Below are 55,797 nucleotides of genomic sequence, written 5' to 3'. Positions count from 1 at the left end.
CAAGGTCTACATGCTGCAGAGCTACCATCAGGCGGCGGAGAGCTTCGAACTGCTCTTCAACAAGACCAAGTTCGATGCCCTGGCGCCGGAGCTCAAGGCGATGGTGAAGTTCGCGGCCGAATCCGCGTCCTCCGACATGAACTGGAAGGCGCTCGACCGCTACTCCAAGGACATCGAGGCCTTGCGCGCCAAGGGCGTCAACGTGGTCTCGACGCCGGAGGCGATCCTGAAGGCGCAGCTCGCGGCCTGGGACAAGGTGCTGGAGAAGCTTGGCGGCGAGAACGCCTTCTTCAAGAAGGTGGTGGATTCCCAGAAGGACTGGGTCAAGCGCACCGTTTCCTTCCAGCGGCTCAACGAGCCGTCGCGCGACCTCGCCTTCAACCACTTCTTCAAGAGCTGATCTCGCTCGCACGATGAGAAGACACCCGCCGCCCTTCGCGGTGGCGGGTGTCCTGTGCCCGGTTTTGCAAGCAGCAGGCAGCGGATACGCATGGGACTGATCCTGGCGATCGACAAAGTGAACACCGCCATCGGCAAGCTCGCCGGCTGGACCATTCTTATCCTGACATTGGCGATCAGCTACGAGGTCTTCGCGCGCTACGTCCTGCGCGCGCCGACCGAGTGGGCCTTCGACGTCAGCTACATCCTCTACGGGACCCTGTTCATGCTGGCCGGGCCCTATGCGCTCGCCCGCAACGCCCATGTTCGCGGCGACTTCCTCTACCGGCAATGGGCGCCGCGAACCCAGGCGCGGCTCGATCTCGCGCTTTATCTGCTGTTCTTCTTCCCCGGCATCATCGCGCTCGCCTGGGCCGGCTACAAGTTCGCGGCCTTCTCCTGGATGATCGGCGAGCATTCCTCGAACTCGCCGAACGGCCCACCTCTCTACCATTTCAAGTCGCTGATCCCGATCGCCGGCGTGCTGATGACGGTGCAGGGACTGGCCGAGGTCGCGCGCTGCGTCATCTGCCTGCGCACCGGCGAGTGGCCGCCGCGGCTGCATGATGTCGAGGAAACCGAAAAGCTCATTCTGGAACAGGCCGCGGCTGCGCAAGGCGCGCCCGACGCCGGGAAAGCGATCTGATGCTGCTTGGCATGGGTAATCCCGAACTGGGCGTGCTGATGCTCGTCCTGTTCATCGTCTTCATCATGCTCGGTTTCCCGATCGCCTTCACCCTGATGGCGCTGGGTGTCGGATTCGGCTACTGGGCGATGGGCGACACGGTCTTCAACCTCGTCGTCCAGCGCACCTATTCGGTGATGGCCAACGACGTCCTGGTCTCGATCCCGCTCTTCATCTTCATGGGCTACATCATCGAGCGGGCGAACATCCTCGACAAGCTGTTCCACTCGATCCAGCTCGCCCTCGGCAATGTTCCGGGCTCGCTCGCCATCGCGACGCTCGCCACCTGCGCGATCTTCGCGACCGCGACCGGTATCGTTGGCGCGGTGGTGACGCTGATGGGCCTGCTGGCCTTCCCGGCGATGTTGCGGGCCGGCTACGACGTCAAGCTCTCGGCCGGCGTGGTCTGTGCCGGCGGCTGCCTCGGCATCCTGATCCCGCCTTCTGTGATGCTGATCCTCTATGGCGCGACGGCCGGCGTCTCGGTGCCCAAGCTCTATGCCGGCGCTCTGTTCCCCGGCCTGCTGCTGGCTGGCATGTACATGCTCTATGTGCTGATCCGCTGCTGGCTCAACCCGGCACTGGCGCCGAAGCTGCCGAAGGAGCAGACCGACGTGCCCTGGACCACCGTGGCCTGGGCGCTGGCGACGAGCTTTTTCCCGCTGACATTGCTAATCATGTCGGTGCTCGGCGCGATCTTCTTCGGCATCGCGACGCCGACCGAGGCCGCGGCGGTGGGCTCGCTCGGCAGCCTGATCCTCGCCGCCGCCTATCGCTCGCTGAGCTTCGGCAAGGTCAAGGATTCGGTGATCCTGACGGCGCGGACCTCGGCGATGGTCTGCTGGCTCTTCGTCGGCTCCTTCATCTTCTCGTCGATCTTCGCCATTCTCGGCGGTCACGAGCCGATCAAGAACCTGGTCACGGCGCTCAACCTGTCGCCGACCATGTTCCTGATCGTCGCGCAGATCATCATCTTCATTCTCGGCTGGCCGCTTGAATGGACCGAGATCATCGTGATCTTCGTGCCGATCTTCCTGCCGCTGCTGGAGTTCTTCAAGATCGATCCGCTGTTCTTCGGCATCCTGATCGCCTTGAACATCCAGACCTCGTTCCTGTCGCCGCCGGTGGCGATGGCGCCCTTCTATCTCAAGGGCATCGCGCCACCGCATGTCACGATCAACCAGATCTTCTCGGGCGTGATGCCCTATCTGGCCCTGGTGCTGGTGGCGATGCTGCTGGTTTATGTCTTCCCGGGCATTGCGCTCTGGCTGCCAAAATATCTCTATGGCTGAGGGTCAGCGCTCGCTGCGGCTGTCCTGGCCGCAGCGGAAGCCTGTAGCCTTCTCGTCGGCGAGGCGGCGCGCTTGCTCATTGGCGTCGCTGCTGCGGCCATCGACACTGCCGATGACGCATGAGACGCCGTCCGGGCTGAGCCGGTAGACGACGAGGCGGCTACCATCGAGCCTGCCGACATTCCGGCCGGTGGCGTAGCGCAGAATCGCGGCTTGTGGCCGGCTGCCCCTGGGCCCGCGCCATTCAATGGTCCGGCCGGCTTCGAAGAAGCCCGCCTTGTCCGAGACGGTCTCGGCGATCGGCCGCGTGCTGAAATCGACCGAGGAGGAATCGTCGCCGGCGGTCCAGATCACCGGAATGCCGGCCTTGCCGGCGCAGCGATGCACCGAGACGCCCTGATCGTCGGGTCTGGCCTTCCGGCATTTACCGTAATCATGGCTGGTGTAGCTGCTGGTCCAGCGCTCGGCGGCCGCGGCGGTGCCGAAGAGAGCCAGGCAGAGCCCGAATGCGATCGCCCTCATCGGCAGGCCCTTCTTCGGCGATGCTGCCTGCATCAAACGCCGGAGAAGGCGGAAAGCAAGTCTCGTGAGAGCGGGCCGCCGGCTGTCGTCGCGAACTCGGAAAGGGCGGTCTCCGATTCTTTTTTCGGGCGTCCGGCGATTCAGGTTCTGGGACGAACAAGGCCTGATCATGGCGAATGGTTCGCCACCCGGCTACTCAATCGGAGAACGAACATGACCCGCACCAAGAAGAGCTTCGCCGCCGCCGTCGCCGCCCTGGCGCTGGGCGCTTCCGTTTTCGCCACCTCCGATGCCGAAGCCCGTCCGCGCTATCGCGGCGCCGCCATCGGTGCCGGCATCGTCGGTGCGCTGGCCGTCGGCGCCCTCGCCGCCGCGGCCGCCAGCCCCGCCTATGGCTACGGTTACGGTTATGAGCCGGCCTATGCCTACGGCCCCGTCCGCCGCTGCCATCTGGTCGATCGGGTCAACTATTACGGTGACGTCATCGGTACCCGCCGCGTCTGCCGCACCTATTACTGAGCTTTCCCGAGGCCGTCCTCCCCGGCCAAACTTCAAGGCCCGCCAGAATGGCGGGCCTTTTTCGTGCTTGTGGCGCTGGAAACGAGCCGCGCCGTCATTCCGGGCTCAGGCCTTCGGCCAGCCCCGGAATGACGGTGGAGGTTCCGCGCGGAATCAGCCGCCGGTCGACATGGTCAGCGGCGGCTTCACCTCGGCGGGAATCGGCGAGACATAGCCGCCATCGGCGGCGACGCGCTTCTGGAAATCGGCCTTGGCCGCTGCCATCAAAGCGGGGTCGGTCAGCACGGCGGCGCCGGTCGCGGCCATCGCCTTGGCGACCTGGACCATCGCCTTGTGAGCGGCCGGGGTCTTGCCCTGCGCCACCACCTGCCAGGTGTGGAAGGGCGTGCCGATCGCGACCGTCGGCGCATGCGCCTGAACGGTCGGCACGACCCAGCTGACATCGCCGACATCGGTCGAGCCGATCGCCGGGTTGCGCGGGGCGTCGAGCGGCACGGTGAAGTCGGCGAGCGCCGCGTCGGTCTTGGGCAGGCCGATCGAGCGCCAGAGCGCATCGATGTCCTTCTGGGTCAGCGTCGCGCGGATCTTGCGCGCGAACTCCTGGTCGGCCTCGTCGAAATGCGGCGGGCCGAGATCCTCCATGATGCCCTGAAGGGCGCTTTCCAGCGGGCCGTTGCCGACGACGTTGGAGACGGCGCTGACGATCTTCACCTCGACCTTGGTCTCGGTCATCAGCGCGGCGCCCTCGGCGATTTTCTTGACGCGGCCGACGAGCTCAAGCATGCCCGGCAGATCGCGGGCACGGATCGAATAGCGCACGCGGGCATGGGCCTGGACGACGTTCGGCGCGATGCCGCCGGTGTCGAGCAGGGCATAGTGGACACGCGCATCGCTCGGCATGTGCTCGCGCATATAGTTGACGCCGACATTCATCAGCTCGACGGCGTCGAGCGCGCTACGGCCGAGTTCGGGCGAGGCGGCGGCATGCGAGGTGCGGCCGGTGAAGGTGAAGTCGGCGCGGGTATTGGCGAGCGAGAGCGGCGGCGTCACCTCCCAGAAGCTGTTCGGATGCCAGGAGATCGCGATATCGGCGTCCTCGAAGGCGCCGGCGCGGACCATGAAGGCCTTGGCGGCGCCGCCTTCCTCGGCCGGGCAGCCATAATAGCGCACGCGGCCGGGCAGCTTGTTCTCGGCGAGCCAGTTCTTCATCGCGGTCGCGGCCAAAAGGGCGGCCGAGCCGAGCAGGTTGTGGCCGCAGCCATGGCCATGGCCGCCGGCCTCGATCTCGCGATGCTCGGCGACGCCGGCCTCCTGGCTGAGGCCCGGCAGCGCGTCGTACTCGCCGAGGAAGGCGATGACCGGGCCGCCTTCGCCGGCTTCGCCGATCACCGCGGTCGGGATGTCGGCGACGTTCTCGGTGATGCGGAAACCCTGATGCTTCAGTTCGGCGACATGCTCGGCGACCGAGCGCTTTTCGGTGTAGCAGACCTCGGGGATCGCCCAGACGCGATCGCTGAGTTCGATGAAGCGCTGCTTGCTGGCGTCGACATGGCGCCAGAGATCGTTGCGGTTGTCCATTGCTGGTCTCGTTCTGCGGTGAGCTTTCGGGCCTTTGTCGCAAGCATGGAACCTCGCGTCCAGCAACCGCAAGGCATGGCAGTCCTGTCCGGGACTATCCTTGGTGCTTGATTTTCGGGGCGGCATCGGCCTGATGCGCGCATGGCTCGCCGCAAGCTTCTTTTCGTCGCCACCGAGGACTGGTTCTTCGCCTCGCATTTCCTGCCTATGGCGCGGGCTGCGGGCGAGATGGGCTTCGACGTCGCGGTGATCGCCCGCGAACGCCAGCACCGGCGCGTGATCGAGGCGGCCGGCGCCAGGCTGATCGCGCTCGAGGCTGAGCGCCGCAGCCTGTCGCCCAAGGCGCTCTACCGGCAGGTCATGGCGTTGAAGCACCTGATCGCCGCCGAGCAGCCGGACATCCTGCACTGCATCGCGCTGAAGCCGATTGCGCTCGCCGGGTTCGCCGGGAAGATCGCCGGGGTCGAGCGGCGGGTCTATGCGCTGACCGGGCTCGGCTTCCTCGGCGCCCGCGAGGGCGCGGTGGCGCAGGCGGCCCGGCTGGCGGCACGCTTCTGGTTGCGCGAGGCGATCGACGGGCCGCATGTGCGCTTCCTGTTCGAGAACCCGGATGATCCGGTCATGCTGGGCCTCGATCCCGCCGATGCGACGAAGGTCGCGATCGTCGGCGGTGCCGGCGTCGACCCGCTGATCCTGATGCCGGAGCCGATGCTGCCGCAGCCGCCGCTCAAGGTCGCCGTCGTCGCGCGCATGCTCTGGTCGAAGGGCGCCGACCTCGCCGTCGAGGCGGTGACGCTGGCGCGCAAGCAGGGTGCGCGGATCGAACTCACCCTGCACGGTGCGCCCGACCCGTCCAACCCCAAGGCGGTGCCGGAAGCGACCTTGCGCGAATGGTCGTCGCGCCCCGGCATCAAATGGGCCGGGCCGACGCGCGATATCGAGGGTGTCTGGCGGGCCCACCATGTCTGCTGCCTGCCTTCGCGCGGCGGCGAGGGCCTGCCGCGCACCTTGCTCGAAGGCGCCGCCTGCGGCCGGGCGCTCTTGACCACCGACGTGCCAGGCTGCCGCAGCTTCGTGCGCGACGGCCAGGACGGTTTCGTCGTCCCGGCCAATGATGTCGCGGCCCTGACCAGGGCGCTGATGGCGCTCGCCGGCTCGCCCGGCATGGTCGAGCGCATGGGGCTGAGCGCGCGCGATCGGCTGCTCGCCGGCTACACCGAGCGCGACGTGATGGAAGGCGTGAAGGCGCTCTATCGCGGCCTGCTCGGGCAACCGCAGGCGGATGTCGTCGCATGAGCGAGGAGCTCGCGACGGAGGATCGGCTCGGCTTCATCCGCGCCCATACACGTCTCCTGCCGGTGCCGCACGCGCCGGAGATCTCGCTCCATGTCGCGGAGGAGGCGACCGAGCTCTGGCAGAAGACCGAGGAGGAGCTGGCGACGATCGGCCTGCCGCCGCCCTTCTGGGCTTTCGCCTGGGCCGGTGGGCAGGCGCTGGCGCGCTATGTCCTCGACCATCCGGAGGTGGTGAGCGGGCGGCGCGTGCTCGATTTCGCCAGCGGCTCCGGGCTCGTCGCCATCGCCGCGGCGAAGGCCGCCGCAGCTCAGGTGGCGGCAGCCGATATCGATGCCTTCGCCGCTGCGGCGATCGGCCTCAATGCCGAGGCGAACGGCGTTTCGGTGACACCCCGGCACGAGGATCTGATCGGCCGGGACGAGGGCTGGGAAACCGTGCTCGCCGGCGATATCTGCTATGAGCGCGAGCTCGCGGGGCAGGTGATCGACTGGCTTTCAGCCCTGTCGAAACGCGGCGCGACCGTGCTGATCGGCGACCCCGGCCGCAGCTACCTGCCCAAGAACAGGCTCGTCGAGGTCGCGACCTATCAGGTGCCGGTGACGCGGGCGCTGGAGGATGCCGAGATCAAGAAAAGCTCGGTGTGGCGGCTGGCGGGCGCACCGTGACGGCGCTGCCGTTCGCTCTCAGTCGATCGCGTCCTTGAGATCGACCGTGCCCTGCTTGCCGATCGCGTCGTAATTGCGCTTGAGCCAGCGCTTGGCGGCATTGCGCCCCATATCGCGCAGGCGCAGCAGGAAATCCCATTCGGCCCTGAGGCGCGAGGAGCTGGTGAGCTGGGCTAGAGGCGCGCCGCCATCGATCCGGTGCATCAGAACGCGCTTGTAATCGGCCGTCGAAAGCTTGCCGGCATCGATCAGGCGGTTGACGAAGGCGATGGCGCGCAGTTCGCGCAGGAGCGAGGCGTTGAAGGTGATCTCGTTCAGCCGGTCCTGGATGGCGCGGGCATTGGTCGGCAGCTCCTTGCGCTCGAGCGGGTTGATCTGGACCAGCAGGATGTCGTCACCCTGCGCCTCGTAGAACAGGGGATAGAGCGCCGGATTGCCCATATAGCCGCCGTCCCAATAGGCCTGTCCGTCGATCTCGACGGCCTGGAACAGCATCGGCAGGCAGGCCGAGGCCATCAGATGGTCGGCGGTGAGTTCCTGGCGGGTGAAGACCCTGATCTTGCCGGTGCGGACATTGGTCGCGGCGATGAACAGGTTGACGTCGGCGCAGCCGCGCACCTTGTCGAAGTCGATCAGGTCCGCAATGACGCCGCGCAGCGGGTTGATGTTGAGCGGGTTGACGTCATAGGGGCTCGCCATCTTCGAGAACATCTCGAACCAGATCAGGCCGGGCGGATGGCCATTGCTCCAGGCGCCGAGCATGGTGTCGAGCAGCGAGCGCTCGGAGCCGCCATATTTGCCGTCGACGCTGATCCGGCGCCAGAAATTCTCCAGCGCCGTGCGGGCGCCGTCGGCGCCGCCATCGAGCCAGCCCTCGGCGAGCACGACGGCGTTCATCGCCCCGGCGCTGGCGCCGGTCATCGCCTCGAGGGCGATCCTTCCATCGGCGAGGATCGCGTCGAGCACGCCCCAGGTGAAGGCGCCATGGGCGCCGCCACCCTGCAGGGCGAGGTTGACCGACTTCTCCGCCTTCGGCCCGGCGAGGCCCTTGACCTGGGGGACGCGGCGCTGGCGGCGGCCGGTCACGCGGCGGTCCAGCCGCCGTCCATCGGCAGGGTCGTGCCGGTGATCGACTTCGCCGCGTCGGTGCAGAGGAAGACGGCGAGCGCCGCGACCTGCTCGACGGTGACGAACTGCTTGGTCGGCTGGGCGGTCAGGAGCACATCGTTGATGACCTGCTCCTTGGTGAGATTGCGCGCCTTCATCGTGTCGGGAATCTGCTTCTCGACGAGGGGCGTCCAGACATAGCCGGGGGCGATGGCGTTGACGGTGATGCCCCTGGTCGCGACCTCGAGCGCCACCGTCTTGGTGAAGCCGGCGATGCCGTGCTTGGCGGCGACATAGGCCGATTTGAAGGGTGAGGCGACGAAGGCGTGGGCCGAGGCTGTGTTGATGATCCGGCCCCAGCCCTTCTCCTTCATCTTCGGCAAGGCGGCGCGGGTGGCGTGGAAGGCCGAGGACAGGTTGATCGCGATGATCTGGTCCCATTTCTCGAGCGGGAACTCGTCGACCGGGGCGACATGCTGGATGCCGGCATTGTTGACGAGGATATCGATGGCGCCGAACTCCTTCTCGGCCTCGGCGACCATCGCCGCGATTTCGTCGGGCTTCATCATATTGGCTGCGGAGTAGCGCGCCTTGACCTTGAACTCGGTCTCGATACCGGCCCGTTCCTTCTCGATCGCGGCTGCATCGCCGAAGCCATTGATCACGACATTGGCGCCCTCCGCGGCGAGTGCGCGGGCATAGGCGAGGCCGATGCCGGAGGTGGAGCCGGTGACGAGCGCGGTGCGGTCTTTGAGGAACATTGCGGGCGGCTCCTGACAAGGGGCGGGGAATTGCTTAGCTTACAGGCGGCGAGGGCGGCCGCGCCAGTCGGCGAGACTTGGTCGCCGGACGGTGCCTTATGTGATATTGCAACGCAACATGACGAAAATGCAGCCAGATGCGCACGATCACAGCCATGAGCACGTCCATGCCGAGGGGGGCTGCCGGCACGCGCACGACCATGCCGGCCAGGCCGAGGCGGGGTTGGCCCGGGCCGAGGCGGTGTGCAGGGAGCGCGGCCTGCGGTTGACGCCGATCCGGCGCAAGACGCTCGAGGCGCTCTATGCCGACCACCGCCCAGTCGGCGCCTATGATCTCGCCGACCGGATTTCGCCGCCGGGCGGGCGCCGGCTGGCGCCGATCTCGATCTATCGCGCCCTCGACTTCCTGGTCGAGCAGGGCTTCGTGCACCGTCTGAGCTCGCGCAACGCCTTCATCGCCTGCCCGCACGGCCATGGCGCCGACGAGGCGGTCGCCTTCCTGATCTGTGAGGTCTGCGGCGGGGTCGACGAGGATGCCTCGCCCGCCATGCGCGGCGCGATCCGTGGCATGGCGCAGGCTCGGCAGTTCAAGCCTTCCTATCAGGTCGTGGAGATCGTCGGACGCTGTGAGCATTGTCGTCATGCCGACGCTGCTTGACGATTTTCCTTCAAGGGCGCAGTTCAGCCGCAGTGAACCGTTCCCGGCCCTGAAATCCGGACCTTCTTCATGACCGAGCCGCTCCAGATCTGCCTGCCCGAAGGTCCGCATGCTGCGCCCGCGCCACGGGCGGGCACGGTCCCGGTCATGGTCGGGCACGTCAAGGTCGGCGGTGGCGCGCCGATCGTCGTGCAATCGATGACCAATACCGACACCGCCGACATCCCGGCGACGGTCGGCCAGGTCGCGGCGCTGGCGCGGGCCGGCTCCGAGCTGGTGCGGATCACGGTCGACCGCGACGAGGCGGCGGCGGCGGTGCCGCATATCCGCGAGCGGCTCGACATTCTCGGCATCGACGTGCCGCTGATCGGCGATTTCCACTATATCGGGCACAAGCTGCTGGCCGATCATCCGGCCTGCGCGCAGGCGCTGGCGAAATACCGGATCAACCCCGGCAATGTCGGCTTCAAGGACAAGAAGGACCGGCAGTTCGGCCAGATCGTCGAACTTGCGATTCGGCACGGCAAGAGCGTGCGCATCGGCGCCAATTGGGGCTCGCTCGACCAGGAGCTACTGACCGGGCTGATGGACATCAATGCGAGGTCGCCGCGGCCGATCGATGCGCGCGCCGTGATGCGCGAGGCGATGGTGCGCTCGGCGCTGTTCTCGGCCGAGCGCGCCGAGGAGATCGGGCTCGGGCGCGACCGGATCATCCTCTCGGCCAAGGTCTCGGGTGTGCAGGACCTGATCGCGGTCTACCGGATGCTGGCCGCGCGCGGCGACTACGCCATCCATCTCGGCCTGACCGAGGCGGGCATGGGCTCGAAGGGCCTGGTCGCTTCCTCGGCGGCGCTCGGCGTGCTGCTGCAGGACGGGATCGGCGACACGATCCGCTTCTCGCTGACGCCGGAGCCGGGCGGAGACCGCACGCTCGAGGTCAAGGCCTCGCAGGAGCTGCTGCAGACCATGGGCTTCAGGGCCTTCGTGCCGCAGGTCGCCGCCTGTCCGGGCTGCGGGCGCACGACCTCGACGGTTTTCCAGGAACTGGCGCGGGACATCCAGGACTGGATCGCCGCTTCGATGCCCGAGTGGAAGCTGCGCTATCCCGGCGTCGAGGGGCTGAACGTCGCGGTGATGGGCTGCATCGTCAACGGCCCCGGCGAATCCAAGCATGCCGATATCGGCATCTCGCTGCCCGGCACCGGCGAGGCGCCGACCGCACCGGTCTTCGTCGATGGCAAGAAGGTCACGACCCTGCGCGGCGCCAACATCGCGACCGAGTTCAAGTCCATGGTCGACGAGTATATCGGCCGGCGCTACGGGCAGGCCTATGAGTTGCGCAAGGCGGCGGAATAGCTGCGAGCCGACTGTGGCTTTGCTGGGCTTGCGCCTATGCGTGCGATACGGGCTGTGCTAGAGGCCCCGGCCTTTCGCTGCATCGCAGCATCCGCGGAGCATCCCTGATGGGTCATGACCAGCAGAATCCGGCCCCTGCCAAGCCGGACGGGGACCGTTTCGGGCTCGAAGAGCCGGTAAATGGCGGGCATTCCTCGCATAGCTATGCGGCGCTGGCGCTCGGCGCACTCGGCGTGGTTTTCGGGGATATCGGCACCAGCCCGCTCTATGCGCTGCGCGAGACGATCCTGGCCGCGACCGGCGCTGCCTCGGGCGGCCATGGCGGTGCGGTCGACGTCACGCTCGCCGGCTCGCTGCCGCGCGAGGTCATCCTCGGCGTGCTCTCGCTGATCCTGTGGTCGCTGGTCAGCGTCGTGACGCTGAAATATGTCGTGCTGCTGCTGCGGGCCGACAACAACGGCGAGGGCGGCACGCTGACCCTGGTCGCGCTGGCGCAGCGTGCGCTCGGCCGGTCCCGCGGCGGCGTGGTGCTGTTCCTCGGCATGGCCGGGGCGGCGCTGTTCTATGGCGATGCGGTGATCACTCCGGCGATCTCGGTGCTCTCGGCGATCGAGGGCATCAAGCTGGTGACGCCGGTGCTCGACGACTATGTCGTGAGCATCGCCTCAGTGATCATGATCGCGCTCTTCCTGGTGCAGAGCCGCGGTACGGCCAAGGTCGCGAATTTCTTCGGCCCGGTGATGACGCTCTGGTTCCTGACCCTGGGCGGGCTCGGAATCTACCATATCTCCGACGATCTCGGGGTCTTGGCCTCGATCAATCCCTATCATGGCCTGCGCTTCTTCGTCGACCATCCCGGCCTGTCGCTCGCCGTGCTCGGCACGGTCTGCCTGGCGGTGACCGGGGCGGAGGCGCTCTATGCCGATATGGGCCATTTCGGGCGCGGGCCGATCCGCGGCGCCTGGCTCTATCTGGTCTTCCCGGCGCTGTGGCTGAACTATCTCGGCCAGGGCGCACTGATCCTGTCGGATTCCTCGGCGATCGAGAATCCATTCTTCCGTCTGGCGCCGCAGGGCTTCACCCTGCCGCTGGTGATCATGGCGACGATCGCCACCATCATCGCCAGCCAGGCGGTGATCACCGGCGCCTTCTCGCTGACCCGGCAGGCGATCCAGCTCGGGCTGCTGCCGCGCCTCGAGATCCGGCACACCTCGGAACATACCTCCGGCCAGATCTTCATCCCGCGGATGAACACGCTGCTGCTGCTGACGGTGTTGCTGCTGATCTGGACCTTCAGGACCTCCTCCAATCTGTCGCACGCCTATGGCATCTCGGTGTTCGGCGCGATGGCGGTGGATTCGCTGCTCGCCTTCATCGTGATCTGGCGGGGCTGGCGCTGGAGCCTGCTGGCGACCTCGCTGGTGCTGGTGCCGTTCCTGCTGATCGACATCGCCTTCTTCTCCGCCAATCTGCTGAAGCTGTTCAGCGGCGGCTATGTCCCGGTGCTGTTCGCGATCGCGCTGACCGTGCTGATGTGGACCTGGGTGCGCGGCACGCGGATCCTGTTCGACAAGACGCGCAAGACCGACGTGCCCCTGCTCGAACTGGTCGGCATGCTGACCAAGAGCCCGCCTTATCGGGTCAAGGGCATGGCGGTGTTCCTGACCAGCGATCCCGAGACAGCGCCGGCCTCGCTGCTGCACAATCTCAAGCACAACAAGGTGCTGCACGAGCGCAACGTGATCCTGACCGTGCGCTCGGCCGATACTCCGCGCGTCGCCGAGAGCGAGCGGGTCAGGCTGTCGCGGATCACCGAGGATTTCTGGCGGGTCGAGATGGTCTACGGCTATATGGAGAGCCCGAACATTCCCAAGGGGCTCGCCATCCTGCGTAAGCAGGGCTTCAAGTTCGACATCATGTCGACCTCGTTCTTCCTGTCGCGGCGCTCGATCAAGGCCTCGCCGAATTCGGGCATGCCGGTCTGGCAGGACAATCTCTTCATCGGCCTGACCAAGAGCGCGACCGACGCCACCAACTTCTTCCAGATCCCGACGGGACGCGTGGTCGAGGTCGGTACGCAGGTCACGGTCTGAGCGGGGCGAGCCTCGTCGCGGCGTAGCGCCCGCCCGGGCAGGGCGGGCTCAGCTCTTGCGGTTGGCGGCGAAGCGCGCCGCCGCGCGCAGCATCGCCGCCTCCGGCCCGAACTCGGTCAGCGCCGCCACGGCCGCCTCGCTGAAGCGATCGCGTTCGCGCTTGGCCGCTTCGAGGCCGAGCGCGGCGACCAGCGTCGCCTTGCCCCTGGCATCGTCCTTGGCGGTCGCCTTGCCCATCTGCTCGGGGCTGGCCTCGATATCGAGAATGTCGTCGGCGACCTGGAAGGCCGCTCCGAGCGCCCGGCCGTAAACCGTCAGCGCTGTCATGCTTCCGGCATCGGCCTGTCCGAGACGGGCGCCGAGCGCGACGCTCGCCGCCAGCAGCGCGCCGGTCTTCATCGCCTGCAGGCGCAGGATCGCGGCCTCGCCGAGGCGCGCAGGTGCGCCTTCCGCGGGAAAGCGCCCTTCGGCCGCCAGATCGAGCATCTGGCCACCGACCATGCCGCCGGCACCGAGCGCGCGCGATAGCATCAGCACCAATGCAGCGCGCGTCTCGCCGTGGCGATGCGTGGCGGGGTCAGAGAGGACGTCGAAGGCGAGCGTCAGCAGGCTGTCGCCGGCGAGGATCGCCGTCGCCTCGTCATAGGCCTTGTGCACGGTCGGCCGGCCGCGGCGGATGTCGTCATCATCCATGGCCGGCAGGTCGTCATGGACCAGCGAATAGCAATGGGCGAGCTCGACGGCCGCGCCGGCACGCAGGGCCTGCGCGCGATCGACACCGAAGATGCGGGCGGTCTCGGCGACCAGGAAGGGGCGCAGGCGCTTGCCGCCGCCGAGCGCGCCATGACGCATCGCCGCCAGCAGGCGCGCCGGCCGATGGATCTCGCCGGCCTCCGGCTCATCGCGCAGCAGGCTGGCGAGCAGCGCCTCGATGGCATCGGCGGTTTCGGCCAGGCCGGCGGCAAGAGCCTCCTCGGAGGCGGTCTTTGCAGAACTCATCAGGCCCTCTCGCGTTCGCTTGCCGGGCCGGTGCCCAGCGTTTTGGGGCTTGCAGGAGGCGGGCTTCATCGTCAAGCGTGGGGCATGACAGGAATGGCAGGCAATCCGGGACCGAAGCGCAACGGCCTCGTGACGCGAATCATCCGCATCCTGACGATGACCATGCTGGCTCTGGCGATCAGCTTCGGCGTGGCGCTCGTGCTCTACCGCTTCGTTCCGGCGCCATCGACCCTGATGCTCGGGCGCTGGCTGAGTTTTCGCGAGGTGAATCGCGACTGGGTACCGCTGGAAGAGATCTCGCCGCATCTGGTCCGTGCCGTGATCGCCTCCGAGGATCAGCGCTTCTGCAGCCATGCAGGTGTCGACTGGGGCGAGCTCAATGCCGTGCTCCAGGACGAGGACGGGCCGAGCCGCGGCGCTTCGACGCTGACCATGCAGACCGCGAAGAACCTCTTCCTCTGGCCTGGGCGCTCCTATCTGCGCAAGGCGCTGGAGCTGCCCGTCGCCCTGTCGATCGACCTCGCCTGGCCGAAGCAGCGGATCATCGAGGTCTATCTCAACATCGCCGAATGGGGCGAGGGCGTCTTCGGCGCGGAAGCGGCGGCGCAGCGCTATTTCGGCAAGCCGGCCGCGAAGCTGACGCCGGCCGAGGCGGCGCGGCTCGCCGGGGCGTTGCCCAATCCGATCCTGCGCAATCCCGGCCGGCCGAACCGCGCCCTGCAGGCCGCGGCAGGGCGCGTGCAGCGGCGCATGCAGCAGCTCGGGCCGCTCGGCGACTGTGCGCTGCCGCGCCGGAGCGCAGCGGCCTTGCCAGATTTTCGGCGGGGAGCTCTAGCCAGAGCGCGCGCAAGCGTGTAAAGGCCTGCCACCTTACGAATGTGACGTCGTCGCACAGGTCGTGCGGGCGAAAGCCCAGCGCCTCCGGCGGCGGCATGATGGAGAGTACCATGGCCGTTCCGAAGAGAAAGACTTCGCCGTCGAAGCGCGGCATGCGCCGCTCGGCCGACGCGCTGAAGCAGCCTGCCTATATCGAAGACAAGAACTCCGGCGAGCTGCGCCGTCCGCACCATGTCGACCTGAAGTCGGGCATGTATCGCGGCCGCCAGGTCCTGAAGGCCAAGACCGAGGCCTGAGGACGAGCGGGCGCGACCCGCTTGTCCCGAGCGATTTGAGAACGCCGGCCATCAGGCCGGCTTTTTCGTTTTGCGGGTGCGCGCGGGCCTGATTGCGGGCCGCTCAGGCCAGGCGCGGCGCGATGCGGGTGGTGCGGGACGTGGCGCCCGCCGCCTTGCGATAGAGACCGGCCGCGGCGGCGGGTGTCTCCAGGCTGCGCCTGGCGAACGGGCCGATCCCGGCATGGCTGGCGGCGAGCTGCACCAGGAAAGCGGCCGGCACGAGCGGCGCATGCGGACGCCGCCGTTCGGAACTGCGCCGCTCGGAAGAGCCGTTCCAGACCTCTTTGCTCATTGTGCCGCTCCGAAACGCCAGGACTGTCCGGGGCTGGAGGCTGCAAGCACGAGGCCGGGCTTAACCGTCCGTTAAGCCAGAGAGATGCATCGTTTCGGGACAGATTCCGCTCTCTCGAATCCGGGTCCGACGGCCCCCCCGTCGCCGAGGCCGTCGTCCGATGCCCGTGCCTTCCATCTTCGGCTCTCGCGACGAGAAGATCGTCGATCCGCGCAGCTTGCTCTCTTCGATCGGCGAGGTGGTCTACACCTGGGACATCGCCACCGATGCGCTGGACTGGGGCCCGAATGTCGCAGAGGTCCTCGGCCCGGTCGCGCCGACGGTGCTGGTGCGTGGCCTCGCCTTTGCCGGTCTGGTCGAGCCGGGAAGCGGGCGCAGCCGCTATGATGCGATCCATTCGGCGGGCGCACAGGATTCGGGCGAGGGGGTGACCTATCGCACGCGCTATGCGGTCGACCTCGCCGGCCGCAAGATGTGGATCGAGGATGCCGGGCGCTGGTTCGCCGGCATGGATGGCCGTCCGGCGCGCGCACGCGGCGTACTGCGCCTCGAGCGGGCGGTGCGGCCGCAGGAACTCGATGTCGATCACCACGATCTCTGCGACCGCTCCGCTCTGGTCGAGCATGTCGAGGCGGCGCTGGCCGAGCATTTGCCGGCGGAGCGCGGCCTCGTGGTCCTTATCGGTGCAATCGACGAGCTCGCCCGACTCAATGACGATTTCGGCCATGAGGCGACCGACGAGATCATTCAGGAGGTGCAGGAGCGGCTGCGTTCAGTGATGCGCCGGCGCGACCAGCTGATGCGCTATTCCGGCAATCGCTTCGCCATCCTGCTCGCAGGCTGCCCGGCGGCGCAGGTCGAAGTCGCGGCGCAGCGCTTCATCAAGGCGGTGGCGAGTTCGGCGATCGAGACCTCGCACGGCATCGCTCTGGCGCGGCTGCGCCTCGGGGCGGCGATCGCGCCGGATTTCGCGCGTGAGGGCGGCGCCCTCGTCGCCGCGGCCGAGAGCGCGCTCGCCGGCGCCAAGGCCGGCGCCGTCGACGAGGCGGTGATCGCGCGGCGCAATGTCGTGCGCAAGAGTGTCGGCGTCGCGGCCGCCCATGATCTCGAGGCGGTGACGGCGCTCAACGAACGCCGTGTCCGGCTGGCCCTGCAGCCGGTGGTCAGCGCGGTCACGCGCAGCCATGTCTTCAGCGAGGCGCTGCTCAGGGTGGAGCGGGCGCAGGGACAGGGCTTCCTCGCCACGGCCGAGCTGATCCCGCTGCTCGAGCGGCGCGGGCTGATCCGATTGTTCGATCATCGCGTGCTCGAGCTCGTGATGGCCCTGCTGGCCGAGCAGCCGCGGCTGAGGCTTTCGGTCAATGTCTCGCCGCGCTCGCTCGCCGACCCGGAATGGCTCGATGCCTTCCTCGCCTGCACCCGAGGCCGCAGCTCCGAGGCGTCGCGGCTGATCGTCGAGGTCACGGAGACGGCGACGATCGCCGATTCCGCGCGGATGGTGAAGCTGCTGACGCGGATCAAGGAACAGGGCGCGCGCGTCGCGATCGACGATTTCGGTGCCGGCCATACCTCGCTGCGGCATCTGCGCGCCTTTCCGATCGACATCCTGAAGCTCGATGGCGCTTTCACCCAGAATCTGCGGCGCTCGACCGATGATCGCTTCTTCGTGCGCACGCTGCTCGATCTCGCGCGCCATCTTGAGGTCGAGACGGTGGCGGAATGGGTCGACGACGATCTCCAGGCCGCGATGCTGCGCGACTGGGGCGTGACCTATCTGCAAGGTCATCTGGTCGGCAAAGCCGAACTCTGGCAATCCAGTCCGGCCCTGGTCGCGCCGCTCTCCGAGGCGATCTGAGGCCTCGGCATGGGCGGCAGGGCGAAGCCGGCCCCCAGGTCGATGCCTTAGAGCCGTGCTCGCTCGCCCGGCTTCACTTGCTCTTGGCGAGCTTGTCCAGCATCTCGCGCATCTCGTTGAGCTCGCGCTTGAGATCGCCGAGTTCCGCATTTTCGGGCGCGGCCGGAGGGGCTTCCGCCTGGGCCTTGGCGCCGGCCGCGGCGAAGGGATTGAACAGCCGGAAGGCATCGGTGAACATGGTCATGTTCGCCCGGGTCTGGGCCTGGATCGCGTCGAGAGCGCCGGTGCCGAAGGTCCCGCCGCCGAAGGCCTTGCTCATCTGCTCGCGGAACTGGTTCTGTTCCTTGGTCAGATTCTCCATCGAGAATTCGAGATAGCGTGGCACCAGTGCCTGCATGCTGTCGCCATAGAAGCGGATCAGCTGGCGCAGGAAAGCGATCGGCAAAAGGTTCTGCCCGTCCTTGCTCTCTTCCTCGAAGATGATCTGGGCCAGCACCGAGCGGGTGATGTCCTCGCCGCTCTTGGCATCGTAGACGACGAAATCCTCGCCATTGCGCACCAGGCCGGCGAGATCTTCCAGCGTGACATAGGAACTTGTGCCCGTATGGTACAGCCGACGATTGGCGTATTTCTTGATGACGGTCGCTTCTTTGTCGCTGGCCATAGATATCCACGCGCCCTGCACCGACCGACCGCCCCGGGATCGGAGCGGCGCCGGAAACGGTTCCCTAGCGTGACGATAGCCTGTCGGCCACCGGCTGCAAGTTTTTTGAGCGCCAGGGCGGCGATGCCTGCCGCTGCCTCGATGATAGGCTTCGCCCGATGGCTGTCTTGACGGCGTCGCCGCGCCCTTCGAAGGTGCGGGGGAGAGTTTGCCGGACCGCCGGGCGCGGAAGGCATGAGAGAACCGGAGGACAAGCCCATGGCTGACAATGACATCGTGATCGTGGGCGCTGCGCGCACCGCCGTCGGCGCCTTCAACGGTGCCTTCGCCAATACGCCGGCTCACGATCTCGGCGCGGCGGCGATCAAGGAGGCGCTGAAGCGCGCCAAGGTCGAGGCCGGTGCGGTCGACGAGGTGATCATGGGCCAGATCCTGACCGCCGGTCAGGGCCAGAACCCGGCCCGCCAGGCCGCGATGATCGCCGGTATCCCGCAGGAGGCGACCGCCTGGGGGCTGAACCAGCTCTGCGGCTCGGGCCTGCGCGCCGTCGCCATCGGCCTCCAGCAGATCGCCAATGGCGATGCCGACATCATCGTCGCCGGCGGCCAGGAATCGATGTCGATGTCGCAGCATGCCGCGCATCTGCGCAATGGCACCAAGATGGGCGACACCAAGTTCATCGACACGATGATCAAGGACGGGCTCTGGGACGCCTTCCATGGCTACCATATGGGCACCACCGCGGAGAACGTCGCGACCAAGTGGCAGCTCAGCCGCGAGGAGCAGGACCGCTTCGCCGTCGGTTCGCAGAACAAGGCCGAGGCGGCCCAGAAGGCTGGCCGCTTCAAGGACGAGATCGTCCCCTTCACCGTCTCGACCCGCAAGGGCGACATCGTCGTCGATGCCGACGAGTATCCGCGCCATGGCGCGACGATCGAGGCGATGGCGAAGCTCAAGCCCGCCTTCTCCAAGGATGGCACCGTCACTGCCGGCAACGCCTCGGGCATCAATGACGGCGCAGCCGCGCTGGTGGTGATGACCGCCAAGGAAGCGGCGAAGCGCGGCCTGACCCCGCTCGCCCGCATCGCCTCCTGGGCGACGGCCGGCGTCGATCCGGCGATCATGGGCACCGGGCCGATCCCGGCGACGCGCAAGGCTTTGGAGAAGGCCGGCTGGAAGATCGGCGATCTCGATCTCGTCGAGGCCAACGAGGCCTTCGCGGCCCAGGCGCTGGCGGTCAACAAGGACCTCGGCTGGAACCCGGACATCGTCAACGTCAATGGCGGCGCGATCGCGATCGGTCATCCGATCGGCGCCTCGGGCGCGCGCGTCCTGGTGACGCTGCTGCACGAGATGGCCAAGCGCGACGCCAAGAAGGGCCTCGCCACGCTGTGCATCGGCGGCGGCATGGGCGTCGCCCTGGCAGTGGAGCGCTGAGCCGCCGGCCATGCCCAAGCAGACCACGCTCTACCGCTACCTGACCGGACCCGATGACGCATCGTTCTGTCACCGGGTCTCGGAGGCGCTGAGCCGTGGCTGGGTGCTCGAGAGCCCGATGATGTCAGGCCATCATGGCCTGACATCTGAATCGGTTTCTCAAACTTGTCGTCTGGAATATGACGTCGCCCCGAAAACCGCTTCGCACTTTTCGGCGTCATGCTCCGGACCCCCGACCCTGACCTATGACGAGAAGGCGGGGCGCGTGATCTGCGGCCAGGCGATCATCAAGGATGTGGACCGGGCCTATGAGCCCGGTCTCGATCTCTCGCAACAATAAGCGGCCGAGGGGCCGGCCCGAAGGGAGGAGCAGAGGATGTCTAGAGTTGCTTTGGTGACTGGGGGCACGCGCGGCATCGGCGCGGCGATCTGCAAGGCGCTGCAGGAGGCCGGCTACAAGGTCGCCGCGAGCTATGCCGGCAATGACGAGGCCGCCGCCAAGTTCAAGGCCGAGACCGGGGTTCCCGTCTATAAATGGGATGTCGGCGACTATGACGCCTGCGCCGCCGGCATCGCCAAGGTCGAGGCCGAGGTCGGGCCGGTCGACATCCTCGTCAACAATGCCGGCATCACCCGCGACGGCTTCTTCCACAAGATGACCAAGGAGCAGTGGTCGGACGTCATCCGCACCAATCTCGACTCGCTGTTCAACATGACCCGGCCGGTGATCGAGGGCATGCGCGGACGCGGCTTCGGCCGGATCATCGTGATCTCATCGATCAACGGCCAGAAGGGCCAGATGGGCCAGGTCAACTATTCGGCGGCGAAGGCCGGCGATATCGGTTTCGTCAAGGCGCTGGCGCAGGAGAACGCCAACAAGGGCATCACCGTCAACGCGATCACGCCGGGCTATATCGGCACCGACATGGTCGCGGCGATGCCGGAGGAGGCGCTGAAGCGCGTCGTCGCCGGCATCCCGGTCGGCCGGCTCGGCAAGCCCGAGGAGATCGCCCAGACCGTGGTCTTCCTCGCCTCGGATACCGGCGCCTTCACCACCGGAGCGACCTTCGCCGTCAATGGCGGCCAGTACATGGCCTGATGTCTTCAGGCGCGCCGCCTGCATGGCGGCGCGCCGTCTCTGCTTCGGTGACGAGGCGGGCATAGCCAGGAGGGGGCCGCTCCGCTAACCGCTGCCGCGCCCCTGCCGAGCGCCACCGATGACCTCCCGCACCGCCACCGCGACCGGCCTCGTCGCCATCCTGCTCTGGTCGACTCTGGCGCTGTTCACAGCGATGAGCGGCCGGGTTCCGGCGTTCCAGCTCGTCGCCATGACCTTCGTGATCGGCGGCCTGTTCATCCTCGCGATCGCGGCGGCGCGGGGCCGGCTGCATCTGGCGCGGCCGACGCCGGCCTCCTTCCTGCTCGGGCTCTACGGCCCCTTCGGCGACAGCGCGCTCTACTATGCCGCGGTCAAGACGGCGCCGCCGGCCGAGGCCAATCTGATCCATTATCTCTGGCCGCTGCTGATCGTGCTGTTCGCGGCGCTTTTGCCGGGCGGCGGGCTGAAGCTGGGCCATCTCGCCGGGGCCCTGATCGGCCTTTCGGCGACGGCGATGCTGATCTCGGGCAGCCTCGGCGCCGGCGGTGACGGTATTCAGCTCGGCCATGTGCTGGCGGCGCTGGGCGCCTTCGTCTAGGCGAGCTATTCGGTGGTCTCGCGCCGCTTCGCCGGCGTTCCCTCCGAGAGCCTCGGCGTCACCATGCTCGGCTGCGCCGTCGCGGCCCTGGCCTGCCATCTCGCCTTCGAGCAGAGCTTGTGGACGCCGAGCCTCGTCGAGTGGGGCGGCGTGCTGGGGCTCGGCCTTGGCGCGACCGGACTCGCCTTCGTCTGCTGGGACATCGGCATGAAGCAGGGCGACGTCTCCCTGCTCGGCGTCGCCTCCTATGCCGCTCCGGTGCTCTCGACCATCGTCCTGGTGCTCGCCGGCTATGCCGCGGCGAGCTGGCTGCTCGCTTTGGCCTGCGTGCTGATCGCGGTCGGAGCGCTGGTCGCGAGCTTCGGTCCGGGTGCCGGAAGGCCGCTTCAGCGGTCCCGCACGCGCGTCTCGTAGGCGTAGACCGTGCGAAAGCCGAGCCGGCGATACATCTCGAAGGCGAGGCCGTTGCTCTGGTCGACCTGGAGATAGGCGAGGCTGCAGCCCTGCGCCGCGGCCCAGCCCATCAGGCCGAGCATCAGCTTCCTGCCGAGACCTTTTCCGCGCAGGCTCTCGTCGACGATCACCGCGCCGATCTCGGCCATACCGCGCTCGGCGATACTCATCGCATAGGCGGCGGGGTGGCCCTCATGCAGCAGGGTCGCGAAGGCGGCTGGCAGGCGCACGCCCGAGACGATGGCTGACAGATGCGCGCGATTGCGCTTGTTGCCGGTCTGGTGGCTGCAGACGCCGGTGACCCAGGCTTCCGCCGCGCGCGGCTCGACGAGCATCTCCGGATCTTCCGGATGCCGGGCAGGATCGAGCTCGGCGACCATGCCGAAGGAGGCTGTCTCGATCCGGTAGCCGCGCGCGGCGAAGCGCTGGCGGGCGCTCTCGGCGACGAGCGGCGTGAAGCGGATGCGCGGCGGCAACCCGGCCTCGGCATAGAGCTTTTCGATGAACGCCAGAGTTTCATCGTCCATTTCGGCGTCGGCCTGCAGGGCCGAAGCGGAATTGGCGCGGCCGGAATAGCCATTGGCGAAGCGCACCACCCAGTCGTCGATGACCAAGGTCGTGGGCGCGGGCCAGGCATTGACGATTCGGCTTTCGCAGGCGCGGACCAGTGCGAGGTCGGTGACGGGTTTGTCCATGCTCAGTGATCCCCGGGCTGCCAGCCGGGCTTCGCCATCTCGAAGGCCGAGAAGGCGAAGCCCGGCGCGACCGTGCAGCCGACCAGTGTCCAGCCGCCGAGGGAGACGGCGCTCTGCCAGCAGCCGGCGGGCACGACGATCTGCGGGCGCTGGCCGGCGGCGAGATCCTTGCCGAGATGCTGGGTCGCGGCGCTGGCGCCGTCCTGCGACAGGCTGAGCGCCAGAGGCGCGCCGGCATAGTGATGCCAGATCTCGGCCGCGTCGACACGGTGCCAGTGCGAGCTCTCGCCGGCATCGAGCAGGTAATAGATCGCGGTCGAGAAGCCGCGGCCTTCCGGCCCCTGCGGGTCGCGGAAGGTCTCGCGGTAATACCCGCCCTCGGGATGCGGCTGCAGCTTGAGCAGCGCGATGATGCCGGCCGCATCGAGGCCGTCCAGCCGTGGACTCATGGTTGCGGTCCTGTGTGATGTCTGGGTCCTTCAGCCCTCATCCTGAGGAGCGATCGCAGATCGCGTCTCGAAGGATGAGGGCCAAAAAGGGCCGGTGCTCAGAACTTGTTCTTGGCTTCGCGCAGCGCGGCAAAGATCTCGCCGGCCGGCTTGCCGACGAGGCCGAGCGTGGCGGCGAGCGCGGTCTCACCGGCGCGGAAGAACGGATTCGTCGCCTTTTCCTCGGCGATCGTCGTCAGCGCCCAGAAGCGGCCGGCAGCCTTGGCGGCCTCGGCCTCGGCGAGGCGGGCTGCGACTGCGGGATTGCCCGGGTCCATCGCCGCGGCGAAGCGCGCGTTCGACAAGGTGTAGTCATGGCCGGTGATCAGCCTGGTGGCGTCCGGCAGCGCCATCAGGCGCGACAGCGAGGTCCACATCGCCTCCATCCGGCCGGGCATGACGCGGCCGCAGCCCATGACGAAGACGACGTCGCCGACGAGGGCGAGAGCGGAGGCGCGGCTGATCAGGCTGACATGGCCTTCGGCATGGCCGGGCGTCGCCCAGACCTCGAAATCATCGCCGCCGAGCGCGACATGGTCGCCTTCGCCGATGACGACATCGACAGGTGCGCCGCCGCGGGCGGCCGCGGGAGCGTAGACGCGGGCGCCGGTCGCCTGCTTCAGCGCGGCGATGCCCTGGATATGGTCGGCGTGCTCATGGGTGACCAGAATCTGCGAGATCGCCCAGCCCTTGGCTCCGGCCGCGGCGAGGACCTCGCCGGCATTGGGCACGTCGATGGCGGCGCAGGCTCCGCTCGCCGGATCGTGGAGCAGGGCGCCGGCATTGTCGCTGAGCGTGCGGAAGACATGGATGTCGAGAGGCATGACAGGCTCCGGAAGCAGCGGCCTAACGCCGGCCGTGTCGAGCCGCTTCATAGCGGCTTTGGCAGGCCAAGCCCAATCTCCTCTTCAAGGAGCGCCCTTGCACTCGTGCGCCGCCTGCGCCATCTCCGTCGGATGGCTCTCGATGTCGTCGACCTGCGTGCCTTCTATGCCAGTCCGCTCGGGCATGTGGCGCGCCAGGCGGTCGGACGGGTGGTGCTGCGGCTCTGGCCGCATTGCCAGCGCCAGCGATTGCTCGGCCTCGGCTTCGCGACGCCCTATCTGCCCTTGATCGGCGGCGAGGCCGAGCGCGTCATCGCCTTCATGCCGGCGGCGCAGGGCGTGCTGAACTGGCCCTCCCAGGGGCTGTCGTCCTCCGCGCTGGTCGAGCCGACCTTGCTGCCGCTGCCCACCGCCTCGGTCGATCGCGTGCTGATCGTGCATGCGCTCGAAGAGACGGAGAGCCCCGAGGACCTGCTGGAGGAGGCCTCGCGCGTGCTCAATCCCGGCGGCAGACTGATCGTGATCGCGCCGAATCGCCGTGGGCTCTGGGCCCGGATGGACACGACTCCCTTCGGGCATGGCCGGCCGTTCAGCCGCACCCAACTCGAGAATCTGATGCGCCGGGCGATGTTCTCGCCGGAGAGCTGGAGCGAAGCGCTCTATGTGCCTCCGCTGCGCCGGCGCCTGTTCCTGCGTTCGGCCGGTGCCTGGGAAAAATTCGGTGCCGGGTTGTCGCTGCCCTTCGCCGGGGTGCATGTCGTCGACGCCACCAAGCAATTCTATCGCCAGGCGCCCTTGCGGGCGACACGCCGTAGTTTCGCCTTCCGGCCGGTGTTGTTGCCGCAGCCGACGCCGTCGCGCCGGCTGAACCGGGATCATGGTGCGTCACCGCCGCCGGGTTGACAATCGCGGCGGGGCGCGGCCAAGGTCCGCCGCTTTTTCGTGGGTTCCCCGACCGTCGCCGTCGCGCGGATGTGTCTCCCTTCAGGATGTGGGACCAGAACTGGATGTCGATGCGAAGCTATCTGGATTTCGAGAAGCCGGTTGCCGAACTGGAGGCCAAGGCCGATGAGCTGCGGGCGCTCGACGCCAAGGGCGACGGCTATTCGCTGACCGAGGAGATCGGGAAGCTCGAGGCCAAGGCCGGTCAGTCGCTCAAGGACCTCTATGGCGCGCTGACGCCCTGGCAGAAGACGCTGGTGGCACGGCACCCGCAGCGGCCGCATTTCCTCGATTATTGCGCCGGGCTGATCGATGAGTTCACACCGCTGGCCGGAGACCGCGCCTTCGGCGAGGACGAGGCCATCGTCGGCGGCTTCGGCCGCTTCCGTGGCGAGCCGGTCTGCGTCATCGGCCAGGAGAAGGGCAACTCGACGGAGACCCGCATCCGGCATAATTTCGGCATGCCGAAGCCCGAGGGCTATCGCAAGGCGGTGCGCCTGATGGAGCTCGCCGACCGTTTCGGCCTGCCGGTTCTGAGCTTCATCGACACGGCCGGAGCCTATCCGGGCATCGAGGCCGAGGAGCGCGGCCAGGCCGAGGCGATCGCCCGCTCGACCGAGACCTGCCTTGCCCTGCGCACGCCGAGCGTCGCGCTGGTGATCGGCGAGGGCGGCTCGGGCGGCGCCATCGCGATCGCGGCGGCGAGCCGCGTGCTGATGATGGAGCACGCTATCTATTCGGTGATCTCGCCGGAAGGCGCCGCCTCGATCCTGTGGCGTGACACCGCCCGGGCGCAGGATGCCGCGACCGGCATGAAGATCACCGCACAGGACCTGCTGAAATTCGGCGTGATCGACAAGATCGTCCCGGAGCCGACCGGCGGCGCCCATCGCGAGCCGCAGCTGGCGATCGAGCGGGCCGGGGCCGCGATCGCCGCGGCGCTCGCGGATCTCGCCGGACTGAGCGCCGACGAGATCGTCGAGCGGCGGGCGGACAAATATCTGGCGATCGGCCGGTCCCTCTGAGGGGGCGGGCGAGCGCCCTGATTCTTGGGTGTTCCAGATATGGCCATTCCGAGGAAGCCTGTGGTAAGGAACGGTCAAGCCTAACGGTTCTAAATCCGGGCTAGCGGCATAATTTGGCCGCGATGCCCGATGCATGGTCGGGTCAGACGGCCGAGCGATGGGAATGACGACGTGGCAGTGAAACATCTCGCGCTGACGGCCCTGATCGCCCTCACCCTGGCCGCCTGCGAAGAGGACCGCTATCGCGGTTCGGCTCGCCACAACATCCCGATCCCGTCCGCGACCTATTCGCTGATGTCCGAGAAGGGCATGAGCAAGAGCCAGCCGATCGTGATTCGCTCCTACAAGAAGGAGTCGGAGCTCGAGATCTGGAAGAAGCGCGCTGACGGCAAGTATGCGCTGCTCAAGACCTTCCCGATGTGCCGCTGGTCCGGCCAGCTCGGCCCCAAGGTCCGCGAAGGCGACCGGATGGCGCCGGAGGGTTTCTACGCCATCACCCCGGCGCAGATGAACCCGAACTCGTCGTTCTATGTCTCGTTCAACATGGGCTATCCCAACGCCTATGACCGCTCGCATGGCCGCACCGGCGCGCATCTGATGGTGCATGGCGCCTGCTCCTCGGCCGGTTGCTATTCGATGACCGACGATCAGATCGGCGAGCTCTATGCCCTGGTCCGCGAGGCCCATAATGGCGGCCAGCGTGCCGTCCAGATGCAGGCCTTCCCGTTCCGGATGACGCCGGAGAACCTCGCCAAGCACCGGCTCGACCCGAATATGGGGTTCTGGAAGAACCTCAAGGAAGGCTCGGACTATTTCGAGATCGCCAAGGACGAGCCGGCAGTCGGGGTGTCCGGCGGCCGCTACGTCTTCAACAAGGGCGGCGATTCCTCCGTCGCGCAGGCGATCGCGCAAAAGCGCCAGCAGGATGACATCCAGGTCGCTGCACTGGTCTCCAAGGGCACGCCGGCGATCAAGCTGATCTATGACGATGGCGACCAGCATTCCTCCTTCAAGCGCCAGCTGGCGCAGTCCGGCGCCGATGCGCTGAACCGGTCGGTCGCCTGGGGGTCGCGCAATGTCGGCATCAGCCGCGTCGACTCCCTGATCGGGCCACGTGTCGTCGTGCTCGATGACAAGGGCCGGACCAAGGCGACGGTGCGGGCCGAATCCGCCGAGAACGATGCCGTCCTCGCGGCCGTGCGCGGTGCGGCCGAGCAGCCCGCGTCGGAAGCCAAGCCTGCTGAGGTCGCTGTCGCGGCCGTCCCGGCGAAGCCTGCCGCCGCTGCCAAGCCGGCCGACGCGGCGACGCAGCTCGCCAAGATCTCGCCCGGCGCGGCGACAGCCGAGCCGATCCAGACCGCCAGCGCCGAGCAGCCTTCCTTCTACCAGCGCGCGCTCAGCTTCGTGCCGCTGCTCGGAGGCTCTTCGGAGAAGCCGGCGGAGGCGGCGCCGGTGGCCTCGGTCGTGCCGGAAACGCCACAGCGCATGGTCGCGCCGCTGCCGCCGCGCCGCTCGACGGCGTTGCGCACCTCGCAGCTGGACCAGGCCGACGCCGCCTATGCGAGCAAGCCCGCGACGCGCTGATCCCCGAGGCCGCCCGCCGGCCCGGCTGATACAAAAATATCACGCCCGCTGCGTTCGATCGCGGCGGGCGTTTTGCTGTGCAGTCCTGGGGCCCGCAAGGGCGTCTTTGCTCGTTTGCTGAGCGGCCTGCCGAAATCCTCGTCTTGCCGATTCCAGAGGGAGAAAAGCCTAATCGGGCCAATGCGCGAGCTGTTTCGGGCAGAAACTCTTCGACGGAGCTTTCGATGGTCTTTGGTATCTCCAGGCTCGCGACGGCCGCCACGGCGCTGTCGCTCTCGCTGACGGCCGCCGGCATGGCGCAGGCTTCCGACCTGCCGAACCGAAAGGCGCCGCCGCCGGCCCCGGTGGCGCCGAGCATCACCTGGTTCGACATTGCGGTCAGCATCAAGGGCATGACCGACTATAATTTCCGCGGCATCTCGCAGACTGATCGCAAGCCGGCGATCCAGGGTGGCGCCGAGCTGCAGTTCTACGACAACCTGGTCTATGCCGGCGTCTACGCCTCGAATGTCGATCTCGCCACCAGCCCGCCGGCCGAGATCGATTTCTATGCCGGCATCCGGCCGAAATTCGGTCCCTTCACCGTCGATGTCGGCGTCTGGCAGTATTATTACCCCAACGAGAAGCAGTATATCGACCTGGCCGGCGGTTACTGGACGCCGAAGAACACCGATTTCACCGAGGTCTATGGCAAGCTGTCCTATAATTTCGAGGACAAGCTGATCGTCGGCGCCAACCTCTTCTACGCCTGGGACTGGCTCGGCACCGGCGCGACCGGCACCTATGGCTCGCTCACGGCCAAGTACAACCTGCCCTTCCTCGAAGGGCTCTCGGTCTCGGGCGAGGTCGGGCGCTACTGGCTCGGCACGCCCAATGCGAGCATCTATTTCGCGGCGCCGGTCGATCTGCCCGATTACACCTATTGGAACGCCGGCCTCTCCTACACCTGGAAGAACCTAACGGCAGATGTGCGCTATCATGACACCAGCCTGTCGAAGACCGAGTGCTTCGCGCTGACGGCCGATCCGCGCGGCATCGTCTCCGGTTCCGGTCGCTCGAAATGGTGCAACCCGACCGTGGTCGGCACGCTTTCCTTCGACATTACCGCGAGCAGCGTCGGCATCTTTGCGCCGAAGTGACGCCGCCTGAATTTCGGAAGCGATCTCGAAAGCCCGCGCCAGCGGGCTTTCTGCTTTTGTAGCTCTGCGCTGGCCAGATCAGGCGCTGCCATGGCAGGCTTGGCCGGAGAATGCCGGGAGCCCGCCTTGCCTGAGATCAAAGCCATCGATGCCCTTGCCGAGACGATCGCCGCCGCCCGGCTCGCGCGCACGCCCTTGCCGGCGCAAGCGGGCGAGGCGCCGGCCGACGTCGCCCGGGCCTATGCCGTACAGGGCGCCGTGCACCGCCGACTGGCCGTCTCGCGCTTCGGCCGGCGCAGCGGCTGGAAGATCGGCTGCACCACGCCGGTGATGCAGGATTATCTCGGTATCGACCACCCCTGTGCCGCCGGGCTCTTCGCCGGTACGAGCCATGCGAGCGGCGCCGTGCTGCGCCATGGCGACTTCGTCCGTGTCGGCGTCGAATGCGAGATCGCGGTCAGGCTGGCGCATGATCTTCCCGGGGAGGGCGCGAGCGTCGACAGCGTGCGCGGCGCTGTCGGTGAAGTGATGGCGGCAATCGAGATCGTCGACGACCGCTATGTCGACTGGCAGAGCATCGGCACGCCGATGCTGATCGCCGACGACTTTTTCGCGGCCGGCTGCGTGCTCGGGGCCGGGCTTGCGCCGGATGCCCTGCCGGATCTCGCCGGGCTGCATGGCAGGACGCTGATCGACGGCGTCGAGGTCGGCGCCGGCGTGGGTGCTGACGTGCTGGGCCATCCCTATGCGGCGCTGGCCTGGCTGGCGGAGCATGCGCAGGCGCGCGGCGCGCCGTTGCGGGCCGGCGAGACCGTGCTGCTTGGCAGCCTGGTGAAGACGCAATGGCTGCCACCGGGCGCCGTCGCCAGGGTTGAGATCGAGGTGCTGGGTGCGGCCGAGGCCCGCTTTGCGGCGGGTTGAGCGGCAAATGCAGGGGGCAGCAACTATCGCGCCGTCGCGGCGCGCATATAGTTGCGCGGCGCGGTTCCGAGCCTGCGCCGGAACATCGTCGTAAAGGCCGCGACATTGTCGTAGCCGGCCAGCATGGCGATGTCGGTGACGGACGCGCCTTCGGCTAGTTTCGGCAGGCAGGCGAACAGGCTCGCCTGCTGGCGCCAGGCGACGAAGCTGAGGCCGGTCTCCTTCTGGAAGAAGCGCGTGAAGGTACGCCGGCTCATGGCGAGCTTCCCGGCCCAGTCGCCCAGCCGCTCATCGGCCGCGGGCGCGGCCATATAGGTCCGGCAGAGGGCGGCGAGACGCCTGTCCGCCGGGAAGGGCAGGCCGAGCGGCCGTGCTTCGAGGGTCGCGATCTCCTGCGCCAGCAACTCCAGCACCAGTACGGCCTTGCGCGTGCCCGGTGCCGCATCGCGCAGCCGGATCGCCTCGCCGATCAGTGCGCGGGCAAGATCGGTGACCCCTAGCACCTGCAGCATGCGGCCCGCGAGGTCTCCGAGCCCGGGCAGGAGATAGACCGATTTCATGTCGACAGCGCTCAGCATCTCGACAGCGTGCTGCAATTGGGCGGGAATGAGGAGCGCGTGGCCGGGCGGGATCATCCAGCAGCCCCGCTCGGTCTCGACGAGCACCACGCCCGCGAAGGCACAGAGCAACTGGTCGTGGCGATGGCAGTGGAGCGGGATCCTGTAGCCCGCAGGGTTGTCCGAGCTGTGGACGAGGATGTCGGAATCCGAGCGGGCGATCCAGCCGAGATTGCGGCGGTGCTGCTCGTCGAGTGCCTCCAGTCTCTGGCGTGGCAACGTTTTCATATTTGGCCCAAACGCGAAAGTTTTTGACCGAAACACGAATGAAGGTCATCGGCAAGCTCTGTAGAAGAGCCCCGCGCGATCTATCCGCGCGAGGAGATCAAGTCGATGGTCGCAGTTGCCCCGGAAGCCCGCCCGCGTTTCGAGAAGGCGACGACCTCGATCCTGCTCGCCGTCAGCTTCTGCCATCTGCTCAACGACGTCATGCAGTCGCTGCTGGCCTCGCTCTATCCGCTGTTCAAGGCGAATTACGGCCTGGACTTCGTCCAGATCGGCCTGCTGACCATGGCCTTCCAGGTCACGGCCTCGCTGCTGCAGCCGGTCGTCGGCATGGTGACGGATCGCTGGCCGATGCCCTATTCGGCGCCCGCCGGTATGGCCTCGACCTTCGGCGGGCTGATCCTGCTCGGGAACGCGCATAATTTCGCGGTGCTGATCGTCGCAGCCTGCCTGATCGGCTTCGGCTCGGCGGTCTTCCACCCGGAGGCGTCCCGGGTGGCGCGGCTCGCCTCGGGCGGGCGTCACGGCCTGGCGCAGTCCCTGTTCCAGGTCGGCGGCAATCTCGGCTCGGCGCTGGGCCCGCTGCTGGCGGCTTTCATCGTGCTGCCCTTCGGCCAGGGCAGCGTCGCCTGGCTCTCGGTGATCGCGATGGCGGGCGTGCTGATCCTCACCCGGGTCGGGCGCTGGTATGCGGCCCATCGCCGGGCGCAGGCGGGACGCCCGCCAGTCAGCCGTGCCTTGCCGCTGCCGGGGCGGCGCGTCGCCTTCGCGCTGTTCGTGCTCGTGCTGCTGACCGCGACGAAGAACGTCTACATGGCGAGCATATCGAGCTATTTCACCTTCTACGTCATCGAGCAGTTCCAGCTCGGCTTCCGGGACGCGCAGCTGATGCTGTTCCTGTTCCTCGGTGCCGCGGCGGTCGGGACCTTCGTCGGCGGGCCGATCGGCGATCGATTCGGGGCGCGCTTCGTGATCTGGTTCTCGATCCTGGGCGTCATCCCGTTCGCGCTGCTGCTGCCCTATGCCAATCTGTTCTGGACCGGCGTGCTGAGCGTCGCGATCGGGCTGGTCTTCGCCTCCGCCTTCTCGGCCATCGTGGTCTTTGCGCAGGAGCTGGTTCCGGGCCGTGTCGGCCTGATCGCCGGCATGTTCTTCGGATTCGCCTTTGGAGCGGGGGGTCTCGGCGCCGCGCTGCTCGGCGGCCTGGCCGATGTCCATGGCATCGGCTTCGTCTATCGCATCTGCTCCTATCTGCCGCTGCTGGGCTTGCTGACCATCCTGCTGCCGCGCTTGCCGCCGCGCCAGAGAGCCTGAATGGCGGCCTGATCGGGCTTCGCCTAAGCCAAAAGCGGAGCCGATGCTGCTCGCAAGAAAAAAGCTCCGGCCCATGGGCCGGAGCTTTTCGCTTAGATCAGCGCCTGCGGGACGGCTCAGACGAACTGGCCGTGGCAGTGCTTGTACTTCTTGCCGGAGCCGCAGGGGCAAAGCTCGTTGCGGCCGACCTTGCCCCAGCTCGCGGGGTCGTTCGGGTCGCGCTCGGCGACGGCGATGTCACCCTCGATCGCGGCGAACTGCGACTGGCCGCCGAAGAAACCGGCCGGGGGCGCAGGGAGCTCGCCGCCGGGCTGATCGAAGCCGCCGCCGCCCTGCTCGGGCGCGTCGAAGCGGACCTCGATGCGCATCAGATTGCCGGTGACCTGCTCGCGCAGGCGGCCGATCAGGCCGTCGAAGAGCTCGAAGGCCTCCTGCTTGTACTCGTTCAGCGGGTCGCGCTGGGCATAGCCACGCCAGCCGATGACCTGCCTGAGATGGTCGAGGGTGACGAGGTGTTCGCGCCAGAGATGGTCGAGCGTCTGCAGCAGCACCTGCTTCTCGACATAGGTCATCACCTCTTCGGTGTTGCGCTCGATGCGCGCGGCATAGTCCTCGTCGGCGATCTTGCGGATGCGCTCGCGCAGTTCGGCGTCGGCGATGCCTTCTTCCTTGGCCCAGTCCTCGATCGGCAGGTCGAGATTGAGATAGGTCGCGACGTCCTCGCGCAGGCCGGCGGCATCCCACTGCTCGGGATAGGCCTCCTCGGGAATGCGGCGCGAGACGGTGTCCTCGACCACGCCATGGCGCATGTCGTCGATGGTTTCGCGCACGCTCGCCTCGCGCATGAAGTCGCGGCGCTGCTCGAACACGACCTTGCGCTGGTCGTTCATGACGTCGTCGTATTTCAGGATGTTCTTGCGGATGTCGAAATTGCGCGCCTCGACCTTGCCCTGCGCCTTCTCGACCGCCTTGTTGATCCAGGGATGGACGATGGCCTCGCCCTCCTGAAGGCCGAGCTTCTGCAGCATGCCGTCCATCCGGTCGGAACCGAAGATCCGCATCAGATCGTCCTGCAGCGACAGGAAGAACTTGGAGCGACCGGGATCGCCCTGGCGGCCGCCGCGGCCGCGCAGCTGGTTGTCGATGCGGCGGCTCTCATGGCGCTCGGTGCCGATGATGTAGAGGCCGCCGGGGCGGGTCATGGTCTTGGCCGGGCGCGAGCCCTTGGCCGGCTCGAGCTCGATCGCCTCGGAGGCGTTGAGCACGATCTCCTTGAAGCGCGCGACCTCGGCCTCGATCTCCTTGATCTTGGCCTGCTTCTCCGGCCCGTCCTCCATGCCGGCGGTCTCATGGGCGACGCGCATCTCGACATTGCCGCCGAGCTTGATGTCGGTGCCGCGGCCGGCCATGTTTGTGGCGATTGTGATCGCGCCGGGCACGCCGGCCTCGGCGACGATGAAGGCTTCCTGCTCGTGGAAGCGGGCGTTCAGCACGGCGAACTGCTTGGCGCTCTTGCCCGAGCGGGCGGCGGAATAGAGCTTGTCGAGCGCGCCAGGCTGGGTGAAGTCGATCTGCTTGAAGCCGGCGGCGATCAGCATCTCGGCGACCATCTCGGATTTCTCGATCGAGGCGGTGCCGACCAGGACGGGCTGCAGGCGCTCGCTGGCGCGCTCCAGCTCCTTGATGATCGACTGCACCTTCTCCGGGAAGGTGCGGTAGACCTCGTCATCGTCGTCGATACGGGCCACCGGGACATTGGTCGGGATCTCGATCACTTCGAGCTTGTAGATCTGCTCGAACTCGTCGGCCTCGGTCGCGGCGGTGCCGGTCATGCCGGCGAGCTTCTTGTAGAGGCGGAAATAGTTCTGGAAGGTGATCGAGGCCAGCGTCGCGTTCTCGGGCTGGACGGTGACGCCCTCCTTGGCCTCGAGCGCCTGGTGCAGGCCTTCCGAATAGCGCCGCCCCGGCATCATGCGGCCGCTGAACTCGTCGATGATGACGACCTCGTCGCCGCGGACGATGTAGTCCTTGTCGCGGGTGAACAGGGTGTGCGCACGCAGGGCCTGGTTGACGTGGTGGACCAGCGTGACGTTGGCGGAATCGTAGAGATCGCCCTCCTTGAGCAGGTCGGCGGCTCGCAGCAACTCCTCGATATGCTCGTTGCCGGCCTCGGTCAGCGCTACCGTGCGCTGCTTCTCGTCGACCTCGTAATCGCCGGGGATCAGCCCCGGCAGGACCTTGTCGATCGAGACGTAGAGGTCGGACTTGTCGTCGAGCGGGCCGGAAATGATCAGGGGGGTGCGGGCCTCGTCGATCAGGATCGAGTCGACCTCGTCGACGATCGCAAAATGGTGGCCGCGCTGGGTCATCTGCGCGACCTCGTACTTCATGTTGTCGCGCAGATAATCGAAGCCGAACTCGTTGTTGGTACCGTAGGTGATGTCGCAGGCATAGGCGCGCTGGCGCTCCTCGTCGTCGAGGCCGTGCACGATGATGCCGACGCTGAGGCCGAGGAAATTGTAGATCCGGCTCATCCATTCCGCGTCGCGGCGGGCGAGGTAGTCGTTGACGGTGACGACGTGCACGCCATTGCCGGCGAGTGCGTTGAGATAGACCGGCAGCGTCGCGACCAGGGTCTTGCCTTCGCCGGTCTTCATCTCGGCGATGGCGCCCTCGTGCAGCACCATGCCGCCGATCAGCTGAACGTCATAGGGGCGCTGGCCGAGGATGCGCTTGGCGGCCTCGCGCACGGTCGCAAAGGCGGGAACCAGCAGCTCGTCGAGCGATTTGCCTTCGGCGATCTGCCTGCGGAAGGTCTCGGTGCGGGCCTTCAGCTCATCATCGGAGAGCTTCGCGACCTCGGCTTCGAGCGCGTTGATGGCGGCGACACGGGGCTGGTAGCCTTTGACCCGCCGGTCGTTCGACGAGCCGAAGAGTTTCTTTGCGAGCGCGCCAAGCATGTCCGGTCTTTCCATGGGCGCTTCCGGCTGGAGGACCCGGCACGAGGCGGGCGCGGCCGAAAGCGGATAATCCTGAAATCACGCGCGTGTTTAGACGCGTGCGGGCGCGCGGTCCAGCGCGCGCTTGCTGTGAAGGTGGTCGTCGCGACAGCCGATGCGACGCAGCGCATGTGGGGGCCGGCCGCGGCCCTGCCAAGAGGCGGCGGGGTGACGCAGAAGCGCGCCGGTCGCAGCGACGCGCGCGCTGTGCCTTGCCAAGGCCGTGATCTGCTGGCACTCAGCCAGCCGATCCGTTTTTAGCGCCATTCATCGAAAGGCCAACACCCGATGGTTGTTTCCCGTCTCGCCACGCTGTCGCTCGGCCTCGTGCTGGCTGCAGCTGCGCCTGCCTTCGCGCAGCAGGACAAGGTCGTCGCGAAGGTCGACGGCATCGAGATTACCGAGAGCGAGCTCGCGCTCGCGGCCGACGATCTCGGCGAGCGCACCGCCCAGATGCCGGAGGAGCGCAAGCGCGAGGAGCTGATCAACTTCCTGGTCGATCTCAAGCTCGGCGCCCGCGCCGCCGCCGCCGCCAAGATCGGCGAGGGGCCGGATTTCGCCAAGCGCATGGCCTATAATCGCAACAAGCTCCTGCTCGACGAGTATCTGACGACCGAGGCCAAGAAGGCGGCGACGCCCGAGGCCGCGAAGAAGCTGTTCGAAGACACGGTCAAGACGCTGAAGCCGGAGGAGGAGGTCCACGCCCGCCATATCCTCGTGCCGGAAGAGGCGCAGGCCAAGGCAGCGCTGGAGCGCCTGAAGAAGGGCGAGGACTTCGCCAAGGTTGCGGCCGAACTCTCCAAGGACCCGGGTTCGGGCAAGGAAGGTGGCGATCTCGGCTGGTTCGCCAAGGAGCGGATGGTTCCGGAATTCGCCGAGGCCGCCTTCAAGCTCGAGAAGGGCCAGCTCTCCGAGCCGGTGAAGAGCCAGTTCGGCTGGCATGTGATCAAGCTCGAGGACAAGCGGACCAAGCCGCTGCCGACCTTCGACGAGGTCAAGCCGCAGATCGAGCAGTACCTGGTCCGCAAGGCGCAGCAGGACATCATCGTCGGGCTGCGCGACAAGGCCAAGGTCGAGCGTCTCGACAAGCCGGCGGCGACGCCGGCTCCGGCTGTGCCGGCCGAGCCGAAGAAGCCCTGAGGCAAGACAGGCGGGCGCCTCGCAAGCGGGGCGCCCGAAATGCCCCGGAGCCGGCCCGGGCATGATCTGCACGCCGGCATTGCCTGCTTGTTTTCCGCACGCTGCTGCGGCACATCGAAGCGCCTCAAAAGGAGACGCCCCGATGGCCGGCAAGGATGTTCCCGTTTCCCCGCTCGCGCCAAAGCGCCAGCCCAAGGTTCCGGCGGTGCCGGGCGTGCGTTTCGCCACGGCGGAAGCCGGCATCCGCTATAAGGGCCGTACCGACGTGCTGCTGGTGCTGCTCGACGAGGGCTCTCAGGCCGCGGGCGTCTTCACCCGTTCGAAATGCCCGTCCGCGCCGGTCGACTGGTGCCGGGCGAATCTCGCCCAGGGCACGGCCCGGGCCGTGGTCGTCAATTCCGGCAACGCCAACGCCTTCACTGGCCTGAAGGGCCGCGATTCCGTCGCACTGACCGCGAAGATCGCGGCCAAGGCTGCCGGCTGCAAGCCCGAGCAGGTCTTCATCGCCTCGACCGGCGTGATCGGCGAGCCGCTCGACGCGACCAAGTTCGAGGGCGTGCTGGCTGACTGTGCCTCTCGCGTGGCCGACGGATCCTGGCTCGATGCCGCCAAGGCGATCATGACCACCGACACCTTCCCCAAGGCGGTGTCGCGCAAGGCCAAGATCGACGGGCACGAGGTCGTCATCGCCGGCATCGCCAAGGGGGCGGGCATGATCGCGCCCGACATGGCGACGATGCTCTCCTTCGTCTTCACCGATGCGCCGATCGCCGCCCCGGTGCTGCAGGCCCTGCTCGGCAAGGGCGTCAAGGGCTCGTTCAACGCGATCACGGTCGACAGCGACACCTCGACTTCGGACACGCTGATGCTGTTCTCGACCGGCAAGGCCGCGGCGCGCGGCGTGCCCGCGATCAGCGATCCCGCCGATCCCCGTCTCTCCGGCTTCAAGCGGGCGCTGAACGCGCTCCTGCTCGAGCTTTCGCATCTCGTCTGCAAGGATGGCGAGGGCGCCCGCAAATTCGTCGAGATCCGGGTGCAGGGCGCCGCCTCGTCGCGCTCGGCCAAGAGGGTCGCGCTCTCGATCGCCAATTCGCCGCTGGTGAAGACCGCGATCGCCGGCGAGGACGCCAATTGGGGCCGCATCGTCATGGCGGTCGGCAAGGCCGGCGAGCCGGCCGATCGCGACCGGCTCGACATCTCCTTCGGCGGGATCATGGTGGCGCAGCAGGGCGCCCGCGCACCGTCCTATGACGAGGTCGCCGTATCCAACTACATGAAGGGCGAGCACATCGTCATCACCACCGACCTCGGACTTGGCCGAGGCAAGTCCACCGTGTGGACCTGCGATCTGACCAAGGCCTATGTCGAGATCAATGGTGACTATCGCTCCTGAGCCCGCGCGGCCGGTGGGGCCGAGCAAGACGTTCATCGTCAGCAACCTCGCCGTCTGCTCCTTCCTCTGGGGTTCGAGCTACCTGTTCATCAAGCTGATGGCCGGCGACGTCGTCCCTTGGGCGATCGCCGCCTGCCGTGGCCTGCTCGGCGCTGTAACGCTGGCGCTGTTCGTTGCGGCGCGCGGCCAGAGCCCGCTGCCGCGCCGCCACGAGCTCCGTCATTGGCTCGTGCTCGGCACCTGCAATGGCTGGCTGCCGAACGTGCTCGTCGCCTATGCGCTGATCCAGCTCGCCAGCGGCCCGGCGGCGATGATCCAGGCGGCAGGCCCGCTGGTCACGGCGCTGTTCGCGCATTTCCTGTTCTCGGAAGAACATCTCAGCCGGCGCCGGCTCGGCGGCATACTGGTCGGCATGGCGGGCGTCGCCATCCTGATCGGGCCGCGCCTGGTCGAAGGCGGCGGCACGGCGCTCAGCCTGCTCGCCATGGTCGGCGCGACGCTGTCCTATGCCTGCGCCAATCTCTATACGCGCGCGGTGCCGCCGCGCGCAGGCGATCCGATCCGGCTGGCGCTCGGCCAGCAGATGGTCTCCGGCGGCGGGGCACTGCTGCTGACGCTGGCCTTCTCCGGCTGGGGCGCGCTTCTGGCCCTGACGCCGCATTGGCAGGCGGCGCTGGCGCTCGGCGTGTTAGCGACGGCGATGCCGGTGGCGTTCTTCATGCGATTGATCCGTGCGGCTGGGCCGACCCGGGCGGCGATGACCGGCTATCTCGTACCGGTCGTCGCTACCGTCATGGGTGTGCTGGTGCTCGGCGAGACGCTGGAGTTGCGGCAGATCATCGGAGGCGTCATCATCCTCGCAGGCGTCTTCTTCGTGACGACGGCGCCGGCGGGGGCGAAAGCGGGATGAAAGCTGCGGCGTGCGTGCTGGGCCTGGCGGCCCTGCTGGGGGCCTGCGTCGAGCGGCGGCCGGCGGCGAGCTCGTCCTTCTCGCCGGAGGAGGCGGCCTATATCCGCAAGCCGGGAGCCGGCGTGATCACCGGGCACGCCTTCCGCACGCGCGCCAAGGGCCAGGTCGTCAACGCGGCCGGCGAGGTGGTCCGGTTGGTGCCGGCGACCGCCTATGCGAGCCAGCGCTTCGCCAGCCTCTATGGCCGCGCCAAGTTCATCCTCGCCGCGAGCTATCCGCAAGAGGAACCAGATCCGCGCTACGCCGAATACACGCGCACCACCAAGGCAGAGGCGAATGGCCGTTTTGCCTTCGACAAGGTGGCGCCGGGTCGCTATTTCGTCACCACCCAGGTGATCTGGGGCGAGGAGGACGCGCTCTTCCGCGAGGGCGGTTCGGTCTATGACGAGGTGACGCTGACCGGCAGGGAAACCGAGCCGGTGCGGGTCATCCTTTCGGGAAAATGAGGCTTCGTGAAACTGCTGCTCGTCGTCGCCTGCGCGTTGGTCGATTCCGATAACCGCGTCCTCGTCACCCAGCGCCCCGAGGGCAAGGCCCTGGCGGGGCTCTGGGAGTTCCCGGGCGGCAAGCTCGAAGCCGGCGAGCGGCCGGAGCCGGCACTGATCCGCGAGCTCTCCGAGGAACTCGGCATCGAGGTCAAGGAAGCCTGCCTCGCGCCGCTGACCTTCGCCAGCTACGCCTATCCCGAATTCCACCTCCTGATGCCGCTCTATATCTGCCGGCGCTGGGAAGGGACGGTGACCTCGCGCGAGGGCCAGGCGCTGAAATGGCTGCGTGCGAGCAAGCTGCGCGAGCTCGCCATGCCACCGGCCGACGAGCCGCTGATCCCGCATCTGATCGATCTTTTGGGGGCGTAGGAGCGCGTCTTTCCGGGACGCCGCGCAGCGGCGAGCCCGGAACCCATGACCACGCCTGCCGTGAGAGGCGCGATCGGCACCAGCCTTTTCGAGGCCCTGGGTGTTCATGGGTTCCGGGCTCAGGCCTTCGGCCTGCCCCGGAATGACGGCGCGTTGCTCAGCGCGGCAGGATGGTCTCGCCCATCAGGTGCTTGTCGATCGAATGCGCCATCTGGCGACCCTCGCGGATCGCCCAGACCACCAGCGACTGGCCGCGACGCATGTCGCCGGCGGCGAAGACCTTCTCGACCGAGGTCTTGTAGGCCAGCATGTTGGCCTCGACATTGCCGCGCCCGTCGAGCTTGACGCCGAGGCTGGCGAGCAGGCCGTCATGCACCGGCGAGACGAAGCCCATGGCGAGCAGGACGAGATCGGCCTTGAGGTCGAACTCGGTGCCCGGGATCGGCTTGAAGCCGGCATCGACCTTGGCGCAATGCAGGCGCTTGACCTTGCCGTTCTCGCCCGAGAACTTCAGCGTGCCGATGGCGAAGTCGCGCTCGGCGCCTTCCTCATGGCTGGAGGAGGTGCGCAGCTTCAGCGGCCAGTTCGGCCAGGTCAGCTGCTTGTTCTCCTTCTCCGGCGGCTGCGGCATGATCTCGATCTGGGTGACCGAGAGCGCGCCCTGGCGCACCGAGGTGCCGATGCAGTCGGAACCGGTGTCGCCGCCGCCGATGACGACGACATGCTTGCCGCCGGCGAGGATCGGCTTGGCATTGCCCGTGGTTTCCGGCTCGCCGCCATTGCGGCGGTTCTGCTGCGGCAGGAAGTCCATGGCGAACTGGACGCCGTCGAGGTCGCGGCCCTCGATCGGCAGATCGCGCGGCTTCTCGGCGCCACCGGTCAGGCCGATGGCGTCGTACTGCGCGAGCAGCTCCTGCGGGTCGATGTCGATGCCGACATTGACGCCGTAATGGAAGACCACGCCTTCGGCCTCCATCTGCTTCACCCGGCGCTCGACATGCGACTTCTCCATCTTGAAGTCGGGGATGCCGTAACGGAGCAGGCCGCCGGCGCGGGCCTGGCGCTCATAGACATGGACCTCGTGACCGGCGCGGGCGAGCTGCTGCGCGGCGGCGAGGCCGGCGGGACCGGAGCCGATCAGGGCGATCTTCTTGCCCGTCTTGACCGCGGCCGGCTCGGGCTTGATCCAGCCCTCCTGCCAACCCTTGTCGACGATGGCGCATTCGATCGACTTGATGGTGACCGGGGTATCCTCGAGATTCAGCGTGCAGGACGCCTCGCAGGGAGCGGGGCAGACGCGGCCGGTGAACTCCGGGAAGTTATTGGTCGAGTGCAGGTTCAGCAGCGCCTCGCGCCACTTGTCGTTGTAGACGAGGTCGTTCCAGTCCGGGATCTGGTTGTTCACCGGACAGCCATTGTGACAATACGGGATGCCGCAGTTCATGCAGCGCGCCGCCTGGTCGCGGGTCGCTTCGGCGCCGAGCGGGATCACGAACTCCTTGTAGTTCCTGATCCGGTCGGAGGCCGGGAGATACTTCCGGTCGCGCCGGTCGATTTCAAGAAAGCCGGTTACCTTGCCCATCGTCTCACTCCGCCGCGACCGAGACGCCGGCCTGGGCCCGCTCGATTTCCATTAGCGCCCGCCGATATTCGACCGGCATGACCTTGACGAATTTGGGCAGGTACTCCGCCCAGTTCTCCAGAATTGCCTGTGCCCGTGCCGACCCGGTGTATTTCAGGTGGTCGGCGATGAGCTGGTGCAGACGCTCGGCGTCATAGCCCGACATGTTGGCCATGACGTCGATGCGGCCCTTGAACTCGAGGTCGCCGCCGTGATGGTAGAGGCGCTGGGTCAGCTCTTCCTCCTCCGGCACCGGCTCGAGATCGACCATTGAGAGGTTGCAGCGCTTGGCGAAACTCTTGTCCTCGTCGAGCACATAGGCGATGCCGCCGGACATGCCGGCCGCGAAGTTGCGGCCGGTCTGGCCGAGCACGACGACGACGCCGCCAGTCATGTATTCGCAGCCATGGTCGCCGGTGCCCTCGACCACCGCGATCGCGCCAGAATTGCGCACCGCGAAGCGCTCGCCGGCGACGCCGCGGAAATAGCACTCGCCGGAGATCGCGCCGTAGAGCACGGTGTTGCCGACGATGATCGCGTCCTCGGCGACGGTGCGCGACTTCGGGTCGGGGCGGATGATCAGCTTGCCGCCGGACAGGCCCTTGCCGACATAGTCGTTGGCCTGGCCGGTGAGGTCGAGCGTCAGGCCGCCGGCGACCCAGGCGCCGAAGCTCTGGCCGGCGGTGCCGGTGAGCTTCACCGTTATCGCATCCTCGGGCAGGCCGGCCGCGCCGTGGCGCTTGGCGATCTCGCCGGAGATCATCGCGCCTGTCGAGCGGTCGACATTGCGGATCGTGCTCTCGATCACCACCGGGGCGCCGCTGTCGAGCGAGGCGCCGGCCTTGGCGATCAGGGTGCGGTCGAGCACCGACTCGATCGGGTGGACCTGGCGCTCGACATTGCGGATGGCGACACCTTCGCCGGCTTCAGGCTTGTGGAAGATGCGGGCGAAGTCGAGCCCCTTGGCCTTCCAGTGGTTTATCGCCTGCTTCTTGTCGAGCCAGTCGGAGCGCCCGACGAGCTCGTCGAAGCTGCGCACGCCCATCGCGGCCATGATCTCGCGCACGTCCTCGGCGAGGAAGAAGAAGAAGTTGATGACGTGCTCGGGCTGGCCCTTGAAGCGCTTGCGCAGCACCGGATCCTGGGTGGCGACGCCGACCGGGCAGGTGTTGAGATGGCATTTGCGCATCATGATGCAGCCGGCGGCGATCAGCGGCGCGGTGGCGAAGCCGAACTCGTCGGCGCCGAGCAGCGCACCGATGACGACGTCGCGCCCGGTGCGCAGGCCACCATCGACCTGCAGCGCGATGCGGCCGCGCAGCTTGTTCATCACCAGGATCTGGTGGGTCTCGGCGAGGCCGATCTCCCAGGGCGAGCCGGCATGCTTGATCGAAGTCAGCGGCGAGGCGCCGGTGCCGCCTTCATAGCCGGCGATGGTGATGTGGTCTGCGCGGGCCTTGGCGACGCCGGCGGCGACGGTGCCGACGCCGAGCTCGGAGACCAGCTTGACCGAGACGTCGGCCGCCGGGTTGACGTTCTTCAGGTCGAAGATCAGCTGCGCCAGATCCTCGATCGAGTAGATGTCATGGTGCGGCGGCGGCGAGATCAGGCCGACGCCCGGGGTCGAATGCCGGACCTTGGCGATGCGGGCATCGACCTTGTGTCCGGGCAGCTGGCCGCCCTCGCCGGGCTTGGCGCCCTGCGAGACCTTGATCTGCATCATCGCTGAATTGACGAGATATTCGGTGGTGACGCCGAAGCGGCCGGAGGCGACCTGCTTGATCGCCGAGCGCATCGAGCGCCCGTCCGGCAGCGGCACGAAGCGCTCCGGCTCCTCGCCGCCTTCGCCGGTGTTCGACTTGCCGCCGATCGCGTTCATCGCCAGCGCCAGCGTCGAATGCGCCTCATGGCTGATCGAGCCGAAGGACATGGCGCCGGTCGAGAAGCGCTTGACGATCGAGGCCGCGCTCTCGACCTCTTCGAGCGGCACAGCCTGATGGCCGAGCTCCTCGGCCATCTTCAAATGGAACAGGCCGCGAATGGTCGAGAAGCGCTGGCTCTGGTCGTTGAGCAGGTCGGAATAGGCCTTGAACTTGTCGCGGGCATTGCCGCGCACCGCATGCTGGAGCAGCGAGATGTTCTCCGGCGTCCAGGCATGGTCCTCGCCGCGGATGCGGTAGGCGTATTCACCGCCGACATCGAGCGCATCGCGATAGACCGGCGAGTCGCCGAAGGCGTCGCGATGGCGGCGCACGGTCTCCTCGGCGATCTCGGCGAGGCCGACGCCCTCGATCGAGGAGATGGTGCCGCGGAAATACGCGTCGATGAACTCCGAGCGCAGGCCGACCGCGTCGAAGATCTGGGCGCCGCAATAGGACTGGTAGGTCGAGATGCCCATCTTCGACATGACCTTGAGCAGGCCCTTGCCGATCGACTTGATGAAACGCTTGACCACCTCGTAGGCGTCGACCTCCGGCGGGAACTCGCCGGCCTCGAGCAGCGCCTCCATGGTCTCGAAGGCGAGATAGGGGTTGATCGCCTCGGCGCCGAAGCCGGCGAGCAGGGCGAAGTGGTGGATCTCGCGCGGCTCGCCGGATTCGACGACGAGGCCGACAGAGGTGCGCAGGCCCTTGCGGATCAGGTGATGATGGACGGCCGCGGTCGCGAGCAGCGCCGGGATCGGGATGCGGTCCGCGCCGACCTGCCGGTCGGAGAGGATGATGATGTTGTAGCCGCCATGCACCGCCGCCTCGGCGCGCTCGCAGAGCCGCGCGATCGCGCCTTCCATGCCGTTCGCGCCTTCGCGCGCCGGATAGGTGATGTCGATCGTCTTGGTGTCGAAGCGATCCTCGTAATGACCGATGCAGCGGATCTTCTCGAGATCGTCATTGGTCAGGATCGGCTGGCGCACTTCGAGGCGCTTGCGGCGCGAGGTGCCCTCGAGATCGAGGATGTTCGGGCGCGGCCCGATGAAGGAGAGGAGGCTCATCACGAGCTCTTCGCGGATCGGGTCGATCGCCGGATTGGTGACCTGGGCGAAGTTCTGCTTGAAATAGGTGTAGAGCAGCTTCGACTTCGAGGAGAGCGCCGAGATCGGCGTGTCCGTGCCCATCGAGCCGACGGCTTCCTGTCCGGTCACCGCCATCGGCGCCATCAGGATCTTGGTGTCTTCCTGAGTGTAGCCGAAGGCCTGCTGGCGATCGAGCAGGGCGACGTCGGTGCGCGAGGCGCGGGCCTCGACCGGCGGCAGCTCTTCCAGAACGATCTGGGTGCGCTTCAGCCAGTCCTTGTAGGGATTGGCCTGGCAGAGGCTCTGCTTGATCTCGTCGTCGCCGATGATGCGGCCCTCTTCGAGGTCGAGCAGCAGCATCTTGCCGGGCTGGAGCCGCCACTTCTGGACGATCTTCTCCTCCGGGATCGGCAGCACGCCGAACTCCGAGGCCAGCACGACGAGCCCGTCATCGGTGACGAGATAGCGGGCCGGGCGCAGGCCGTTGCGGTCGAGCGTCGCGCCGATCTGGCGGCCATCGGTGAAGGCGATCGCCGCCGGACCGTCCCAGGGCTCCATCAGCGCGGCATGGTATTCGTAGAAGGCGCGCCGGCTCTCATCCATCAGCGGGTTGCCGGCCCAGGCCTCGGGTACCAGCATCATCATGGCGTGGGCGAGCGAGTAGCCGCCCTGGACCAGGAATTCGAGGGCGTTGTCGAAGCAGGCGGTGTCCGACTGGCCCTCATAGGAGATCGGCCAGAGCTTGGAGATATCGGCGCCGAAGAGCTCGGAATCGACCGAGGCCTGACGGGCCGCCATCCAGTTGACGTTGCCGCGCAGCGTGTTGATCTCGCCGTTATGGGCGACCATCCGGTAGGGATGGGCGAGGCGCCAGGACGGGAAGGTGTTGGTGGCGAAGCGCTGGTGGACGAGGGCGAGGGCGCTCTCGAAGCGCGGATCGGTCAGGTCCTTGAAATAGGAGCCGAGCTGGGTGACCAGCACCATGCCCTTGTAGACGATGGTCCGGCAGGAGAAGGAGACCGGGTAATAGGTCGCGGTCGCCCGATCCTGGCGCTTGTAGACCTTGTTCGAGACCGACTTCCTGAGGACGTAGACCTTGCGCTCGAAATCGTCCTCGTCGGAGATCTCGGCCGGGCGGCCGACGAAGATCTGGCGATGGGTCGGTTCGGTTTCCTTGACGGCTTCGCCGAGGTCGCTGTTGTCGACCGGCACGTCGCGCCAGCCGAGGAAGATCAGGCCTTCCTCCTCGACGGTTTGGGCGACGATCTCCTCGCAGACGGCGCGGTTCTCGGCGTCCTGCGGCATGAAGAACTGGCCGATGGCGTAATGGCCGGGCTCGGGCAGCTCGATGCCGATCTTCGCGCATTCTTCCTTGAAGAAGCGATGCGGGATCTGGGTGAGGATGCCGCAGCCGTCGCCGAGCTTGGGATCGGCGCCGACGGCGCCGCGATGGTCGATATTGTGCAGAATCTGCAGGCCCTGCGCGACGATCGCATGGCTCTTGCGGTTCTTCATGTCGGCGATGAAGCCGACGCCGCAGGCATCATGCTCATTCGACGGATCGTAGAGCCCCTGGCGCTCCGGCATGGCGGGGTCGCGGACAACAGGGAAGCGCTCGAGGGATTTCTCGACCGCAGGCCTGGTGACCAGGTTCGATCCGTTGCGTTCGCGCATCGTCAACTCCGCTGCCGAAGGGGGCCGGCTAGCGCCAGCGCCCGTCAAGGTTTCACACGGTTTCGTGCCTCGGCCGGTCCGCCCTGCTCGCTTTGGCGAGGAACGGGCCGGCTTCGTCTCGTTTTCGAAGGTCGCTTGCGCCTTGTAGTCCCGCGCCCGCGCCCTTCGCAGGCGCGCAGGCTGCTAGGCCCAGTCGCGCCTGGTCAGGCCGACGTTTTACGGGCGGCGCGCGCACGGATGGCTTCGGCGATATTGGCCATGCCTTCCGTCATGCTCCGCTCCATCATTTGGCGGTCAGCCGGCCAAGCTCGCCGGTCGCCGCTCGCTGAAAAATGGGACAGCATCACTGTCCTAACGTCTCGAACTTGCCAGAATTCCAATCTGGGCACAAGCGGCGATTTTGCACTGCATCGAAATTTTATTGCTAATTGCGTTAGCGCTTCGACATTTTCACATCATTGTCCGGCTTGGGCCAGCCCGGAAGTTGTTCCTGTGGCTTCATCGTGAACTGCGAGGGTGGCATGGCCGTGCAGCGCGCAAGCGGTAGCGCAGTCCGGGACGATCCCCGACAAAAGCTGCGAAGCTGCTTTCGCGAAACGGTGCCATGAACTTCATCAGCGACAATCTCGCCGGGGCGAGTGCTCCGGTCCTGCAGGCGATGCTGGCTGCCAATGACGGGTTCGCCGCGGCCTATGGCAACGACGCCTGGACGAAGCGGGTCGAGGCGCTGTTCGCCGATCTGTTCGAGCGCGAGGTCGCGGTCTTCCTGGTCACGTCGGGCACGGCGGCGAACGCGCTGGCGCTGGCGAGCCTGGTCCAGCCCTGGGGGGCGGTGCTCTGCCATCACGAGGCGCATGTCGCCGCCGATGAATGCGGGGCGCCGGAATTCTTCAGCGGCGGGGCCAAGATCGTCGGCCTGCCGGGCGATGGCTGCAAGCTCGCGCCGGACGTCGTCGCGGACCAGCTTTCGCGCATGCGGCCGGACTCGTTGCACCAGGTGCAGCCGCAACTCCTGTCGATCACCCAGGCGACCGAATGCGGGCTGGTCTATCGGCCGGACGAGATCGCGGCGCTGAAGGCGGCGATCGCGCCGCACGGGCTGAAGCTGCACATGGACGGCGCGCGCTTCGCCAATGCGGTTGCGCGCCTTGGCTGTTCGCCGGCCGAGCTCACCTGGAAGGCGGGCGTCGACGTGCTCTCCTTCGGCGGCACCAAGAACGGCGCCCTGGCGGCCGAGGCGGTGGTTTTCTTCGAGCCGAAAGCCGCGGCCGAGATGCCCTGGCGGCGGAAGCGCGCCGGCCACACCCTGTCGAAGGGCCGGCTGATCGGCGCCCAGTTCGAAGGCCTGCTGGCCGACGGGCACTGGCTCGACCTCGCCGGCCATGCCAACGCCATGGCCGACAGGCTGGCCGCCGGCATCGCGACGCTTGGAAGCATCCGGCTCGCCTGGCCCAGCGAGGCCAACGAGGTCTTCGCGATCCTGCCGGAGGCTCGCCGAGACCAGCTCAGAACGCGCGGCGTGCAGTTCCTGGACTGGGCGGACGGGGCGCTGCCGGAAGGAGAGGGGCTGGCGCCCGGCGAAACGATCGGTCGTTTCGTCTGCTCCTTCGCGACGAGGCCGGACGAGGTCGAGCAGTTGCTGGCGATCATCGCCGAGGCTTGAAAAACCCGGGAATCACTGGATTGCGACCGGATTCGTGCCGCAAGCACGCCGTAATCCTTACCGAGAACTGAAGCCTGAGATTCTGCCGTACAAGGACAGGACCATGGCATTCTTCACTACGCCGGAGCGCGGTTCGAAGGATTTGCGCCGCCGTCTCGCCGGGCTGGCCATCGCCGCCACGACCCTGGCTGCGGCCGGCCCGGCGCTGGCCCAGATCGATGATTACGGTGGCGGCTACGCTTATTACGGCCGGGGCTATGAGCGCGATTACGGCTATGAGCGGCGCTATGATTATGCGCCGCTGCCGCCCGCGCCGATCCCGCAGCGCGCGATCGGGCGGGTCGCGGCCCGCGAATTCGGACTCGCCAGGGTCGACCGCACGATCGCGACGCGTTCCTCCTATGTCGTCGACGGCACCGGCCGCGATGGTGCCAGGGTTCGCCTGATCCTCGACCGCTATAGCGGCGAGCTGATCGACCGGATCGTGCTCGGGGCGCCGATGCGCAGCGCCCGGCTCGATCCGCAGATCGAGCGGCCCGCGCAGCGGCTGATTCCGCGTCCGCCGCCGCGTCCGGCCGAGTTGAAGCCGCCGGCCGAGGCGAGCGCTCCGGCGACCGTGGCGCCGCCTTCGCCGGCGGCGCCCGCCGCCCCGGTGGCGGTGCCGGCAAAGCCGCTCGCCGTGCCCGCCGTGGCACCCAAGGAGATCGGCAAGCCGACGCTGGTCAATCCCCAGGATGTCCGTAATGCCGACGGGCCGGAGCTGGCGCCGCCGCTGGCTCGTGCCCACCCGAGCGGAATCCCGGTGCCCGACACCACCGTGCCTCCGGTGCGGATCGAGGGGACCAAGGCGGAGGCGCCGAAATCGGACATGGTGCCGGTCGCGCCGCTGAACTGAGGGGCCGGCGAGGCGCTCCGCAGGCCCAGAGCATCTCCGCGGTTCTCTGAAACGCGAAATGCTCTGGTTCTTTGTTTTATCGCATTTTCTTCACGCGAGCCGGTGCCCACTTCGCTCGAAAATGCTCCAGCTTCGCATAGAAAAAAGGCCTCCCGGGTTTCCCGGGGAGGCCTTCTGGTTTCTGGCGGGCGCAGTTCGCGCCGTGCGGCGGTTACGCCGCCTGCTTGGTCGCGACCTTGGCCTCGATCACCTTGGCGCCCTGCGCACCGATCGGAATCAGGCGTGGCTTCTTGGCCTCGGGAATCTCGCGGACGAGGTCGATATGGAGCAGGCCGTTCTCGAGGCTGGCGCCGGTCACCTGGACATAGTCGGCGAGCTGGAAGCGGCGCTCGAAGGCACGGGCGGCGATGCCCTGATGCAGGACCTCGCGCTTCTCGGCGCCCTCGGCGGTTTTCTTCTCGCCGCGGACGGTGAGAGCGTTCTCCCTGCTCTCGATGGAAAGGTCGGCCTCGGCGAAGCCGGCGACGGCGATCGAGATGCGATAGGCGTTGTCGGCGGTGCGCTCGATATTATAGGGCGGGTAGGTCGGCGCATTGTCGACGCTGGTGGCCTGGTCGAGCAGCGAGAACAGGCGGTCGAAGCCGACGGTCGAGCGATAGAGCGGGGAAAGATCGTAGGAACGCATGATTGTCCTCCAGAGGAAGCGACAGAGTGTTCAGCCCGCCTCGCCATGAGCGCGGGCCTCGGTTGCAGTCTCGCGCAGCCGGTTCCGGCCTGCGCATGACTGATCTGGGGGAGGGTTTCGGGCTTTTCAAGACCCCTGCGAGAGGGGCATAAGCAGCTTATCCGCCAGCTGGACGTGCCGATGGCCGAAGCCGAATTCTTCCACGACGCCGGCTACCCCGTTCCCGGCCATGGCAAGGTCTGGTTCGCTCCGACCGCGGATGGCGCGCGGCTGCGCCTCGCCAGCTGGCATCCGACCGTCAGGCCGGCTCGGGGCACGGTTCTGATCGCGCAGGGGCGGGCCGAGTTCATCGAACGTTATAGCGAGACCATCGCCGAGCTGCGCCGGCGCGGTTTCCATGTCATCGCCTTCGACTGGCGTGGCCAGGGCGGTTCGCAGCGCTTCACCGACCGGCCGCGCCGCGGCCATGTCGGGCGCCTGAGGGAGTATGAGCGCGACCTGGCTCTCGCCACCGCCGAGATGCGGGAGCGGCTGCCGGCCCCCTATTTTGCTCTGGCGCATTCGATGGGGGCAGCGCTCTGCCTCGACGCGGCAAGGCGGCAGGCCCTGCCGGTCGCAAGGCTGGTCGCGCTGGCGCCGATGCTCGGCATCGCCATGATCGGGCGTCCGCGTGCGGCAAGGCTTCTGGCTTCCGCGCTCTACTGGCTCGGCTTCGGCAAGGCCTTCGTGCCGGGCGGCGGTGAAACGGCGATCGGCACCAAGCCGTTCGAGGGCAACCGGCTGACGGGCGATCCGGTACGCTATGCCCGCAATGCGGCGCTCTCCGCCGCAGCGCGCGAGCTCGCCATCGGCGATCCCAGCGTCGGCTGGATCCGGACCGCCTTCGAACTGATGGACCGGCTCGCCGCGCCGCGCGCGCCGCTTGAGGTGCGGGTGCCGACGCTGGTGATCGCCGCGGGGCGCGATCCGGTCGTCTCGACGCCGGCGATCGAGCGTTTCGCCGCCAGGCTCAAGACCGGCTCGGCGCTGGTGCTGCCGACGGCCCGTCACGAGATCCTGATGGAAAGCGACGCGATCCGGGCCCAGTTCTGGGCAGCCTTCGATGCCTTCGTCCCCGGCGAGCGGCTGGAAGCGGCGGCTTCAGCCGGCGAGCAGCTCGAGCGCGGCCTGATGCAGGGCCTTGTTGCCGGCGGCGAGGATGGTCCCGCCCTGGGCGGCGCTGCCGCCGGTCCATGAGGTGACGATGCCGCCGGCGCCCTCGATGATCGGGATGAGCGCGACGATGTCATAGGGCTTCAGCCCGCTTTCGATCACCAGATCGACATGGCCGGCGGCGAGCATGCAGTAGGCATAGCAGTCGCAGCCATAGCGGGACAGGCGCACGGCGCTCTCGACACGGCCATAGGCCTCTTTCTCGGCGCCGGCGAAAAGGTGAGGGCTCGTGGTCATCAGCGTCGCCTCGGCGAGCGTCGCGGTCGCGCGGGTATGCAGTTCACGCGGGCCGCCCTGGCCTTCATAGCGGGCTTTGCGGCCGTCGCCGGAGAAGCGCTCGCCGGTGAAGGGCTGGTTCATCATGCCGTAGACCGGCACGCCTTTGCGGGTCAGGCCGATCAGCGTCCCCCAGACCGGAATTCCGGAGATGAAGGCGCGGGTGCCGTCGATCGGATCGAGCACCCAGACATATTCGGCATCGGCATTCTCGGTGCCGAACTCCTCCCCGAGCACGCCATGCTCAGGGAAGCTGCGCTTGATCAGATTGCGCATCGTCGCCTCGCCGGCGCGATCGGCCTCGGTGACGGGATCGAAATTGCCGCCGGCCGATTTGTCCTCGGTCGTGTGCATGGAACGGAAGAAGGGCAGGATCGCCTGGCCGGACGAGGTGGCGAGCCCGGCGACGAACTCCCTGAAATCGACCGCGCTCATCGCCTCTTCCTCGTCTCGCTGTCCGGCCGTTGCTGCGGGGCCGGGCGCCGCCTGAATCCTTCATGCGTTCCGCCCGGCCGGAAGACAAGCCGCCTGCGTCGCCCGCGCCGATCTGTGTCTGTTGCATGCCTGAGGCACGTTTCATCGGCGGGCTTGCGTTTTTGCGACGCAGCGTCTATTGTGCACTGCGAAGGGGAGATGACCTCAAACCTTCGTTGCCCTCCTTGGGCGTTTCCTCCCTAGACTTGGGCCGCCACGCCAGTGAGCGGCCCTTTTTCTTGCCGAATCGCCGGAGAGGCGTCTATTCCGCCGCCTGTCGCCAGTCGCCGAGCCAGCCGCTCCAGCGCGCAAAGCATTCCGCCATGGCGGCATTGATCACCTGTTGCAGGGCGGTGAAGCCGGCATTCGGCTCGAGCGTCGTCTCGTCCATGTAGAGCGCGCGGTTGATCTCGATCTGCAGCGCATGCACGCCGCTGCCGGGGGCGCCGTAATGCTCGGTGATGAAGCCGCCGGCATAGGGGCGGTTGCGGGTGACCTTGAGGCCGGCACGGCGGAAGGCCTCCTCCGCGGCTTCGACGACGAAGCCGGCGGCGCTGGTGCCGAAGCGGTCGCCGAGGATGACGTCCGCCTTGGCGAGGCCATCGCGGTCGAGCCCGGTCGACGGCATGGAATGCGCATCGACCAGCACGCAGGTGCCGAAGGCGGACCGGGTGCGGTTCACCAGATGACGCAGGCCGGCGTGATAGGGCCGGTAGAGCTCCTCGATCCGTGTCAGCGCGACCTCGACCGGGATCCGGCCCGGATAGATCTCGTGCGCATCGCCGACAATGCGCGGGATCGTGCCGAGGCCGCCGGCGACGCGCAGCGAGCGGGTGTTGGCGAAGCCGGGCAGCCGGCCCTCGAACATGCGCGGGTCGAGCTCGAAGGGCTCGCGGTTGAGGTCGAGGAAAGCCCGGGGAAACTCGGCGATCAGCAGCGGCGCGCCGAGGGCGACCGCGTGCCGGAAGAGCAGGTCGACATAGGCGTCCTCCGAGCGCCGCAGCGAACGCAGTGGCAGGCGCGAGCTCTCGACGAAGGCGGCGGGATAATGCCGTCCGGCATGGGGAACGTCGACGACCACGGGCACCACCTGCAGGGCAGGCTGATGGAGCGTGAACGGGCGCTCGATCTCGGCGATCACGCTTTCAGGATGCGGCGGAAAATGTTCAGTGGGCACGGTCATTTCAAACGACTGAAGCACAAAGCGGGCCGGGGTTGAAGCCGGCTGCTGGCGACGGCGAGACTCGCTGCCGTTCATCGCTTGTTTACTGTACTGGGCGTTAATAAGGGCGCATGAACCTGGAAGGCGCTCGCCGGTGGTAGAGCCGCTGGCGCCGGCTGGGGTCGGCGCGGTCCGGGGCGGCGGGACGGCCGGCCCGGTTTCAGGGAATGACGAGGCGAGCGAATCAGGTGTGGCCGGAGGCTGCGCCCGGCGCGCGTCAGCGCAACAAGACGGACGATGCAGGCGCCATGACGAAGATTCTCCTCGCCGAAGACGACAATGATATGCGCCGCTTCCTGGTCAAGGCGCTGCAGAATGCCGGATACGACGTCGCCTCCTTCGATAACGGGCTTTCCGCCTATAATCGTTTGCGCGAAGAGCCGTTCGAGCTGTTGCTGACCGATATCGTGATGCCTGAAATGGACGGCATCGAGCTCGCCAGACGGGCCACCGAACTCGATCCCGACATCAAGGTGATGTTCATCACCGGTTTTGCCGCTGTCGCGCTGAACCCGGATTCGCAGACGCCGAAGGATGCCAAGGTGCTGTCGAAGCCCTTCCATCTGCGCGAATTGGTGACCGAGGTCGAGAAGCTGCTGGCTGCCTGAGCGGGCGTGACACGCTTCTTGGCGACAAGCCGACGAAGCGCCTTGCAAGGCGGCGCGCGACTCGTTATAGCCGCCTCACTCGCAACGAAGCCGCCTCCGGGCCGGCCTCGTTCCAGAAGGCCTCCGGGCCGGACGGGCGCGTAGCTCAGCGGGAGAGCACTACGTTGACATCGTAGGGGTCACAGGTTCGATCCCTGTCGCGCCCACCATTTTCGAGCCCGGAAGCTGCAAGAATATTGCAGCTTCCGGGCTTTTTTCTGTTTCGACAGGCTCCAGAAGCCTTCGTCGCCGAAAAATGCCGGCAAGTTGGCGGAGTGAAGCGAGGAGGCTCCGCCGCCGCGCTGTTTGTTCTGCCGCATATTGCGGCTTGCAAAGACATGCTATCGCTTCGAATCGAAGGAGCGAGCCGAGTGCCCGAAGACCGCTACCGAGCAGCGAGACGTCGATGGGTCGCCATTCTGGCCGCCTATCTGCTTGTGCTCCAGGCGGTCGTGACCGGCTTGGCGTCCGGCGCCTATGCCGCGGACAATGCCATCGCGCGCAGCATCGGCATGACCTTGTGCGCCCCGGTCGGGGATCACCAGCAGGGTGAGGGGGCCGATGCCGCCCATGCCGAGAGAATGGAGCGTTGCCTGATGGCCTGCGCTCTCGGCGCGGGCTTCGTCGGTGCGCCCTCGGCCGGGCATGAGCCAGTGATCTATCGCGCCGTCGACCGCGTCGCGTTCGCACGCCAGCTCGACACGCCTCAGGGCTATGTCGGGGGGCGTTCCCCCGCCAATCCACGAGCTCCACCCGTCCTGCATTGATGCCAGTCGGGCGCCGGTGCGGCGCCCGACGGGGCAGCGAGGATGGCTGGCCGGGTGCGCAGGACCTGACGCCCCCGGACCGATGTCGCGGCTTGCTTTCAGCTTCGGTCGAACGTCGCCGCATGCGCTCGTTCACCCGCCTGCGCGACACCTTTCCCGCTGCCCTCCCGACCGAACGGCGCCTGCCGCTGACGGCGCGCCCATGAGTCACGAGGACATCGACATGCTCAAGCCCATCAAGTTCCTGCTCTGCGCCCTGGCGATGGCCGGGAGCTCCGCGGCGGCCCTCGCTGCACCGACCGAGATCACCGACGCGCTGGGACGGAAGGTGACCGTCGACCTGCCGATCCGGCGCGTCGCGGTGAACTTCAATTTCGAGGAGTTCACCGCGGTCGCGGGCGTCGAAGGCTGGCAGAAGGTCGTCGGCATCTCCCGGGCTCCCTGGGAGGGGTGGCGACCTTTGATCTTCAAGCGCTACAAGGACGTCATCCCGAACCTCGCCGCCATGCCGGATATCGGCCACAGCGACGATGGCAGCTTCAGCGCCGAGAAGGTGATCGGTCTCAAGCCCGACGTGCTGTTCCTGTCGGACTGGGCCTACAAGGCGCTCGGCACGCAGATCGGGCAGATCGAGAGCGCCGGCATCCCGATCGTCATCATCGACTACAACACCCAGCTGCTGGAACGTCATCTCGCCTCGACACGCGCGCTAGGCAAGGTCATGGGCCGGGAGCAGCGGGCCGAGGAACTCGCCAATCTTTATGAGAGCCAGCATCGCGACATCCTCGCCCGGGTCGCGAAGGCGAAGATGGCGGGCGCGCCGATCAGCAAGGTCTATGTCGAGCTCGGCCAGGCCGGCGCGGAAACGATCGGCAATACCTACAACAACACGATGTGGGGCAAGATCATCACCACGCTCGGCGCGACCAACATCGCCTCCGGCAAGATTCCAGGCCCATGGGGGCCTCTCAATGGCGAAGCGGTGATCGCCGAAAACCCTGACATCATCCTGATGGCGTCGTCGTCCTGGGTGGGGCGGGCCAAGGCGGTCCGGACCGGCTACGACGTCACGCCAGAGGAGACCCGGGCGACCCTGGAGCCCTATGCCGGGCGGGCCGGCTGGGCGGGGCTGAAGGCGGTCCGCAACGGGGAGATCAGTGCCATCGAGCATGGCCTGTGCCGCACGCTCTACGACTTCGTCGCGATGCAGTACATCGGCAAGCGGCTCTATCCGGAAGCCTTCGCCGATGTCGACCCGGCCGCCAACTTCCGCGCCTATCACGAAAAATATCTGCCCATCACCTTCAGCGGGACATGGATGCTGCCGCTCAGGCCCTGACGCGCCCGGCCCTCCGGCGTGGCGCCGGAGGGCCATGTTCCGCCATTCGAGGACCCGCCCGATGTCCTTCAGCTCTTCCTGTCCTTCGCAGCGCCCGGCGCTCGCTCTTTCGAGAGCCCCTCGTGTCGAGCCGCTGGCGGCGCGCACGGCGTCCTGCGGCGAAAAGGTCCGGCAACAGGGACTTGCCGAGCTCTACGCGGCGATGGCCTGGCGCCGGACCCTGGTCCTGCTCTGCGGTTCGGCCTGCCTACTGGCCAGTCTCCTGCTCGATGTCGCCACCGGGCCGGCGCTGCTGCCGGTGCGCGACGTCGCCCGCTCGATCTTCGGAACGGCGCAGGACGCCAGTGTCGATGCGATCGTCTGGTCGATCAGGCTGCAGACCGCGCTCGTGGCGCTCGTCGTCGGAGCGGCGCTCGGCCTCTCGGGCGCGATGATGCAGACGATCCTGAACAACCCGCTCGCCTCGAGCTACACGCTGGGAGTCTCGGCCGGAGCCGGCTTCGGAGCGGCGCTGGTGATCGTGCTCGGCGTCTCGCTGCCCGTGCCGGAAGCCTATGCGATCCCGCTGATGGCGTTCCTGTTCGCCTGCCTCGCCTGCGCGGGCGTGTATGGCATCGGCGCGACCCGCGATTCCTCGCCCGAGATGCTGCTGCTGGCGGGAATCGCGCTGCTTTTCCTGTTCCAGGCTCTGCTGGCGCTCCTGCAATTCGTCGCCTCGCCGGAGGCTCTGCAGCAGATCGTCTTCTGGCTGTTCGGCAGCCTGCAGAAAGCGAGCTGGGGCAAGTTCTGGATCATCGCCGCGGTACTCGTCGCCTGCATGCCCGTTCTGGCAGCGGATGCCTGGCGCCTGACCGCGCTGAAGCTGGGCGATGAACGGGCGCGCGGCCTGGGCGTCGATGTCCGCCGTCTCCGGCTCCGCTCCTTCTTCCTGATCTCGGCGCTCACCGGTGTCGCAGTCGCCTTCGTCGGCACGATCGGCTTCGTCGGCCTGGTCGCGCCGCATATCGCCCGGATGCTCGTCGGCGAGGACCAGCGCAGCTTCCTGCCGGCCTCGGCACTTTACGGGGCGCTCCTGCTCTCGGTCGCCTCGATCGCCAGCAAGACGGCTCTGCCGGGTGCGATCGTTCCGATAGGGATCGTCACCTCGCTCGTCGGCGTACCCTTCTTCATCTGGCTCATCATGCGCAACAGGAGGGCCTTCTGGTGAGGCTCACGGTGAATGATCTCAGTGTCCGCTACGGCGCGACCGCGGTGATCTGCGGCCTCGACCTGGTCGCGGAGCCGGGCGAAGTGCTCGCGGTGATCGGGCCGAACGGCTCGGGCAAGTCGTCCCTGGTGAAGGCGGTCGCGGGCTTGCTGCCGCATGGCGGAACGATCGCCTATGACGGCCGGCGCGAGCGCCCTCGCAGCATCGGTTACATGCCGCAGGATATCGGCGTCCGCACCGCGCTGACCGTGCTTGAGGCGGTGCTGCTCGGGCGCTTCGGCAAGCTCGGGCTGCGGGTCGGCGCCAGCGACCTGGCGGCGGCAGAAGCCGTGCTCGTCGAACTCGACCTTGTGGCGCTGGCCTCGCGCTATCTCGGCGAGCTCAGCGGCGGCCAGCGGCAGCTCGTCTTCCTGGCGCAGGCGCTCGCATC

At 67.4% G+C, this 55,797-nt stretch carries 52 protein-coding genes, 1 tRNA gene and 1 pseudogene (2 of these 54 running past the window's edge); 37 read left to right on the top strand and 17 right to left on the bottom strand.

Translation table 11 applies throughout. The features are described from left to right. The 3 genes from J0J10_RS19975 to J0J10_RS19965 form a co-directional block, all read left to right on the top strand. On the top strand, positions 1–400 hold the final stretch of the coding sequence (locus tag J0J10_RS19975; protein ID WP_291648570.1) for a TRAP transporter substrate-binding protein. It extends 716 nt beyond the left edge of the window; the window shows 400 of its 1,116 coding nt (coding positions 717–1,116); the start codon falls outside the window, past its left edge; the stop codon is at positions 398–400. 90 nt (positions 401–490) lie between these two features. Then, entirely contained in the window at positions 491–1,084 is a 594-nt protein-coding gene (locus J0J10_RS19970) for a TRAP transporter small permease subunit (protein ID WP_291648568.1), read from the top strand. An 11-nt stretch (positions 1,085–1,095) separates the two neighbouring features. Then, positions 1,096–2,415 carry a TRAP transporter large permease gene (locus J0J10_RS19965; protein ID WP_291648596.1) on the top strand — a complete coding sequence of 440 codons (1,320 nt, stop codon included), beginning with the start codon at positions 1,096–1,098 and terminating at the stop codon, positions 2,413–2,415. A 3-nt stretch (positions 2,416–2,418) separates the two neighbouring features. On the opposite strand, the gene J0J10_RS19960 is transcribed toward J0J10_RS19965, so the two are convergent. Further along, positions 2,419–2,937 (bottom strand): hypothetical protein, encoded by a 519-nt coding sequence (locus tag J0J10_RS19960; RefSeq protein ID WP_291648566.1) that lies wholly within the window; start codon positions 2,935–2,937, stop codon positions 2,419–2,421. 213 nt (positions 2,938–3,150) lie between these two features. Between J0J10_RS19960 and J0J10_RS19955 the strand changes: the two genes are divergently transcribed. Beyond that, positions 3,151–3,456: a hypothetical protein gene (locus J0J10_RS19955; RefSeq protein WP_291638988.1), complete on the top strand. Its 306-nt coding sequence runs from the start codon at positions 3,151–3,153 to the stop codon at positions 3,454–3,456. Positions 3,457–3,609: 153 nt separating this feature from the next. Here the strand turns inward: J0J10_RS19955 and J0J10_RS19950 are convergent, their stop codons facing one another. Beyond that, the gene (locus tag J0J10_RS19950; protein WP_291648564.1) at positions 3,610–5,034 is read right to left on the bottom strand and encodes a M20 family metallopeptidase; all 1,425 of its coding nucleotides are present in this window, start codon (positions 5,032–5,034) and stop codon (positions 3,610–3,612) included. 141 nt (positions 5,035–5,175) lie between these two features. Here J0J10_RS19950 and J0J10_RS19945 point away from each other — a divergent pair, with 141 nt between their 5' ends. Beyond that, on the top strand, positions 5,176–6,330 hold the full coding sequence (locus J0J10_RS19945; protein WP_291648563.1) for a glycosyltransferase family 4 protein: 1,155 nt from the start codon (positions 5,176–5,178) through the stop codon (positions 6,328–6,330). Further along, positions 6,327–6,995 carry a class I SAM-dependent methyltransferase gene (locus J0J10_RS19940; protein WP_291648561.1) on the top strand — a complete coding sequence of 223 codons (669 nt, stop codon included), beginning with the start codon at positions 6,327–6,329 and terminating at the stop codon, positions 6,993–6,995. The genes J0J10_RS19945 and J0J10_RS19940 overlap by 4 nt, the downstream gene beginning before the upstream one ends. Before the next feature lie 18 nt (positions 6,996–7,013). On the opposite strand, the gene J0J10_RS19935 is transcribed toward J0J10_RS19940, so the two are convergent. Beyond that, positions 7,014–8,081, bottom strand: a complete 1,068-nt coding sequence (locus J0J10_RS19935) for a patatin-like phospholipase family protein (RefSeq protein ID WP_291648559.1) — start codon at positions 8,079–8,081, stop codon at positions 7,014–7,016. Then, positions 8,078–8,863: a 3-hydroxybutyrate dehydrogenase gene (locus tag J0J10_RS19930; RefSeq protein ID WP_291648557.1), complete on the bottom strand. Its 786-nt coding sequence runs from the start codon at positions 8,861–8,863 to the stop codon at positions 8,078–8,080. Before J0J10_RS19930 ends, J0J10_RS19935 begins: the two co-directional genes overlap by 4 nt. Positions 8,864–8,981: 118 nt before the next feature. On the opposite strand from J0J10_RS19930, the gene J0J10_RS19925 reads away from it, so the two are divergent. The 3 genes from J0J10_RS19925 to J0J10_RS19915 all read left to right on the top strand — a co-directional run bounded on the left by J0J10_RS19925 (position 8,982) and on the right by J0J10_RS19915 (position 12,970). Beyond that, the gene (locus J0J10_RS19925; RefSeq protein WP_291648534.1) at positions 8,982–9,521 is read left to right on the top strand and encodes a Fur family transcriptional regulator; all 540 of its coding nucleotides are present in this window, start codon (positions 8,982–8,984) and stop codon (positions 9,519–9,521) included. Between the two features lie 69 nt (positions 9,522–9,590). Next, positions 9,591–10,877: a flavodoxin-dependent (E)-4-hydroxy-3-methylbut-2-enyl-diphosphate synthase gene (ispG, locus tag J0J10_RS19920; RefSeq protein WP_291648532.1), complete on the top strand. Its 1,287-nt coding sequence runs from the start codon at positions 9,591–9,593 to the stop codon at positions 10,875–10,877. Positions 10,878–10,984: 107 nt separating this feature from the next. Further along, positions 10,985–12,970, top strand: a complete 1,986-nt coding sequence (locus J0J10_RS19915; RefSeq protein ID WP_291648530.1) for a potassium transporter Kup — start codon at positions 10,985–10,987, stop codon at positions 12,968–12,970. Positions 12,971–13,018: 48 nt separating this feature from the next. Here the strand turns inward: J0J10_RS19915 and J0J10_RS19910 are convergent, their stop codons facing one another. Further along, positions 13,019–13,969, bottom strand: a complete 951-nt coding sequence (locus tag J0J10_RS19910) for a polyprenyl synthetase family protein (protein ID WP_291648528.1) — start codon at positions 13,967–13,969, stop codon at positions 13,019–13,021. Between the two features lie 84 nt (positions 13,970–14,053). Here J0J10_RS19910 and mtgA point away from each other — a divergent pair, with 84 nt between their 5' ends. Next, complete coding sequence (mtgA, locus tag J0J10_RS19905; protein WP_366825862.1) at positions 14,054–14,827, top strand: monofunctional biosynthetic peptidoglycan transglycosylase; 774 nt, start codon at positions 14,054–14,056, stop codon at positions 14,825–14,827. A gap of 89 nt (positions 14,828–14,916) precedes the next feature. Beyond that, positions 14,917–15,102, top strand: a complete 186-nt coding sequence (rpmF, locus tag J0J10_RS19900) for a 50S ribosomal protein L32 (RefSeq protein ID WP_291638998.1) — start codon at positions 14,917–14,919, stop codon at positions 15,100–15,102. Between the two features lie 103 nt (positions 15,103–15,205). Here the strand turns inward: rpmF and J0J10_RS19895 are convergent, their stop codons facing one another. After that, positions 15,206–15,436, bottom strand: a complete 231-nt coding sequence (locus J0J10_RS19895; RefSeq protein WP_291648526.1) for a hypothetical protein — start codon at positions 15,434–15,436, stop codon at positions 15,206–15,208. 160 nt (positions 15,437–15,596) lie between these two features. Here J0J10_RS19895 and J0J10_RS19890 point away from each other — a divergent pair, with 160 nt between their 5' ends. Beyond that, on the top strand, positions 15,597–17,291 hold the full coding sequence (locus J0J10_RS19890) for a GGDEF and EAL domain-containing protein (RefSeq protein ID WP_291648524.1): 1,695 nt from the start codon (positions 15,597–15,599) through the stop codon (positions 17,289–17,291). 73 nt (positions 17,292–17,364) lie between these two features. Here J0J10_RS19890 and phaR read toward each other — a convergent pair whose 3' ends face one another. Further along, positions 17,365–17,955: a polyhydroxyalkanoate synthesis repressor PhaR gene (gene phaR, locus J0J10_RS19885; protein WP_291648523.1), complete on the bottom strand. Its 591-nt coding sequence runs from the start codon at positions 17,953–17,955 to the stop codon at positions 17,365–17,367. A 258-nt stretch (positions 17,956–18,213) separates the two neighbouring features. Between phaR and J0J10_RS19880 the strand changes: the two genes are divergently transcribed. The 5 genes and pseudogenes from J0J10_RS19880 (at position 18,214) to J0J10_RS27040 (ending at position 21,503) form a co-directional block, all read left to right on the top strand. Further along, a complete protein-coding gene (locus J0J10_RS19880) occupies positions 18,214–19,392 on the top strand; it encodes an acetyl-CoA C-acetyltransferase (protein WP_291648521.1) in 1,179 nt (392 codons plus the stop codon). Positions 19,393–19,402: 10 nt separating this feature from the next. Next, positions 19,403–19,504: pseudogene (locus J0J10_RS27050) on the top strand (DUF1737 domain-containing protein); the annotation flags it as partial. A gap of 264 nt (positions 19,505–19,768) precedes the next feature. Next, entirely contained in the window at positions 19,769–20,491 is a 723-nt protein-coding gene (phbB, locus tag J0J10_RS19870) for an acetoacetyl-CoA reductase (RefSeq protein ID WP_291639003.1), read from the top strand. A 118-nt stretch (positions 20,492–20,609) separates the two neighbouring features. Beyond that, positions 20,610–21,089, top strand: a complete 480-nt coding sequence (locus tag J0J10_RS27045) for an EamA family transporter (protein ID WP_366825858.1) — start codon at positions 20,610–20,612, stop codon at positions 21,087–21,089. 12 nt (positions 21,090–21,101) lie between these two features. After that, on the top strand, positions 21,102–21,503 hold the full coding sequence (locus J0J10_RS27040) for an EamA family transporter (RefSeq protein ID WP_366825856.1): 402 nt from the start codon (positions 21,102–21,104) through the stop codon (positions 21,501–21,503). Here J0J10_RS27040 and J0J10_RS19860 read toward each other — a convergent pair. The 3 genes from J0J10_RS19860 to gloB all read right to left on the bottom strand — a co-directional run bounded on the left by J0J10_RS19860 (position 21,476) and on the right by gloB (position 23,549). Further along, a complete protein-coding gene (locus J0J10_RS19860) occupies positions 21,476–22,237 on the bottom strand; it encodes a GNAT family N-acetyltransferase (protein ID WP_291648517.1) in 762 nt (253 codons plus the stop codon). The genes J0J10_RS27040 and J0J10_RS19860 overlap by 28 nt on opposite strands. Positions 22,238–22,239: 2 nt before the next feature. Then, a complete protein-coding gene (locus J0J10_RS19855; RefSeq protein ID WP_291648515.1) occupies positions 22,240–22,686 on the bottom strand; it encodes a cupin domain-containing protein in 447 nt (148 codons plus the stop codon). Positions 22,687–22,784: 98 nt separating this feature from the next. Next, positions 22,785–23,549, bottom strand: a complete 765-nt coding sequence (gloB, locus tag J0J10_RS19850) for a hydroxyacylglutathione hydrolase (RefSeq protein WP_291648513.1) — start codon at positions 23,547–23,549, stop codon at positions 22,785–22,787. A gap of 132 nt (positions 23,550–23,681) precedes the next feature. Here gloB and J0J10_RS19845 point away from each other — a divergent pair, with 132 nt between their 5' ends. The 5 genes from J0J10_RS19845 (at position 23,682) to J0J10_RS19825 (ending at position 29,160) form a co-directional block, all read left to right on the top strand. After that, positions 23,682–24,452 carry a class I SAM-dependent methyltransferase gene (locus J0J10_RS19845; RefSeq protein WP_291639018.1) on the top strand — a complete coding sequence of 257 codons (771 nt, stop codon included), beginning with the start codon at positions 23,682–23,684 and terminating at the stop codon, positions 24,450–24,452. A gap of 110 nt (positions 24,453–24,562) precedes the next feature. Continuing rightward, entirely contained in the window at positions 24,563–25,516 is a 954-nt protein-coding gene (locus tag J0J10_RS19840) for an acetyl-CoA carboxylase carboxyltransferase subunit alpha (protein WP_291648511.1), read from the top strand. 171 nt (positions 25,517–25,687) lie between these two features. Next, positions 25,688–27,100 carry a L,D-transpeptidase family protein gene (locus J0J10_RS19835; RefSeq protein ID WP_291648509.1) on the top strand — a complete coding sequence of 471 codons (1,413 nt, stop codon included), beginning with the start codon at positions 25,688–25,690 and terminating at the stop codon, positions 27,098–27,100. Between the two features lie 224 nt (positions 27,101–27,324). Then, complete coding sequence (locus J0J10_RS19830; RefSeq protein ID WP_291648507.1) at positions 27,325–28,239, top strand: TorF family putative porin; 915 nt, start codon at positions 27,325–27,327, stop codon at positions 28,237–28,239. A gap of 126 nt (positions 28,240–28,365) precedes the next feature. Further along, positions 28,366–29,160, top strand: a complete 795-nt coding sequence (locus J0J10_RS19825; protein WP_291648505.1) for a 2-keto-4-pentenoate hydratase — start codon at positions 28,366–28,368, stop codon at positions 29,158–29,160. A 23-nt stretch (positions 29,161–29,183) separates the two neighbouring features. Here J0J10_RS19825 and J0J10_RS19820 read toward each other — a convergent pair whose 3' ends face one another. Beyond that, positions 29,184–30,005 (bottom strand): AraC family transcriptional regulator, encoded by an 822-nt coding sequence (locus J0J10_RS19820; RefSeq protein WP_291648503.1) that lies wholly within the window; start codon positions 30,003–30,005, stop codon positions 29,184–29,186. 105 nt (positions 30,006–30,110) lie between these two features. Between J0J10_RS19820 and J0J10_RS19815 the strand changes: the two genes are divergently transcribed. After that, positions 30,111–31,316 carry an MFS transporter gene (locus J0J10_RS19815; RefSeq protein ID WP_291648501.1) on the top strand — a complete coding sequence of 402 codons (1,206 nt, stop codon included), beginning with the start codon at positions 30,111–30,113 and terminating at the stop codon, positions 31,314–31,316. A 116-nt stretch (positions 31,317–31,432) separates the two neighbouring features. Here the strand turns inward: J0J10_RS19815 and secA are convergent, their stop codons facing one another. Further along, a complete protein-coding gene (gene secA / locus J0J10_RS19810) occupies positions 31,433–34,276 on the bottom strand; it encodes a preprotein translocase subunit SecA (RefSeq protein WP_291648594.1) in 2,844 nt (947 codons plus the stop codon). A 327-nt stretch (positions 34,277–34,603) separates the two neighbouring features. Between secA and J0J10_RS19805 the strand changes: the two genes are divergently transcribed. The 5 genes from J0J10_RS19805 to mutT all read left to right on the top strand — a co-directional run bounded on the left by J0J10_RS19805 (position 34,604) and on the right by mutT (position 38,675). Beyond that, complete coding sequence (locus J0J10_RS19805; RefSeq protein WP_291648499.1) at positions 34,604–35,455, top strand: peptidylprolyl isomerase; 852 nt, start codon at positions 34,604–34,606, stop codon at positions 35,453–35,455. A gap of 142 nt (positions 35,456–35,597) precedes the next feature. Beyond that, entirely contained in the window at positions 35,598–36,848 is a 1,251-nt protein-coding gene (gene argJ, locus J0J10_RS19800; protein WP_291638587.1) for a bifunctional glutamate N-acetyltransferase/amino-acid acetyltransferase ArgJ, read from the top strand. Beyond that, positions 36,832–37,758, top strand: a complete 927-nt coding sequence (locus J0J10_RS19795) for a DMT family transporter (RefSeq protein WP_291638586.1) — start codon at positions 36,832–36,834, stop codon at positions 37,756–37,758. Before argJ ends, J0J10_RS19795 begins: the two co-directional genes overlap by 17 nt. Next, entirely contained in the window at positions 37,755–38,264 is a 510-nt protein-coding gene (locus J0J10_RS19790; RefSeq protein ID WP_291648497.1) for a carboxypeptidase regulatory-like domain-containing protein, read from the top strand. The genes J0J10_RS19795 and J0J10_RS19790 overlap by 4 nt, the downstream gene beginning before the upstream one ends. A 6-nt stretch (positions 38,265–38,270) precedes the next feature. Then, entirely contained in the window at positions 38,271–38,675 is a 405-nt protein-coding gene (gene mutT / locus J0J10_RS19785; RefSeq protein ID WP_291638584.1) for an 8-oxo-dGTP diphosphatase MutT, read from the top strand. 157 nt (positions 38,676–38,832) lie between these two features. Here the strand turns inward: mutT and J0J10_RS19780 are convergent, their stop codons facing one another. Further along, on the bottom strand, positions 38,833–40,257 hold the full coding sequence (locus tag J0J10_RS19780; protein WP_291648495.1) for a glutamate synthase subunit beta: 1,425 nt from the start codon (positions 40,255–40,257) through the stop codon (positions 38,833–38,835). A 4-nt stretch (positions 40,258–40,261) separates the two neighbouring features. After that, positions 40,262–44,980: a glutamate synthase large subunit gene (gene gltB, locus J0J10_RS19775; RefSeq protein WP_465247227.1), complete on the bottom strand. Its 4,719-nt coding sequence runs from the start codon at positions 44,978–44,980 to the stop codon at positions 40,262–40,264. Between the two features lie 604 nt (positions 44,981–45,584). Here gltB and J0J10_RS19770 point away from each other — a divergent pair. Then, on the top strand, positions 45,585–46,643 hold the full coding sequence (locus J0J10_RS19770; protein WP_291648493.1) for a threonine aldolase family protein: 1,059 nt from the start codon (positions 45,585–45,587) through the stop codon (positions 46,641–46,643). A 103-nt stretch (positions 46,644–46,746) separates the two neighbouring features. After that, positions 46,747–47,538 (top strand): hypothetical protein, encoded by a 792-nt coding sequence (locus tag J0J10_RS19765; RefSeq protein ID WP_291648491.1) that lies wholly within the window; start codon positions 46,747–46,749, stop codon positions 47,536–47,538. A gap of 211 nt (positions 47,539–47,749) precedes the next feature. Here the strand turns inward: J0J10_RS19765 and J0J10_RS19760 are convergent, their stop codons facing one another. After that, positions 47,750–48,223: an Hsp20 family protein gene (locus J0J10_RS19760; RefSeq protein WP_291648489.1), complete on the bottom strand. Its 474-nt coding sequence runs from the start codon at positions 48,221–48,223 to the stop codon at positions 47,750–47,752. A gap of 180 nt (positions 48,224–48,403) precedes the next feature. On the opposite strand from J0J10_RS19760, the gene J0J10_RS19755 reads away from it, so the two are divergent. Next, a complete protein-coding gene (locus tag J0J10_RS19755; protein ID WP_291648487.1) occupies positions 48,404–49,459 on the top strand; it encodes an alpha/beta fold hydrolase in 1,056 nt (351 codons plus the stop codon). Here the strand turns inward: J0J10_RS19755 and hisN are convergent. Both hisN and J0J10_RS19745 read right to left on the bottom strand, forming a co-directional pair. Continuing rightward, a complete protein-coding gene (gene hisN / locus J0J10_RS19750; protein ID WP_291648485.1) occupies positions 49,364–50,146 on the bottom strand; it encodes a histidinol-phosphatase in 783 nt (260 codons plus the stop codon). The two genes, J0J10_RS19755 and hisN, sit on opposite strands and share 96 nt — an antisense overlap. A gap of 301 nt (positions 50,147–50,447) precedes the next feature. Beyond that, positions 50,448–51,362 carry an N-formylglutamate amidohydrolase gene (locus tag J0J10_RS19745; protein ID WP_465247226.1) on the bottom strand — a complete coding sequence of 305 codons (915 nt, stop codon included), beginning with the start codon at positions 51,360–51,362 and terminating at the stop codon, positions 50,448–50,450. A gap of 293 nt (positions 51,363–51,655) precedes the next feature. On the opposite strand from J0J10_RS19745, the gene cpdR reads away from it, so the two are divergent. The 6 genes from cpdR to J0J10_RS19715 form a co-directional block, all read left to right on the top strand. Beyond that, positions 51,656–52,015: a cell cycle two-component system response regulator CpdR gene (gene cpdR / locus J0J10_RS19740; protein WP_291638577.1), complete on the top strand. Its 360-nt coding sequence runs from the start codon at positions 51,656–51,658 to the stop codon at positions 52,013–52,015. Between the two features lie 134 nt (positions 52,016–52,149). Continuing rightward, a tRNA-Val gene (locus J0J10_RS19735) sits at positions 52,150–52,224 on the top strand. A gap of 201 nt (positions 52,225–52,425) precedes the next feature. Then, positions 52,426–52,821, top strand: a complete 396-nt coding sequence (locus J0J10_RS19730) for a DUF2946 family protein (RefSeq protein ID WP_291648484.1) — start codon at positions 52,426–52,428, stop codon at positions 52,819–52,821. A 223-nt stretch (positions 52,822–53,044) separates the two neighbouring features. Continuing rightward, positions 53,045–54,160: an ABC transporter substrate-binding protein gene (locus tag J0J10_RS19725; RefSeq protein ID WP_291648482.1), complete on the top strand. Its 1,116-nt coding sequence runs from the start codon at positions 53,045–53,047 to the stop codon at positions 54,158–54,160. A 202-nt stretch (positions 54,161–54,362) separates the two neighbouring features. After that, positions 54,363–55,367, top strand: a complete 1,005-nt coding sequence (locus tag J0J10_RS19720; protein ID WP_291648588.1) for a FecCD family ABC transporter permease — start codon at positions 54,363–54,365, stop codon at positions 55,365–55,367. Beyond that, positions 55,364–55,797, top strand: partial view of an ABC transporter ATP-binding protein gene (locus J0J10_RS19715; RefSeq protein WP_291648480.1) — the 5' portion only. It continues 313 nt past the right edge of the window; 434 of the gene's 747 nt are visible here — the first part of the coding sequence; its start codon is at positions 55,364–55,366; the stop codon falls past the right edge of the window. Before J0J10_RS19720 ends, J0J10_RS19715 begins: the two co-directional genes overlap by 4 nt.

The organism is Allobosea sp., assembly GCF_017308075.1.
GTDB lineage: Bacteria > Pseudomonadota > Alphaproteobacteria > Rhizobiales > Beijerinckiaceae > Allobosea.
This window is presented reverse-complemented; position numbering and strand designations above follow the sequence as displayed.

Coding starts and splice junctions, on each gene's coding strand:
- J0J10_RS19970 (WP_291648568.1), top strand. CDS start 491: ATGGGACTGATCCTGGCGATCGACAAAGTGAACACCGCCATCGGCAAG.
- J0J10_RS19965 (WP_291648596.1), top strand. CDS start 1,096: ATGGGTAATCCCGAACTGGGCGTGCTGATGCTCGTCCTGTTCATCGTC.
- J0J10_RS19960 (WP_291648566.1), bottom strand. CDS start 2,937: ATGAGGGCGATCGCATTCGGGCTCTGCCTGGCTCTCTTCGGCACCGCC.
- J0J10_RS19955 (WP_291638988.1), top strand. CDS start 3,151: ATGACCCGCACCAAGAAGAGCTTCGCCGCCGCCGTCGCCGCCCTGGCG.
- J0J10_RS19950 (WP_291648564.1), bottom strand. CDS start 5,034: ATGGACAACCGCAACGATCTCTGGCGCCATGTCGACGCCAGCAAGCAG.
- J0J10_RS19945 (WP_291648563.1), top strand. CDS start 5,176: ATGGCTCGCCGCAAGCTTCTTTTCGTCGCCACCGAGGACTGGTTCTTC.
- J0J10_RS19940 (WP_291648561.1), top strand. CDS start 6,327: ATGAGCGAGGAGCTCGCGACGGAGGATCGGCTCGGCTTCATCCGCGCC.
- J0J10_RS19930 (WP_291648557.1), bottom strand. CDS start 8,863: ATGTTCCTCAAAGACCGCACCGCGCTCGTCACCGGCTCCACCTCCGGC.
- J0J10_RS19925 (WP_291648534.1), top strand. CDS start 8,982: ATGACGAAAATGCAGCCAGATGCGCACGATCACAGCCATGAGCACGTC.
- ispG (WP_291648532.1), top strand. CDS start 9,591: ATGACCGAGCCGCTCCAGATCTGCCTGCCCGAAGGTCCGCATGCTGCG.
- J0J10_RS19915 (WP_291648530.1), top strand. CDS start 10,985: ATGGGTCATGACCAGCAGAATCCGGCCCCTGCCAAGCCGGACGGGGAC.
- J0J10_RS19910 (WP_291648528.1), bottom strand. CDS start 13,969: ATGAGTTCTGCAAAGACCGCCTCCGAGGAGGCTCTTGCCGCCGGCCTG.
- mtgA (WP_366825862.1), top strand. CDS start 14,054: ATGACAGGAATGGCAGGCAATCCGGGACCGAAGCGCAACGGCCTCGTG.
- rpmF (WP_291638998.1), top strand. CDS start 14,917: ATGGCCGTTCCGAAGAGAAAGACTTCGCCGTCGAAGCGCGGCATGCGC.
- J0J10_RS19895 (WP_291648526.1), bottom strand. CDS start 15,436: ATGAGCAAAGAGGTCTGGAACGGCTCTTCCGAGCGGCGCAGTTCCGAA.
- J0J10_RS19890 (WP_291648524.1), top strand. CDS start 15,597: ATGCCCGTGCCTTCCATCTTCGGCTCTCGCGACGAGAAGATCGTCGAT.
- phaR (WP_291648523.1), bottom strand. CDS start 17,955: ATGGCCAGCGACAAAGAAGCGACCGTCATCAAGAAATACGCCAATCGT.
- J0J10_RS19880 (WP_291648521.1), top strand. CDS start 18,214: ATGGCTGACAATGACATCGTGATCGTGGGCGCTGCGCGCACCGCCGTC.
- phbB (WP_291639003.1), top strand. CDS start 19,769: ATGTCTAGAGTTGCTTTGGTGACTGGGGGCACGCGCGGCATCGGCGCG.
- J0J10_RS27045 (WP_366825858.1), top strand. CDS start 20,610: ATGACCTCCCGCACCGCCACCGCGACCGGCCTCGTCGCCATCCTGCTC.
- J0J10_RS19860 (WP_291648517.1), bottom strand. CDS start 22,237: ATGGACAAACCCGTCACCGACCTCGCACTGGTCCGCGCCTGCGAAAGC.
- J0J10_RS19855 (WP_291648515.1), bottom strand. CDS start 22,686: ATGAGTCCACGGCTGGACGGCCTCGATGCGGCCGGCATCATCGCGCTG.
- gloB (WP_291648513.1), bottom strand. CDS start 23,549: ATGCCTCTCGACATCCATGTCTTCCGCACGCTCAGCGACAATGCCGGC.
- J0J10_RS19845 (WP_291639018.1), top strand. CDS start 23,682: ATGGCTCTCGATGTCGTCGACCTGCGTGCCTTCTATGCCAGTCCGCTC.
- J0J10_RS19840 (WP_291648511.1), top strand. CDS start 24,563: ATGCGAAGCTATCTGGATTTCGAGAAGCCGGTTGCCGAACTGGAGGCC.
- J0J10_RS19830 (WP_291648507.1), top strand. CDS start 27,325: ATGGTCTTTGGTATCTCCAGGCTCGCGACGGCCGCCACGGCGCTGTCG.
- J0J10_RS19820 (WP_291648503.1), bottom strand. CDS start 30,005: ATGAAAACGTTGCCACGCCAGAGACTGGAGGCACTCGACGAGCAGCAC.
- J0J10_RS19815 (WP_291648501.1), top strand. CDS start 30,111: ATGGTCGCAGTTGCCCCGGAAGCCCGCCCGCGTTTCGAGAAGGCGACG.
- secA (WP_291648594.1), bottom strand. CDS start 34,276: ATGCTTGGCGCGCTCGCAAAGAAACTCTTCGGCTCGTCGAACGACCGG.
- J0J10_RS19805 (WP_291648499.1), top strand. CDS start 34,604: ATGGTTGTTTCCCGTCTCGCCACGCTGTCGCTCGGCCTCGTGCTGGCT.
- argJ (WP_291638587.1), top strand. CDS start 35,598: ATGGCCGGCAAGGATGTTCCCGTTTCCCCGCTCGCGCCAAAGCGCCAG.
- J0J10_RS19790 (WP_291648497.1), top strand. CDS start 37,755: ATGAAAGCTGCGGCGTGCGTGCTGGGCCTGGCGGCCCTGCTGGGGGCC.
- J0J10_RS19780 (WP_291648495.1), bottom strand. CDS start 40,257: ATGGGCAAGGTAACCGGCTTTCTTGAAATCGACCGGCGCGACCGGAAG.
- gltB (WP_465247227.1), bottom strand. CDS start 44,980: ATGCGCGAACGCAACGGATCGAACCTGGTCACCAGGCCTGCGGTCGAG.
- J0J10_RS19770 (WP_291648493.1), top strand. CDS start 45,585: ATGAACTTCATCAGCGACAATCTCGCCGGGGCGAGTGCTCCGGTCCTG.
- J0J10_RS19765 (WP_291648491.1), top strand. CDS start 46,747: ATGGCATTCTTCACTACGCCGGAGCGCGGTTCGAAGGATTTGCGCCGC.
- J0J10_RS19760 (WP_291648489.1), bottom strand. CDS start 48,223: ATGCGTTCCTACGATCTTTCCCCGCTCTATCGCTCGACCGTCGGCTTC.
- J0J10_RS19755 (WP_291648487.1), top strand. CDS start 48,404: ATGGCCGAAGCCGAATTCTTCCACGACGCCGGCTACCCCGTTCCCGGC.
- hisN (WP_291648485.1), bottom strand. CDS start 50,146: ATGAGCGCGGTCGATTTCAGGGAGTTCGTCGCCGGGCTCGCCACCTCG.
- cpdR (WP_291638577.1), top strand. CDS start 51,656: ATGACGAAGATTCTCCTCGCCGAAGACGACAATGATATGCGCCGCTTC.
- J0J10_RS19725 (WP_291648482.1), top strand. CDS start 53,045: ATGCTCAAGCCCATCAAGTTCCTGCTCTGCGCCCTGGCGATGGCCGGG.
- J0J10_RS19720 (WP_291648588.1), top strand. CDS start 54,363: ATGGCCTGGCGCCGGACCCTGGTCCTGCTCTGCGGTTCGGCCTGCCTA.